We start from the raw sequence: 54,840 nt of genomic DNA, 5'->3' as shown, positions 1-54,840 counted from the left end.
ATGGCGCCGGATGCCTGGCCGCGCGCCATGTCCGAAGCCATCGCCGCGGCAACCCGGCGGTCGCGCGAACTGGCCGGATAATCCGGAAGCCGGCCGCCTTCCCCCTGGCAGATCGCCGCGCCGGGCCTAAACTTCAGGCATGAGCCAAAGCAATGACCTTGGCGGCACGCCGCCGGCCGATGCCTCCCGTGACGATGCCGCGCTGATGGACGCGCTATGGCCATTGGTGGCCGAGCGCGGCTGGAACGGCTTCACCTTTCCCGAACTGGCGGAACGTGCCGGGCAGGACCTCGCGGCGCTGCGCGGCCGCCTGCCCACCAAGTTCCACCTGTTGCGGCTGCATTCCCGCCTGGTGGACCAGGCGGTGCTCCGGGATGCCGTCGCCACCGCCAGCGGCACACCGCGCGACCGGCTGTTCGACACGCTGATGCGCCGGCTGGACGCCTTGCAGCCGCACCGCCAGGGCATCATCCGGTTCGGCCGGGAAATGCGCTCCGACCCCCTGCTCGGCCTGGCGCTGGCGCCCGTGCTGGCGGCGTCCATGGCGTGGATGCTGGAAGCGGCCCGGATCAACGCCTGCGGCACCGCCGGGGTGCTGCGGGTGAACGGATTGTCGGCGGTATGGATCGCCACACTCCGGGCCTGGGAGCAGGATGACAGCCTGGACCTCGGCGCCACCATGGCGGCGCTTGACCGGGCGCTGGACAAGGCGGAGCGGGCCGCGCGCACCTTGCGGCTGCATCAGGACGAGCCAACGGAGACGCCTGTCGCGCATTGACAGGATACCGGCCGGACTATCGGCGGGCGTTCGCCGGCCACTACACTGTCCCGCCACAACGAAAATCAGGAGGATGCCATGTCGGACGGCCCGAAATTCCCGCCGGAGATGGATATGATGCGCCTGCTGGCCGATTTCCGCTTTCCCGCCATGCCCGACATGGAAGCCCTCGCCGCCGCCCAGCGGCGCAATTTCGAGGCGCTGTCGGCGGCCAACCGGGTGGCGCTGGAAGGGGCCCAGGCGGTGGCCCGACGCCACATGGAAATCCTGCAGCAATCTATGGGCGAGATGACGGAAGCGTTGCAGAACGTGTCGCCCGGCGCCAACCCGCAGGACCGGGCGACGCAGCAGGCCGAGCTCCTGAAGGCCAGCTACAGCCGCGCGGTCGGCAACATGCAGGAGATCGCTGACCTGATCCAGAAATCCAACGCGGAAGCGGTCAGCCTGCTGAATCGCCGCTTCGCCGAAGCCATGGACGAGGTCAAGTCGCTGATGGCCAAGCAGGGCAGCTAAGGCCACCTGGCCGGTCCGGCTCAGGCTGGAAGGCGGATCCTCGCCCGCAGCCCGCCCAGCGGGCTGCCCTCCAGGGCGATGTCGCCACCATGCGCTCGCGCGATGTCGCGGGCGATGGCCAGCCCGAGCCCGGTGCCGCCGGCCGAGAAGCTGGTGAAGGGCTTGAAGGCATCCTCGCGCGAGACCTCGGGGATGCCTGGCCCATCATCATCCACCGTAATCATCACCCACCGTCCCGCATTGCGGCCGCCATCCTCGCGCGGGCTTTCGGCCAGCCCCACAGCGATGCGCGCGGCATGCCGGCCTGCATTGTCCAGCAGGTTGCCGATGCAGCGGCGCAGCGCATCCGCCCGCACCGGCAGCACCAGCGGCCCGGGCGCGTCCACCGAAACGCTGGCGCCATCCCTCCGGGCGCGCGCCGCCAGGTCCCGCACCAGCTCGGACAGGTCCGCCGGCTGGGCCTGCTCGGTGCTTTCCCCGCGGGCGAAGGCCAGGTAGGCGGCGATCATCCGCTCCATCTCCGCCACGTCTTCGGTCATCGCCGCGGCGTCCTCCTCCGTGCCCGGCGGCAGCATGGCGAGGCCGAGGCGCAGGCGGGTCAGCGGCGTGCGCAGGTCGTGGCTGATGCCGGCCAGCACCTCGGTCCGCTGCGTCACGAAGCGTCGGATGCGGCCCTGCATCTGGTTGAAGGCGGCGGCCGCCTGGCGCACCTCGCTCGCGCCTTCCGGCTTGATGGCGCCCACCTCCCGGCCGGTGCCGAAGGCCTCGGCCGCGCTGGCGAGGCGCCGGATCGCCCGCACCTGGTTCTTCATGAACAGCGCCGCGATGGCGAAGAGCAGCAGCGAGGAACCCACCAGCCAGATGAAGAACAGGTACAGCGTGCCGAAGAACAGCCGCTTGCGGGGTGCCTCCACATGCAGGACACCGTCCGGCATCTGCACGCGGATGATCACCGAGCGGGGGTCGCTCGCCCAGTCCGTGTCGTAGGGCAGCCGCACCCGTTCCTCCAAGGCCCGGGCGAGATCCTCCTCCAATGGCAGGATGGGCAGCCAGCCGCTCCGCATGGAGGGCGACCCGATACTGGCGCCCGGTTCGAAGGCGAGCGACAGGTCCATCCGCCAGGCCGCCTCGCGGAAGATCCAGCCCTTGTCCGCATCCGCGGGATGCCGGGCCAGCAATTCCGCCACCATGCCGATATCACCTGCCACGCCACCGGCCAGCCGGCGCGAGATGACGTCGAGATGGCCGCCATAGAACAGCTGCAACGCCACGCCCTGCAGGATCAGCAGCGGCAGCAGGATGATCAGGAGGGCGCGCCCCAGGAGGCCGCGCGGCAGCAGCCCGCGGAACGGCGAGGCCAGCCGGCGCAAAAGGGGACGCACCGGGCCCGGCATCGGCTTCATGTGCCGGGCCGCAGCACATAGCCGCGATGCCGCACCGTTTGCAGGAAGCGGGGCTCGCGCGGATCGGGCTCGATCTTGCGCCGCAGGCGGGTCACCTGCACGTCGATGGCGCGCTCCCCCGCCTCGGGCGTGCCGAGCGCGGCGGCGATCTCCTCCCGTGTCAGAACCTCCCCGGCGCGGCGGGCAAGCGCCGACAGCAGGGCGGCCTCCCCGCCGGTCAGGCGCTGCGTGCCGTCATGGCCGCGCAGCTCGCCGCGCTCGGGGTCGAACCAGTGCTGGCCGAGCTGCACTGGCGCCAGCGGCAGGTTGGCCGGCAATGCCGGGGCGGCCCGCTTCAGGATGGTGCGGATGCGCAGCGCCAGCTCGCGCGGGTCGAAGGGCTTGGCGAGGTAATCATCGGCGCCATGCTCAAATCCGGCGATGCGGTCGTCGGGCGCTCCGGCGGCGGTCAGCATCAGGATCGGCACCTCATGCCCATCCCGCCGCAGCCTTTCGGTCAGTTCCAGCCCCGATTCCCCTGGCATCATCACGTCCAGCACAAGCAGGTCGAAGGCCATGGAATGCAGCGCCTGGCGGGCGGCGGCGGCATCCTGGGCGGCGGTCACGCGGAAGCCCTGCTCCGCCAGGAAACGCTGCAGCAGGTTCCGCAGCCTGGCGTCGTCGTCAACCACCAGCAGGTGCGGCTCCGCGCCGGTCATGGGTTCGGCCCCTTCTCCCTGGCGCATCTCAGGCCGCGCTCCGGGGGTCGTTCCGTGGCGCGCGATCCAGCTGGGCGCGCGCCTCCGGCCCCATCAGCCCGCGCATGACGCGGCGGAAGCCCTCCACCGCCGCCGGCCCGGCCTCGCGATAAGCGCGCATCACCCATTCGCGCTGCCGCTCGAACAGCCGCCGTTCCAGTGCCTCGCCCTTCTCGGTCAGCGACAACAGCCTTTGCCGGCGATCGACGCGGCCTGGGGCCTGGGTGACATAGCCCTGCTCGATCAACGGGTTCAGCACCCGCCCCAGCGATTGCTTGGTGATGCCGAGGATGGCGAGCAGGTCACCCACCGTGATGCCGGGACGTCGGCCGACGAAATGCAGCACCCGGTGATGGGCCCGGCCCATCCCCATTTCCTCAAGCAGCGCATCGGGCCCGGCGGTGAAATCGCGATAGCCGAAGAACAGGAGGTCCTGGGCCAGCCGCAGTTCCTCCTCGCGCAGGAACAGCAATTGCCGTCCGGCGGAAACAGGGCGCGCTTCGGCCCCTGGCTTGGTGTCTGTGGTGTCTGGCATCCCTGGCGTGCTTTCCGCTTCGCTGCCGTTTTGGCGAGGTTTTTGAAAGGATTGCAATCCTTCGCCCTGACGGCCCGGCCAATTCCTGGCCGGCCCCACTATGGCATGCCATCCGCCGATTCCTATGGCCACCGGGCCTGGCGGAGGGCGCGGCGCTTTCCCGGCCTGGCGACGGGCTGCCCTGGCCGTTGTCCGATTCCTGGCGGGCCGCGTCGCCTCCCCCTTCCCTCCCGGGGCGGAAATCGGCAAACCCATGGCATCGGCCGGAGGTCCTGGATGAGCTGGAACAACACCATGGCGCGCGCTGCCCTGCGCCGCTGCTTCGATGCGGCGATCCGCGCGGCCGATCCCCGGGCCATTCTCGCCGGCCACCTGCCGGAGCCGCCGAAAGGGCGCGTCGTGGTGGTGGGCGCCGGCAAGTCGGCGGCGGTGATGGCGGCGGCCGTGGAGGATGCCTGGCCGGACCGCCCGCTTTCAGGCCTGGTGATCACCCGCTACGACCACGCCGTCCCGACCCGCCGGATCGAGGTGGTCGAGGCCTCCCACCCAGTGCCGGATGCGGCGGGCGAGGCGGCGGCTCGGCGCGTGCTGCAGGCGGTGGAGGGCCTGACGGCGGATGACCTGGTGCTGGCACTGATCTCCGGCGGCGGCTCGGCGCTGATGCCGCTGGCCGCCGAGGGGCTGACCCTCGACCACAAGCAGGCGGTGAACCGCGCCCTGCTGGCCTCCGGCGCCACCATCCAGGAGATGAACTGCGTACGCCGGCATCTTTCCGCCATCAAGGGCGGCAGGCTGGCCGCCGCCGCGCATCCGGCGCGGGTCGTGACCCTCGCCATTTCCGACGTGCCGGGGGATGACCCCGCGGTGATCGCCTCCGGCCCGACCGTGCCCGATCCGTCAAGCTTCGCCGAGGCGCGGGCCATTGTCGCCCATTACGGCATCGAGCTGCCGCCTCCGGTCGCCGCGCATCTGCAGGCGGCGCGGGAGGAAACGCCGAAGCCGGGCGATCCGCGCCTGGCGCGGGCGGAGTTCCACCTGATCGCAACGCCGCAGATGGCCCTGGAGGCGGCGGCGGCGGAAGCGCGCGGCATGGGCCTCACGCCGTTGCTGCTGGGCGACGCGCTGGAAGGCGAGGCCGGCATCGTCGGCACCGTGCTCGCCGGCATCGCCCGCAGCGTGCGCTCGCATGGCCATCCGCTTCCGGCCCCCGCCTTGCTGCTTTCGGGCGGCGAAACCACCGTCACCATCCGGCCGGGAACGCCCAAGGGCGGACGTGGCGGCCGCAACTCCGAATGCCTGCTGGGTTTCGTTCTGGCAGCGGCGGGGCTGGAAGGATGCTGGGCGCTGATGGGCGACACGGACGGGATCGACGGTTCGGAAAGCAACGCTGGCGCGGTCGCAGGGCCTGACACGCTGGCGCGTGCCGCCGGCCTTGGCCTCGATGCCCGCGCATTGCTGGCCGCGCACAACAGCCACGCCTTGTTCGAACCGTTGGGCGACACCATCGTGACAGGCCCGACGCTCACCAACGTGAATGATTTCCGCGCCATCCTGATCGCCTGAAGCGGTCAACCCTTCCCCTGCGCTCCGCGCCTCCGCGAGACAAAAGGATATTGCTTTGCCGCCGCGCCTTCCCCTTCGTCGCCGCCGCCGCACCAAGATCATCGCCACGCTGGGCCCCGCCTCCTCCACGCCTGAGGTGATCGAGCGGCTGTACCGGGGGGGGGCCGATGTGTTCCGCCTGAACTTCAGCCATGGCAGCCATGAGGACCATGCCGCGCGCATCACCATGATCCGTGCGCTGGAAAAGAAGGTCGGCCGCCCGATCGGCATCCTGGCCGATGTGCAGGGGCCGAAGCTGCGTGTCGGCCGCTTCCAGGGTGGACGGGTGCAACTGCAATCGGGGCAGCGCTTCCGCCTCGACATGAACGCCACGCCGGGCGATGTGCGCCGGGTGCAATTGCCGCATCCCGAGATCATGGAGGCGGCGCGCATCGGCACCACCTTGCTGCTGGATGACGGCAAGCTGCGCCTGCGTGTCGTGCACAAGCGAGACGATCACCTGGAAACGGAGATCCTCGTGGGCGGCGCGCTGTCCGACCGCAAGGGCGTCAACGTGCCCGATGTGGCCCTGCCCATTCCGGCGCTGACGGCCAAGGACCGGGCCGACCTGGAATTCGTGCTGCCGCTCGGCATCGAGTATATCGGCCTGTCCTTTGTGCAGCGGCCGGAAGACGTGGCCGAGGCCAAGGCCATCGCCGATGGCCGCGCCTGGGTCATGGTGAAGATGGAGAAGCCCCAGGCGGTCGAGAACCTGGACGGCATCCTCGACCTCACCGATTGCGTCATGGTGGCGCGCGGCGACCTCGGCGTGGAATGTCCGCCCGAGGAGGTTCCGCTCATCCAGAAGCGCATCGTCCGGCAGGCGCGCGCCCTGGGCAAGCCGGTGGTGGTGGCCACCCAGATGCTGGAAAGCATGATCTCCGTCCCCGCCCCTACCCGCGCCGAGGCGTCGGACGTGGCGACGGCGGTGTTCGACGGCGCCGATGCCGTGATGCTTTCGGCCGAAAGCGCGGCGGGCCAGTATCCGTTCGAGGCGGTGAACATGATGGACCGCATCCTGGCCCGGGTGGAGCAGGACAGCGGCTGGCGGCAGATCACCGACGCGGCGCGGCCGGCGCCGGAAAAGAACTCGGCGGGCGCCATTGCCGCCGCCGCGCGCCAGGTGGCCGAAACCATCGACGCCGTGGCGATCGCGACCTTCACCTCCACCGGCTCGACCACCCTGCGCGTGGCGCGGGAGCGTCCCACCAGTCCGATCGTCGGCCTCACCGCCAGCGAGGCCACGGCGCGGCGCATGGCGGTGGTCTGGGGGGTGCACCCGCTGCCATCGGCCGAGCCCCATTCCATGACCGACATGGTGGCCAAGGCGGTGCGCGCCGCACAGACCGAAGGCTTCGCGCAATCGGGGGACGAGGTGGTGGTCACCGCCGGCGTGCCGTTCGGAACGCCGGGCACCACCAACGCCCTGCGCGTCGCCGTGGTGAAGTAAGGAACTCCTAGATCCCCTGGCCGCGCGCGGCGGTGCGCAGCCGAGTCATGCGCTCCTGCGCCCCGGCCATCCGGGGATGCAGCGACACCGCCTCCTGCATGGAGCGAAGGGCGCCCTCGGCATCGCCCATCTGCTCCTGCAAGGCTGACAGCGTGGCCAGGGCGCCGAAATGGCGCGGCTCCAGCAACAGGGTTTGCCGCAGGTCCCGCAGGGCGGCCGGGTAGTCCCCCGCCGCCACCAGGGCCTGCGCCCGCATCAGCCAGGCGTCGGGGTAATCGGGTTGCAGGGTCAGCGCCGCGTCGAAATCCTCCACCGCATCGGCGGCCGCCTCGGCGCGCAGGTTGCGCTGGCCGCGGCTGAGCAGCAGCGTCACCGCCGGAGAGGCTCCCTGGGCCCACAATCCGCGTATGCGCGCTTCCAGCGCCGCCGCCGCCGTGTCGTCCGGCGCGGCGGGCAGGATGTCCAGGAGGCGGTTCACCTCGGCCTTGCGCGCGTCCGCCGTCGCGGGCGGAGCCTGTTGCGCCAGCACGGCGACAGGCGCCAGCGATAGAGCTGAACCGAGCAGAAGCAACATCCGGAGCGCGTGCATGGATGAAGGGTCGGCATCCGGACGCCGCAGCGCAAGTGGAATCCCGCCTTGGCAAGCGGTGCCAGGATGGCCAGTCTCGTGGTCCGCATCGCCATGAATTTCCGCGGCTCTGCCTGACACCCGGAAGAAGCTGGTGCGTTGCCGCAACAGGCCGGGCCATTTCAAAGCCCGCCCGCCGTTTTCTCGGAGAACCGCCATGCTCCGCCTTTGTCGCCGCACCATCCTCGCCACCCTGGCGCTGCCCATGCTGCTGCCACGGACAGGCCATGGCCAGGACCGCCCCCTGGTGATCGGCTCCAAGCTCGACACCGAGGGCGCCCTGCTGGGCGAGATGATGGCGCAGTTGCTGGAAGCGCGGAAAGTGGCGGTGCAGCGCCGGCTGCAACTCGGCCCGACGCGCATCCTGCGCCAGGCGCTGCTGGCCGGCGAGATCGACCTTTATCCGGAATACACCGGCAACGGCGCCTTCTTCTTCCAGATGGAGGACGATCCCGCCTGGCATGATCCCCGCCAGGCCGCCGCCAAGGTTCGCCAGCTGGATGCCGAGCGCAACAAGGTGGTCTGGCTGGAACCGGCCGCCGCCAACAATACCTGGGCCATCGCCATCCGGCGCGACCTGGCGAAAAGCGCGGGCCTCGCGACCCTGGCCGACCTGCCGGCGCATCTCGGCCGCAATGGCCGCTTCAAGCTGGCAGCCTCGGCCGAGTTCGTGGAAAGCCCCGCCGCCCTGCCCGCCTTCCAGAAGGCCTATGGCTTCACCCTTCCGCCGGAGCGGCTCCTGGTGCTGTCGGGGGGCGACACGGCGGTGACCATGCGCGCGGCCGCGGAACAGCTCAACGGAGTCAATGCCGCCATGGTGTATGGCACGGATGGCGCCATCGCGGCGCTGGACCTTCAGGTGCTGGGCGATCCCAAGGGCGCGCAGATCGTCTACCAGCCGGCGCCGGTTCTGCGTCAGGAGGCGGCGGAGCGGCTGCCGCAGATGGGCGAATGGATGCGGCCGCTGTTTGCCTCGCTGTCGCTGGAAACCCTTCAAACGCTGAATTCCCGCATCGTGGTGGAAGGCCAGGCGGCACCCCGGGTGGCGACGGCGCATCTGCGCGGCCTCGGCCTGCTGGGCTGATGGAGCCACAGCCTGTCGCCGTCCTTCATGCGACGGAGCGGCGGGAAGCCTCCGCGGCACCCCGGGAGGCCACGGCCGTCGCGGTGCTGACGGCACTGGCGGCGCTGGCGCCCTTTCTGCTGGGTTTTCTTTCGGTGGCGCCGAACCGGCTGCTGAGCCCGCGTCTGGTGCCATTGCCGGTGACCACGGCGACCACCCTGTGCCTGGGGCTCTTTCTGGTGGCCTGCCTGGCGGTGATGCTGCTGGCCCGCCGCGCGCCCCTGCTGAACTGGGCGGAAGCCGCCGCGGCGCTGGCGCTCTGCTCCCTGGTGGCCGTGATTGGCCTGGCCGCGCGGGAAGCCCTTCAGGGCGCATCTCCCGTGGCGCGGGCCGCTCCGGCGGCTGGGCTCTGGGTCGCCATGCTGCTGCTCGCCCTGGCCGCCGGATGCTGCGCGGCGGGCCGGAGCGGAACGCCGCGCAACTTCATGGCCCTGTCGGTGCTGGGCCTTGCCGTGCTGTGGGCGGCTGGCGCGCTTGCGGACCTGTCCCTGGCACGGGAAGCGATGGCCCGGGGCGGCGAGATCCGCCTGGCCTTCTGGCAGCATCTGGCCCTGGCCGGAGGCGCGCTGTTCCTGGCGCTGGCGGTGGCCCTGCCGCTCAGCCTGCTGGCGCTGCGCCGGAGCCGGGTGGAGGCGCTCCTCATGGCGGTCGCCAACGGCTTCCAGGTGATCCCTTCCATTGCGCTGTTCGGCCTGCTGATGGGCCCGCTCGCGGCCCTGGCGGCCTGGGCGCCCGCCTTGCGCGGCTGGGGCATTGGCGGCATCGGCCCGGCCCCGGCCGTGCTGGGCATCTCCACCTATCTGCTGCTGCCCCTGGCCAGCGCTTTCCTGGCTGGGCTGCGCGTCGCGTCGCCGGCGGTGATCGACGCCGCGCGGGGTCAGGGTCTCACCGAAGGCGCCATCCTGCGCCAGTTGCGCCTGCCGCTGGGCCTGGGCGTGATGGCCGGCGGCGTGCGCGTGGCGGCGGTGCAGGCGATCGGTCTGGCCACGCTGGCCGCCCTGATCGGCGGCGGCGGCCTTGGTGCCCTGGTGTTCCAGGGGATCGGCCAGTTGGCGACCGACCTGATCCTGCTGGGCGTGCTGCCGGTGGTCGCGCTGTCGCTGCTGGCCGATGGTGGCTGCGCGGCCTTGCAGGCGGCGCTGGAGCGCCGGCGGTGATCCGCTTCGAGGGGGTGTCGCGCCGCTATGGCGAGCAGGTGGCGGTGGACCGCGTCACGCTGGAGGTGCCGCGCGGCAGCATCTGCGTGCTGCTGGGCGAATCCGGCTCCGGCAAGTCCACCTTGATGCGGATGGTGAACCGCCTTGTCGAGCCCAGCGCCGGCCGCGTGCTGGTGGATGGGCGTGATGTCGCGGGGGCCGAGCCGGAGGCCCTGCGGCGCGGCATCGGCTATGTGATCCAATCCGTCGGATTGTTCCCGCATTGGCGCGTGGGTGACAACATCGCCACCGTGCCGCGCCTGCTGGGCTGGGATGCCGCCCGTGTCGCGCGGCGCGTGGATGTTCTGCTGGACCTCGTCGGGCTGGATGCCGCGCTGTTCCGGGACCGCTTCCCGCACGAGCTGTCCGGCGGCCAGGCGCAGCGTGTCGGGCTGGCCCGCGCCTTGGCCGCCGATCCGCCGCTGCTGCTGATGGACGAGCCATTCTCCGCCCTCGATCCCGGCACGCGGCGCGGCCTGCAATCCGCCCTGCGGGAGATCCATGCCGAAACCGGCAAAACCATCCTGTTCGTCACCCATGACGTGGAGGAAGCCCTCACCCTGGCGGACACCCTGGCCGTGCTGGATCAGGGCAGGCTGGTGGCGCAGGGGTCCTCCGCGTCGCTGCTGCAGGAGGCAGAGAAAGGGCCGGTGCGCCGCATCTTCGGCAAGGAAAGCCTGGCCTTCCACCGCCTGGCGACGCTTCCGGCCAGCAGCCTCGCCCGTCCGGAGGACGCCCGGCAGGATCTGCCCATGCTGCCGGCCGACGCTTCCCTGAAGCAGGCCCTGATGCTGATGCTGGCTGAGGGAAGCGCCTGCCTCGCGATACCGGCGGAAGGCGCCTTTCCGGGCGGCACGCTGCACTGGGCCGATCTGGTCGCCCCCCGATGATCCTGCTGCTGGGCAATCTGCTGCTGTTCCTGGTGGCGCTGGCGGCGGCGCCCCGGCTCGGCTGGCTGTGGCAGGCGCTGTTTCCCGGCATCTCCCGCCCCGTCTGGGACAGCCAGAGCTGGTTCGCATTGCTGGCCGAGCATCTGATGCTTGCGCTCGGGGCGACCCTGATCGCCGCCTTGATCGGGTTGTCCGCCGCGATCCTGGCCACGCGGCCCGCCGGCCGCGCATTGCGGCCCCTGCTGGATTCCATGTTCTCCCTGGCGCAGGCGGTGCCGCCCATCGCGGCCATCGCCCTGGCGCTGCCATTGATGGGCTTCGGCGCGGCGCCGACGCTGCTGGCGCTGGTCCTTTATGCTGCGTTGCCGGTGATGCGCAGCGCGGTGGCCGGGCTGGATGCGGTGCCCGCCGCCGTGCTGGATGCGGCGCGCGGAACCGGCATGGGACCTGGCCGCATATTGGCACAGATCGAGCTTCCCTTGGCCCTGCCCGTCATCCAGGCCGGCCTGCGCGTGGCCCTGGTACTGGCCATCGCCACCACCGCCGTGGGCGCGGTGGCCGGCGCGCGATGCCTCGGCACGCCCATCGTGACCGGCCTGGCCAATGGCAACCTGTCCTGGGTGTTGCAGGGAGCCGTCTTCACGGCGTGGCTCGCGGTGATCGCCGATCAGGCCCTGCGGCTCGGCCTCGATCCAGAAAGGCGCCGCTCAAACGGGCGGCTTGCCCCGGCCCGGTGATGCCACCGGACCGGCACAGCCTCAGAGACGCACCCGCAGCCAGCGGCCCAGCTGCCCGGCGATACCGGCCCGGAAGGCCAGCACGCAGGCCACGAAGATGCAGCCCTGGATCACCGTGACCCAGGCGCCGAACTCCGCCAGGTAGTTCTGCATGGACACGATCACCGCGGCGCCCAGCACGGGGCCGAACACCGTGCCGAGGCCGCCCACCAGCGTCATCAGCACCACCTCCCCCGACATCGCCCAGTAGACATCCGTCAGGGTGGCGATGCCGAACACCAGCGCCTTGGTGCCGCCGGCGATGCCGGCCAGGGTGGCGGACAGGGTGAAGGCCATCAGCTTGTAGTCATCCACGCGGTAGCCAAGGGAAATCGCGCGCGGCTCGTTCTCGCGGATGGCGGTCAGCACCTGCCCGAATGGCGAATGGATGATGCGGTTGATCAGCAGAAAGCCGGCCAGGAAGACAGCCGCCACCACCCAGTAGAGACTCATGTCCTGCGCCAGGCTGAAGACACCCAGAAGCGCGCCGCGGGGCACCGACTGGATGCCATCCTCGCCCCCGGTGAAAGGCGCCTGCAGGCAGACGAAGAAGATCATCTGCGCCAGGGCCAGGGTGATCATGGCAAAATAGATGCCCTGGCGGCGGATGGCGATCCAGCCCGCCACGACGCCGAGGACCGCGCCCACCGCGCCGCCCGCCAGGATCGCCAGCTCCGGCGTCAGGCCCCAGACCTTGGCGGCATGCGCCGTCACGTAGCCGCCCATGCCGAAGAACATGGCATGGCCGAAGGACAGCAATCCGACATAGCCGATCAGCAGGTTGAAGGCGCAGGCGAACAAGGCGAAGCAAAGCAGCTTCATCAGGAACACCGGGTAGAGCACGAACGGCCCGACCAGCAGCAACCCCAGCAGAAGCAGGAAGGCGATGCTTTGCGCCCGGTTGAAGCCCAGGGCGGCAAGGCCGGGCAGGCCCGGGCTCTGCTGCGCGGTGGCGGTGAAGGCGGTGGCTTGGCCGGCCATGGCTCAGGCCCTCCCGAACAGGCCGGCCGGCCGTGCCAGAAGCACGATGGCCATGATGACGAAGATCACGGTCGAGGAAGCTTCCGGATAGAACACCTTGGTCAGGCCTTCGACCAGCCCCAGGCCAAAGCCGGTCAGCACGGAGCCCAGGATGGAGCCCATGCCGCCAATGACCACCACGGCGAAGACGGTGATGATCAGGCTCGACCCCATCTGCGGATTCACCGAATAGATCGGCGCCGCAAGCACGCCGGCGAAGGCGGCCAGCGCCACGCCGGCGGCATAGGTCAGCGTCATCATGCGCGGCACGTTGACGCCGAAGGCCTGCACCAGCGCGGCGTTCTCGGTCGCGGCGCGCAGATAGGCGCCGAGGCGTGTCTTCTCGATGACGATCCAGGTCAGCAGGCTCATCACCACCGCCGCCACCACCACCCAGAGGCGGTATTTCGGCAGAAACATAAAGCCCAGATCGACCGGTGGCCCGGCCAGCAGCTCCGGCGGCGCGTAAGGCAGGCCGGAGGAGCCGAAGCTGTTGCGGAACAGCCCCTCAATGATCAGCGCCAGGCCGAAGGTCAGCAACAGGCCGTAAAGGTGGTCCAGCTTGTAGAGCCGGCTGATCATGGTGCGCTCCAGCACCACCCCGAAGGCACCGACGATCAGCGGCGCCAGCAGCAATGCGGGCCAGTAGCCGATGCCGCCCCAGTTCAGCAGCATCCAGGCGACAAAAGCGCCGACCATGAATTGTGCGCCATGGGCGAAGTTGATCACGTTCAGCATGCCGAAGATCACGGCGAGGCCGAGCGACAGCAGCGCGTAGAAGGCGCCGTTCACCAGCCCCAGCACCACCTGCGGCAGGCCGAGTTCCAGTTGAAAAAGCAGTTCTTCGATCACTGGTGGGTCATCCTGGGGCGAAGCGGCGGAATGGCGCGGGCCGAACCGGCCCGCGCCGGGAATCAGGCACGCACCAGCGGGCAGCCGCCCTCGGACACCGGACGCCAGGCTTCATCGGCCGAGGTGGTCTGCAGCATCTTGTAGTAGTCCCAGGGGCCCTTGGATTCCTCGGGCTTCTTCACCTCGAACAGATAGACCGGGTGCAGCTTGCGGCCATCCTCGCGGATCTTGCCCTGGCCGAAGCAATCATCGTCGGTCGGCATGGCCTTCATGCGCGCCACCGTGGCCGCGCCGTCGGACTTGGCCGCGGCGCCGCCCATATCGGCGACCGCCTTCAGGTAGTGCAGCACCGAGGCATAGCAGCCCGCATGCGACATGGCCGGGTAATTGCCGCCGAGGCTGCCCTTCACCCGGTCGGTGAAGGCGCGGGTGCGGTCGTTGAGATCCCAGTAGAAGCTTTCCGTGCAGACCAGACCCTGCGCGGCGTTCAGGCCCAGGCTGTGCACGTCGTTGATGAACATCAGCATCACAGCGATCTTGGTGCCGCGCCGGGTGACGCCGAACTCCGCCGCCTGCTTGACGCAGTTGATGGTGTCGGTGCCCGCATTGGCCAGGCCCACCACCTTGGCGCGGCTCTGCTGCGCCTGCAGCAGGTAGGAGGAGAAATCGGTGGATTGCAGCGGGTGCCGCACCGCGCCCAGCACCTTGCCGCCCGCCGCCTGCACGAAGGCCGAGGTGTTGCGCTCCAGGTCATGGCCGAAGGCGTAGTCGGCCGTGATGAAGAACCAGCTGTCGGCGCCGGTCTTGACCATGGCGCCGCCGGTGGACTTGGCCAGCATGTAGGTGTCGTAGGTCCAGTGCACCGTGTTCGGGCTGCACTGCCTGCCGGTCAGCTCCGTCGTGCCGCCGGTGGAGTTCAGGTAAACCTTGTTCTTCTCCCGCACGATGCCGTTGATCGCCAGCGCCACGGCGGAGTTCGGCACGTCGACGATGACATCCACGCCGTCGCGGTCAATCCATTGCCGTGCGATGGTGGCGCCGACATCGGCCTTGTTCTGGTGGTCGGCCTGCACGACCTCGACCGTGATGCCCTTGGCGGCGATGCCGCTGTCCTGGATCGCCTGCCGCACGCAGGCGGTGGAGGTCGGGCCGGAGACTTCCCGGTACACGCCGGACTGGTCATTCAGCACGCCGATCTTGAGCGTTGTCGCGCCCTGCGCCCGGCCGCGCGACGGCAGGCCCGCGAGGGCGGGAACCAGTGCCAGGCCGGCACCGGACTTCAGCAGGCTGCGGCGATCTTGAACCATGAACGAGCAACTCCCTTTCGCCCCTGTTGTCTCCCGGGGCCGGAGGTGGCGTGGCATGCCATGGAAGGCCGCATGGCGATGGGCTCCGGGCGGCCTCAGACGCCCAGATATTCGTGCAGACGTCCCATCGCGCCGGCCATCTCGGCATTGTTGACGGCGTCGACGACACGGCCATGCTCCATCACGTAATGGCGGTCGGCGACAGTTTGCGCGAAGCGGAAATTCTGTTCCACCAGCAGAATGGTGAAGCCGCGCTGCTTGATCTCGCGGATGGTGCGGCCGATCTGCTGCACGATCACTGGCGCCAGCCCTTCGGTCGGCTCGTCCAGCATCAGCAGCTTCGCGCCGGTGCGCAGGATGCGGGCGATGGCCAGCATCTGCTGCTCGCCGCCCGACAGCCGTGTTCCCGGTGAGCGGGCGCGCTCCTTCAGATTTGGGAACAGCGCGTAGATCTCGTCCAGCGACAACCCGCCCGGCCGCACCACCGGCGGCAGCAACAGGTTCTCCGTCACGTCGAGGCTGGCGAAGATGCCGCGCTCCTCCGGGCAAAGCGCGATGCCGGCGCGGGCGATGCGGTCGCTGCGGGCGGCCACCAGTTCCTGCCCCTCGAAGCGGATGCTGCCGCTGCGCCGCCCGACCAGCCCCATGATGGCGCGGAGCGTGGTGGTCTTGCCGGCGCCGTTGCGGCCGAGCAGCGTCACCACCTCGCCTTCGTGCACCTCGATGCCGACGCCGTGCAGGATGTGGCTTTCGCCATACCAGGCCTGCAGCCCATCGACCTTCAGCAAAGGGTCAGCCATGCGCCGCGGCACCCGTGATGGAGGGATCGGTGCCCAGATAGGCCGCGATCACCTCGGGGTTGCGCGACACCTCGGCATAAGGGCCTTCCGCCAGGATACGGCCACGGGTCAGCACGGTGATGGTGTCGCACAGGCCTTCCACCACCTTGAGGTTATGCTCCACCATGAGCACGGTGCGGCCTTCCGCCACGCGCTTCACCAGCGTGACGATCCGGTCCACATCCTCGGCGGTCATGCCGGCGGTGGGTTCGTCCAGCAACATCATGGTGGGCTCCAGCGCCAGGGTGGTGGCGATTTCCAGCGCGCGCTTGCGGCCATAGGGCAATTCCCCGGCGGCGCGCTGGGCGAAGGCGGTCAGGCCGACATCCTCCAGCAAGTCCCGTGCCCGCGCGTCGAAGCGCCGCAGCACCGAATCCGAGCGCCAGAAATCGAAGGAGCCGCCACGCTGCCGCTGCAGTGCCACGCGCACATTCTCCAGCACCGTCAGATGCGGAAAGACCGCCGAGATCTGAAAGGAACGCACCAGCCCGAGCCGCGCCACCTCGGCCGGCTTCATCCGCGTGATGTCGCGCCCGTTGAAGCGGATGGTGCCGCTGGTGGGCGGCAGGAACTTGGTCAGCAGGTTGAAACAGGTCGTCTTGCCGGCCCCGTTCGGGCCGATCAGGCCATGGATGCTGCCGCGCCGGACCGACAGCGACACGTCACCCACAGCGGTGAAGCCGAGGAACTGCTTGCTGAGCCCCTGCGTCTCCAGAATGGCGTCCAATCATCCCTCCCGTACAGCTCGTGCAGTGGCCGTTCCGGAGGGAGCATGACCGATGCGCAGCTTGAGGCGCAAGCGGTGCCTTCAGGCGCCCGGGGTCCTGTTCAGATGGCGAAGTTCAGGGCTTCCGGCGCGGGCCGCTGCAGGCCTTCCAGCGCCGCGCGGCGCAGCAGCTCGGCCACCGTGCGGCTGCCAAGGGTTTCCATTACGCTGCCTTCCAGCTCCGCCCAGAGCGGCTGCACCACGCGGGATTGCAGCGGCGATGGCGAGGCCGGCGGGCTCCCCCCCTCATCCTCCGATTCGCCGGGCCGGGTGGCGGAAACCACCTCCGCCAGGGTGATGTCCCGCGCCGCGCGGCCCAGCCGGTAGCCGCCCCGCGGCCCGCGGGTGCTGCCCAGGATGCCGGCGCGGGACAGGGCCTGCAAAACCGGCTCGATGCCGCGCCGCGCCTCGCCCAGGCGGTCGGCGATATCGCCGGCGGGAACCGTGGTGCCCCGGCCCGCATGAAACGCCACGTCCAGCACAATGGAAACCGCCGTCATGGCCCGATCGCGTCGCAACAACATCATCACCCCCCTGATCCACGCGCCTCGTCCGTGATATAGCTTTCCCATGCCCGAAGGAAACACCCCAAGTCCGGCTCAACCCGGCCGCCTACATGACAGCATCCTCTCCACCGTGGGGCAGACCCCTCTTGTCCGCCTTCCCAGGCTGGAAGCAGAGCGCGGGCTGCAGGCGAGGCTGGCGCTGAAGCTGGAGTTCTTCAATCCGCTTGGCTCGATCAAGGACCGCATCGGCCTGGCGATGATCGAGGCCGCCGAGCGCGAGGGGCTCATCATGCCCGGACGCTCCATCCTGGTGGAGCCGACCTCGGGCAATACCGGCATCGCGCTTGGCTTCGTGGCCGCCGCCAAGGGCTACCGGCTGATCGTCACCATGCCGGACGGGGCCAGCATCGAGCGGCGCAAGATGCTGCGGCTGCTTGGCGCGGAGGTCGAGCTGACGCCGGCGCGGGAAGGCATGACCGGCGCCATCGCCCGGGCCGAGGCGATCCTGGCCAGCACGCCCGATGCCTGGATGCCGCGCCAGTTCGACAATCCCGCCAACCCGGCGATCCATGAGGCCACCACGGCCGAGGAAATCTGGCGCGACACCGCCGGCGCGGTGGACGCCGTGGTGGCCGGCATCGGCACCGGCGGCTCGCTGACCGGCATCGCGCGCGCCTTGAAGCCGCGCCGGCCGGAGATGCGCATCATCGGCGTGGAACCGGCGGAATCCGCCGTTCTGTCGGGGGACGACCCGGGCCCCCACACCATCCAGGGCATTGGCGCCGGGTTCCGCCCTTCCGTGCTGGAACTGAACCGCGTGGACGAGGTGAAGCGCGTCACCGAGCGGGAAAGCTTCGCTGCCGCGCGGCTTTGCGCGAGGCTGGAAGGGCTGCCGATCGGGATTTCCTCCGGTGCCGTGCTGCACGCGATGATGGAGGTGGCGGCCGAGCCGGCGATGGAAGGAAAGCTGGTGGTCGGGATCGCCGCCTCCTTCGCCGAGCGCTACCTGTCGACGGAGCTGTTCAGCGGCCTCTAAATTCCGCGCGGCTTTCAGCGGCCCGCATAGTTGAGCGGGATCTCGGTGGTGGACTTCATCTCCTCCATGGCGAACATGGAGGTGACGTCGTTCAGCTCGATCCGCTCGATCAGCCGCTGGTACAGCGCGTCATAGGTCTGGATGTCCGGCACCACGGCCCGCAGCAGGTAATCGATCTCGCCGCTCATCCGGTAGATGTCGAGGATCTCCGGGATATCCGACACGGCACGGCGGAAGCGCTCCAGCCAGGCGGCATTGTGCTGGCTGGTGCGGACGGCGATGAAAACAGTGATGCCGACATCCAGCTTCTGCCGGTCCAGCAGCGCCACCCGCTTGCGGATGATGCCCGCCTGCTCAAGCTTTTGCACCCGCCGCCAGCAGGGCGTCGGCGACAATCCCGCTTCCTCGGCCAGCTTTGCGATAGGCAGGGTGGCATCGCGCTGCAGCGCAGCCAGGATACGGCGGTCAAACTCATCCAGCGCATTGCTCATGATCGAGACAGGATAACCGGGTTCCGTCGCCGCCAACAGAGACGGCATTTGCAAGGCATTCCTTTCAAACGGAACTCAATTCCCTCAATGGAGCTAGAATGAGGATGAGTTTGCGTATTCGGCTTCATAAAGGGCGAAAACAGGCAAGAACCCGCGGGCCCTCCTTTTTAGGCTGAGGCAAGCCCCGGCAGCGTGCCGGTTGCATCCGGGAGGCCGCCCTCATGTTGATCACCCATGTCCAGGACAGCCTGGACACCATGTTGCGCCATGTGGCGGCGGCGGCACGCCGGCCGCCAGCGGAACGCCCCAGGGCCACCGCCGAGGCGTTATCGCTCTTCGCCGGCGCGCCGGATCTGCTGGGGCGGCTTTCCCTTCCTTCCAGCGCGGAACGCTATGTGCGGCACAGGCTGCATTCCGATCCGGCGGGCGGATTCGCGGTGGCGGCGCTGGTTTGGCGCCCTGGCCAGATGAGCCCTGTCCATGCCCACCGCACATGGTGCGCCCTGGCGGTGCATCAGGGCATCCTCACGGAAATCCAGTATGGCCGCGCCACGGAGCAGGATGATCCTGCGCAGCGATCGGCACGGCAATTGCGGCAAGGGGATGTCAGCCATGGCGGCGCGGACCCGGGTGCCATTCACCGGCTGGCCAATCTTGGCTGCGGCACCGCCATCTCGATCCATGTCTATGGCGTGCCTTACGAGGCGTTCAGCGAGGGCGTGAACCTGGTCTATGCCAGATAGTCGCCGATAATGAATGGGGAGATTGGCATGCCGCTCCTGGGGAGCAAGGCGGCGGCTTCGGCGGAATGGCCGGAAGCTTGGTCGGAGCGGCGGGATTCGAACCCACGACCCCCAGTCCCCCAGACTGATGCGCTACCAGGCTGCGCTACGCTCCGACGCGAGGGGCAATAGCACCCCGCCCGCGGGCCCTCAAGCCCCTGACGATGGCGTTGTCCTGGCTTATTTGCGCCGGCTCAGCGCGCGCAGTTCCTCGGCAATGGCTTCCAGCTCGGCCACCGCCTGCCGCAGCGCGGCTTGGCCGGCTTCCGGCAGCGGCACCACGTCCAGCTCCATCTCGGCATCCGGGTCCTGCTGCTCCGGCAATTCGCCGGCATTGTCGCGCAGCAGGCGCTGCACACCCTTGATGGTGTAGCCCTGCGTGTAGAGCAGGTCGCCGATCCGGCGAAGCAGCGCGATATCCTCGGGCCGGTAATAACGCCGGCCGCCACCCCGCTTGAGCGGCTTCAGCTGCGCGAACTTGGTTTCCCAGAAACGCAGCACATGCTGCGGGATCTGCAGATCCTCGGCCACTTCGGAAATGGTCCGGAACGCGGTGGGCGCCTTCCGCACGCGTCCGGGGGCATCCACATCGTCATGCATCGGTCGCACCCCCATGGCTCAGGCGGCACTGCGGCAACGGAAGCACGTCCGACACCCGCTCAATCCTCATGCTCGCTTCCGACCGCTTCCCCGTTCAGCCGCGCCTTGAGGACCTGGCTCGGCCGGAAGGACAGCACGCGGCGCGGCATGATCGGCACCTCCACCCCGGTCTTGGGGTTGCGGCCGACGCGCATCCCCTTCTGGCGCACCGAGAAGGTGCCGAAGGCGGAAATCTTCACCGGCCGCCCCGCTTCCAGCGCGGCGGACACCCGCTCCAGCACATCTTCGAGCAAGGCTGCGCTTTCATTGCGGGAAAGGCCAACCTGGGCGTAGATCGCCTCGGCCAGTTGCGCGCGAGTGATGGTGTTCATGACCGAAGCCGGCCCATGCTGAAACTCCTCGCAACCCCTTCTTCTTGCAACAAAACCGGGATGGTTGGCGAAGGTCAATCAGCAGTGGGACTGTGGCGTAAAAGCTTCAAACATGTGGTGCAATTTTGCCACATCCCCGGCGGGCGCCGGGACGCCGCTCAGGCGCCATCCGCGCGGGCCGTGGCCTGCAACAGGCGCTCGATCGGGTCCCAGACGAGGGCTGTCTGCGCAACGCCCTGGCCGCCCACGGACACCGTACCGTTGGCCACGCAACGGCCGCCCAGCCTTTCGTAGAACCAGCGGGACGGATTGGCGCTGAGCACCCAGACCAGCACGGAGCCGCATCCGATGGCCGACAGATGCGCCGCCGCCGCCCGCATCAGCCGCCGCCCGACTCCGCGGTCGCGCCAGTCATCGAGCACATAAAGGGTTTCGACCTCCCCCGCCGCCAGCGGCGCGCGCGACCCAGCCTCCAGGCGGCGGCCGGAACAGAAGCCGATGATCCGCGGCGCCTCGTCCGCTTCCGAGGCGGGCGCAACGGCGACAAAGAGGGCCGCGCCATGCCGCCGCTCGATCATGCCCCGATGATAGCCGGCGGCGATTCGCAGAATGGAAAGGTTCGCCAGATAGGCATCCGGCAGCACCCCCGCATAGGTGCTGCGCCAGCTCGCCACATGCACGGCGGCGATGGCGGAAGCATCGGCGGGACGGGCACGACGGATGCGGATCATCGACGCTTCCCCTACGACGTTCAGCGAGGAGCCGCCGGTTCACACTCGTGCTTGCGCGGCGACAATCAGGCCCTTCGTTGCAGCACGGCGGCGAAGAAGCCATCCGTGCCATGGCTATGCGGTGCCAGCTCAAGCCAGGCTCCGTCGCAAGGCGGCGCGGCGGCGGCACCCTGGGCGGGACCGACCTCCGCCCAGACCTCCCGCAGCGGCATTGCCACGTAATCCTCATGGCGCGACAGGAACTGCTCAACCTGCCGGCCATTTTCCTCAGGCAGCACCGAACAGGTAGCGTAGACCAATCTACCGCCAGGGCGCACCAGGGTGGCCGCAGTATCGAGGATCGCGCTCTGTTTCGTGATCAGCTCGCGCAGATCAGCCTGCTCAGTACGGAATCTCGCGTCCGGGTTGCGCCTCCAGGTTCCTGCACCCGTGCATGGCGCATCCACCAGCACACGGTCGAACTGTTCCGCACGGCGCTTGGCCCAGCGGTCGCCCGGTTGCAGGAGATGACGCTCGGCATTGTCCACGCCGGCGCGCCGCAGGCGCTTCACCGCGCCTTCCAGCCGGGTGGCCGATACGTCGCAGGCCGTAATACGGCCACGATTGCGCATCATGGCCGCCACCGCCAGCGTCTTGCCCGCGGCGCCGGCGCAGTAATCGGCCACGCGCATCCCAGGGGCGGCGCCGGTCAGCAGCGCGATCAGCTGGCTGCCTTCATCCTGGATCTCCACCAATCCCTCAGTGAAGGCGCGACTGGCCAGGATGGGCCGCCGGTCCGGGATGCGCAGGCCCCAGGGCGAATAAGCCATGGTTTCCGTTCCGATACCCTCAGCGGCCAGGGCATCGGCGGCCTGCTCACGCGTGGCGCGCAGCAGGTTGGCCCGCAGGTCCAGCGGCGCCGCGTCGTCCATGGCGGCGGCGGCGGCCGGCAGCGCATCGCCGAAGCGGGCGCGATAGCCCGGCAACGCCCATTCCGGCAGGTTCAGCCGCGGCCCCTCCGGCATGTCCGGGCTGGCCAGCGGCCGCCCGGCCAGGGCGCGGATGGCGACCATCTCGCCCGGGTCCGGCGGATCGGCATTGAAGCGGCCGCCCGGAAAGGCTTCCTGCACGGCCTCGGCCTTCCAGCGTTCCACCAGCAGCAGATAGGCCATGACCAGCAGGCGTGGCGTCGGCGGAAGCCCGAGCCGCGCCAGGTGCCAGTCCAGCCGCAGGCGCTGGCGCAGCACGCCCCAGCCGCGCTCGGCGATGGCGCGGCGGTCGCCGCTGCCGATGTAGCGGCGTTCGCGGAAAAAGGCATTGGCCATGGCGTCGGCGGGGCGGCGCGGCGCGGCAGCCAGCTCCGCCTGCAACGCCACCGTCGCGGCGATGCGCGCGGAGGGTGTCATGTCGCCGGAAATTCCTTCAAGGAAAGGCCTGCCCTGCCGCCGTCAGGCGGCCGGGCGAAACCATCATCTTGGCCGATGCGCTGGCATCCCGGCCTGGGGAGCGGGTTTCCGGGAATGGCGGCGGCCATTCCCGGCGCCGTTCAGCCATCCAGCCGGTAGTTCGGCGCTTCGCGGGTGATCGCCACGTCATGCACATGGGATTCCCGCAGCCCCGCGCCGGTGATGCGGCGGAAGGTGCAGTTGCGCTGCATGTCCGCGATGGTGGCGTTGCCGGTGTATCCCATGGCGGAGCGCAGGCCGCCGACCAGCTGGTGAATGACGTTGCCGACCGGCCCCTTGTAGCCGACCCGGCCCTCAATGCCCTCGGGCACGAACTTCAGGGTGTCCTGCACCTCGGCCTGGAAGTAGCGGTCGGCCGAGCCGCGCGCCATGGCGCCGAGGCTGCCCATGCCGCGGTAAGCCTTGTAGGAACGGCCCTGATACAGGAACACCTCGCCCGGCGCTTCATCCGTGCCTGCGAACATGCTGCCCATCATCACCGTGTCGGCGCCGGCCGCGATGGCCTTGGCGATGTCGCCGGAGGAACGGATGCCGCCATCGGCGATGGCCGGGATGCCCTTCTCATGCGCCGCCGCGGCGCTTTCCATCACGGCGGTGAGCTGCGGCACGCCGACGCCGGCCACGATGCGGGTGGTGCAGATCGAGCCGGGGCCGATGCCGATCTTCACCGCGTCCGCCCCCGCCTCCGCCAGCGCCATGGCGGCTTCCGGCGTCGCCACGTTGCCGGCGATCACCTGCACGCTGTTGGACAGGCGCTTGATGCGCTCCACCGACTTCATCACCCCGGCCGAATGGCCATGCGCGGTGTCCACCACGATCACGTCCACCTCCGCCTCGACCAGCAGCTCGGCGCGGCGGATGCCGTCCTCGCCGGTGCCGGTGGCGGCGGCGGCGCGCAGGCGGCCCATCGCGTCCTTGGCGGCGTTCGGGTTGGCCTGCGCCTTGTCCATGTCCTTGACGGTGATCAGGCCGGTGCAGCGATAAGCGTCATCGACCACCAGAAGCTTCTCGATGCGGTGCTTGTGCAGCAGCGACCGCGCCTTCTCGGCCGAAACGTCGCCGGTCACGGTGACCAGGTTCTCCCGCGTCATCAGCTCATAGACGCGGGTGTTGGGATCGGTGGCGAAGCGCACGTCGCGATAGGTCAGGATGCCGACCAGCCGCTTCGAGCCGGCCTCCACCACGGGAATGCCGCTGATGTGGTGCGCGGCCATCAGCGCCTGCGCCTCGGCGAGCGTCTGGTCGGGGTGGATGGTGACAGGGTTCACCACCATGCCGCTCTCGAACTTCTTCACCTGGCGGACAGCGGCGGCCTGCTCCTCGGCCGTAAGGTTCTTGTGGATCACGCCGATGCCGCCGGCCTGGGCCATGGCGATCGCCATGTTGCCCTCGGTCACCGTGTCCATGGCGGCGGAGATCACCGGCATGTTCAGGGTGATCTCCCGCGTCAGGCGGGTGCGGGTATCCGTCTGGTTCGGCAGCACGGTGGAGAAGGCCGGCACCAGCAGCACGTCATCGAAGGCATAGGCCTCGGCGATCAGCGGACGGCGCGGCGCGGCGCCGCCATCAGCGGGGCCGTTGGTCAGGGTCTGTTCGGATGCCATGGCGGGAGCCTTTCGGGGGAACTCTGGAGGCGCGGTCCGCAGCCTTGGCGCGTCCCCCTACCGCAGATTCGGCCTCCGCTGCAAGCGTCATGGCCATGACAACGGCGCGGTTCCGCCCTGTTTCCGGCCCGCCCCATCAGCCGCCGTGTTCGTTGGCGCCGCGGAAGCCCTGCGCCACCACATACATCTCCGCGCTGTCCTTCCGGCTGGCGGGGGGCTTGGCATGGCGTACCGTGGCGTAGTCCCGCTTCATGCGGTTCAGCAGATCGCGCTCGGTCCCGCCCTGGAACACCTTGGCCACGAATGCGCCGCCGGGCGTCAGCACCTTGCCCGCGAAGTCCAGCGCCAGCTCGACCAGGCCCAGGATCCGCAGATGGTCGGTGGCATTGTGGCCGGTGGTGTTGGGCGCCATGTCCGAGAGCACGAGGTCGGCCGGCCCGTCCAAAGCCTCCAGCACCGCCCGCTCCACCGCCTCGTCCTGGAAATCGCCCTGCAACAGGGCAGCGCCGGGGACCACGTCCATCGGCAACAGGTCGAGTCCCACGACCTTGCCCTGCTCCCCAGCCCGCTGCACCGCCACCTGGGTCCAGCCGCCCGGAGCCGCGCCAAGGTCCACCACGCGCTGGCCGGGGCGGAACAGGTGGTATTTCTCGTCCAGTTCCAGGATCTTGAAGGCGGCGCGCGAACGCCAGCCGGCCGCCTTGGCGGCACGGACATAAGGGTCGTTCAGCTGACGCTCCAGCCATTTCTGGCTCGCGGTGGTGCGGCCCTTGGCGGTGCGGAGGCGCGTGGTCAGGCCGCGTCCGGCTTCAGTCGGGGATTTCACGTCGATGCTGGTCCTTGCGGTGGAAGCCGCCGTCAATATGCCGGGTGCGCCGCCGGCGGGGAAAAGGAAGCGTTGCGGCGGGAAGGCGCCCGGTCCCGCCGCATCATGCGCAGCAGCATGCCCTCCCGCAGGCCGCGATCCGCCACTGTCACGCAGGAACAGGGCCAGACCTGGCGGATGGCGGCATAGATGGCGCAGCCGGGAAGCACGAAATCCGCCCGCTCGGGGCCCACGCAGGGATGTTCCCGCAAACCTTTCCGCCCCAGGTGGAACAGGTCCCGCAGGGCCTGGTCCGCATCCTCGATCTGCAGCACGCGGCCATCGATCATGTTGCGGGAATAGCGCGGCAGTTCGAGCGCCACGCCTGCCAGCGTGGTGACGGTGCCGCTGGTGCCCATCAGCCGCACTCCGCCCGCGCCGATCTCGCGCCCGATGCTGTGCACGGCATCGAAGCGGAGCAGTTCCGCCGCGACCTCATCCACCACCCGGTTGAAGCCTTCCCGGGTGTAGCAGCACAGCCCGGCCCGCTCCGCCAGGGTGACGACGCCGAGCGGCAAGGAGACATAGCCGATCAGCTCCGCCTGGCCATGGCCCAGATGGCGGATCCAGACAATCTCAGTGCTGCCGCCCCCGATGTCGAACAACAGGGCGCGTCGATCCTGGCGGCGCAGCAGCGGCGCGCAGGATTCCATGGCCAGTTCCGCCTCCTCCCTCGCCGAGATGATGCGGATCGGCAGGCCGGTGGCGGCGCGGGCCTCAGCCACGAAGGCTGGCCCGTTGCTGGCCTGGCGGCAGGCTTCCGTTGCCACGGCGAGAACCTGCCGGAGCGGCCGGCGCAGCAATTTCTGGGCGCAGGCCTCAAGCGCCAGCAACGCCCTTTCGGCGGCATCGGCGGAAAGCCGGCCATGCTGCGCCAGGCCTTCCCCCAGCCGGACCACGCGGCTGTAGCTGTCGAGCACCCGGAAGCCGCCGCCAGGATGCGGCGCGGCGATCAGGAGGCGGCAATTGTTGGTGCCCAGGTCGATGGCCGCGAAGCCGCCGCAGCCGGTTGAGCTGGAGTTGCGGGATGCAGAGGCGACGGCAGGGCGGTACTTGCGTTCTGACATGGCGATCGGACTTCCCACCGGCCGCCAGGATTGCGGTGCCAACGGGAAGGTTTGTCATGATCCGGCCATGGCGGCTCAGGGGCAAGCGATTTCACGGAATTGGGAAAATGCTCCCGCACCATCTTGCATGGGAAAAAGGGCGATGCTATCTGCCCGCCCACGCCGTTGGGGAATAGTTTAACGGTAGAACTCCCGACTCTGACTCGGGCAGTCTTGGTTCGAATCCAGGTTCCCCAGCCAGCGTCCTCCTGCATATCGCCCTTGCCACGCATGGCCTGGTCCTGACCGGATCAACTGTCCGCGCCTCAGGGTCCCACAAAATTCCAATGCTGCTTGCGGGCCGGCATCCACTGGTGCCGCAGGCATGTGCCTGAAGATCGGCGGGCGAAGGCGCGCAACCGTTCCCGCAGATGTCGCCGCCGGTTTTCCAGGCAGATGGGCCACTCGCCCCTTTGATCAGCCGCCAGCCATTCCCTTGATGACGATGCCGGTTCCACCGCATTTTCGGCATGCCCCGTTCGCGACGCGACCGGAGCCCTGGCATTCCGGACAAACATCCTCGCCGGTTCCCGGGGTGCCCGGAGCGGCATCATCTCCGGGATTGAGAGGAAGCCCGGCGGATGAGGAGGCGCCTTCCGGCGCCGTGGCCGGCTGCTGCCCGGCCGAGCCTGCCTCCTGCTCTGCCTGCCGCCAATGATCCGCATCGCGGCCCTCCGGACGGCCTTGCTGCTCCCATATGGCATGGGCGCGTTGGCGAATGCGGTCCTGTTCATCGTCCTGCATCGGTTCCTCCCGACAAGAGCCGGAAACACAACGCAGAACGAAGCCGGTCCGCTGCAACACAGCTGCGTTGCCAGCCGGATGATCCTTCCCCATGGCTGAGGCGGTTCCAACCTCGCCCCGGAAGCACAGCGCGGCAAGACAGGCTGCCGACTTCTGATGGAACATGGGCCGGAAATGTTCCGTTCGGAAGCTGCAGTTCCCGCGCCCTGACTGCCCGGATGGCGTTCAGATCGACGCACCGGCCGCCGGGCGGCAATCCGCCCTTGAAGACGCTCGCCCCAAGGTGGCTGAGGATGAGGTGCTGACCGCCAGGATGCTGGGCGCCCCCCCTCGCGGACGCGGCGGCCTGACGCTCGGCCCCGTTGCTTCCGTACAGGAGGGGCCCGGGATGGTGGACAATATGGCCATGGATGATGGCGGGATCTGCGGCGCCGCGCCAGATGTCCGACCTGACGATGGCATGCCATCCGGGCCATGATGATCGGCAGGCTTGGCCGTTCCATGGCCTGGACCTCCGTGTTCCTCGGCTCGTCCGCCGAGAAGCCCGTTCAGCTCTCCCCGGTCGCCTGATCCTGCGGCGGAAAGAAGCGCTCCAGCGGATAATTCTGGTGCGCGAACACGGTCTTGATAACGACGTAGCTGAAGTATTTCTCGATGCCGATGTTTTGGGCCAGCAGCATCTCGATCGTGTCCTGGTAGTGCTGGATGCCGCGGGTCATGAACTTCAGAAGATAATCATAGCCGCCGCTGACGAGATGGCATTCCAGCACTTCCTCAACAGTCCGGATGCGGGCCTCGAAACGCTGGAAGTCGTGGCTGCGATGATCCGCCAGGGTCACTTCGGTGAACACGGTCAGGACGTCGCCCAGCTTGTTGAGCCGGATCTGCGCCCCATAGCCGGCGATGTAGCCCGCCTTCTCCAGGCGCTTCAGACGCATGAGACATGGGCTCGCCGACAATCCGACCGCTTCGGCCAGCTCCACATTGGTGATGCGCCCATGACGCTGCACCTGCGCCAGGATCCGGAGATCGATGCGATCGAGCTTGGGAAGTCGGTTCACCATGGGGCGGTCCGTCGAGCCCTGCCAGGGTAGTGCGCCGCCCAGCCGGGTCAATGCCAGGCTCCGCCCCTGGGACTTCTCCCTGGAACAGCGCCTGTTGCCGATGATCGGGGAGGCCGCCGGCAGAAGGGAGGATTCTCTCGCCTGTGCCGCGGCCTCGATCAGGCCGATCGTGCGATTCGTGCAGCATCTTGTCCTGGCGGCGGCTTTATTGTGGCGGCATCCGCTCAGAGAGTCAGCGGCAGGAATTGCAAAAAAAATCTTCCCAAAACAATCAGATGAAAGGCTTACCGTAAGTAGAACTCACGCATTGGTGCGCGAAAAATACGGCTGAAATGTGTTTCAGCGCTGGCATTAGGGCTGAAATGTGGCAAGTTCAGTCCCAATTGAGGCAGGCAACAGCGCAGCCAAGGGGAACACCATGTTCAAGCGGAAGAAGACCCAGGGCGACACCGTGACCACCATTGCACAGCCCAACCTGGCGCAGGAGGCGGCCGGCTACGAGGCCCTGCGCCCGGAAACGGCTGAAACGCAGTCGGCCTGGAATTCCTGGGGTGAGCGGAACCCCCTGACGCTGGGTTCCTTCGGCCGCTGGTAAGATCCTCCGGGCGCCCCCAGGGCGCGCCCGTCAAATTGCCTGATTGAAGATTGGCCTGAGGATCTCCGCGATCCCGGCATCCTGAAGGCCCCGCTTCTTGCAGGGGCCTTTTCTGTTTTCGCTGCGTTCCGGGCGATGTTCGGAGATCCCGAGGCCCGGCGGCCCCAGTCTCAGGCCGCTCGTCATCCTGGCGCACCGCCGCGGCGCCGGCTTCGTGGCCGCATCCCCCACACGTCGCCGATCGCAGGCTCGAAATGGTTGACGCGGGCCGTCGATCTGGCACACCACCGCCCCTTTCCCGCCCCGGCAATCCCGCCCGGCCGGATTGCCCATGCAAGGCAGATTGATGACCGAACTGGCCTTCCACAACAGTGCCACGCGGCAAAGGGAGATCTTCGCCCCGATCGACCCGCAGCATGTGCGCCTCTATGTGTGCGGGCCGACCGTCTACGATCTGGCGCATCTGGGCAACGCACGGCCCGTGGTGGTGTTCGACGTGCTGGCGCGGCTGCTGCGTCGGCGCTTCCCGCGCGTCACCTATGTCCGCAACATCACGGACGTGGACGACAAGATCAACGCGCGCTCGCAGGAGAGCGGGGAGCCGATCGCCGCCATCACCGCCCGCACCACGGCGGATTTCCATGCCGACATGGCGGCGTTGAACTGCCTGCCGCCGGATGAGGAGCCCCGCGCCACCGGCAATATCGACCGCATGATCACCCTGATCGAGCGGCTGATCGCCAATGGCCACGCCTATGCCGCCGACGGGCACGTGCTGTTCGCCGTCAACAGCTATGCCGATTACGGCAGGCTTTCCGGCCGTTCCACGGAGGAGATGCTGGCGGGAGCCCGGATCGAGGTGGCTCCCTACAAGCGCGACCCCGGTGATTTTGTTTTGTGGAAGCCCTCCGGGGATGACCTGCCGGGCTGGGACAGTCCCTGGGGCCGTGGCCGGCCAGGCTGGCACATCGAATGCTCGGCCATGGCATGGCGCTACCTGGGCACCGATTTCGACATCCATGGGGGCGGGCATGACCTGCTGTTCCCGCATCATGAGAACGAGCTGGCGCAATCCGTCTGCGCCTTCCCCGGCAGCCGCTTCGCCCGCACCTGGATGCACAATGGCATGGTGCTGGTGAACGGGGAGAAGATGTCGAAATCCCTCGGCAACTTCCTCACTTTGCGCGACCTGCTGGCCAACGGACCCTGGGCTGGCGAGGCCTTCCGCCTGTTGTTGCTGAAGACGCATTACCGCAGCGCCATCGACTACACGCTGGATCGCCTGCACGAAGCACGCGGCGAACTGGACGACTTCTACGCGCTGCTGACGCGCGGCCTGCCGGAGCCGGAGGAGGACGATCCCCTCGTGGCCGAGATGGCCGAATGGGCGCTGGAGCCAGTGGCCGACGACCTCAACACGCCGCTCGCTGTGGCGCGGCTGCGCGATCTGCGGACGCTGGAGAATGTGGCGACCGTGGGCGGATCGGCCACCGCGGTCCTCAGCCGCGTCGGCCGCAACTGGCAGCCTGCCTCCGGCCAGGCCGCGGCGGCGCTGCGGCAGGCGGCGGGAGTGCTGGGCCTGCTGTCCGCCGATCCGCGCACATGGCGCCAGGGCGGCGCCGATGATGGCGCGGCCATTGAGGCCGCCATCGCCGCGCGCCTCGCCGCCCGTGCCGCCCGGAACTGGGCCGAGGCCGACCGCATCCGCGCTGAGCTGACCGCCCAGGGCATCGTGCTGGAGGACGGCCCGAGCGGCACCACCTGGCGGCGCGCCTGACCTATCCCGGCTGGCGGCGAAGCACCGGCGCCGCCGCGCCGCGCCACCGCCCCGCCAGGCCCAGCATGGCCATGCCCAGCCCGGCCAGCCCCACCCACAGGGCTGGCCGGAAGCCGAAGGCGATGTCCAGATTGGCCATCAGCACGGGCCAGAACGGCACGCCCGTCGCCAGCCCGTACCAGCCGGCCTCCAGCAGCGCCGTGCCCAGCGCCGCCAGGGGCGCCAGCGCCAGCAGCCGCCGTGGGGCCGGGGCGCCCCCTTTGGGCGCCAGCAGGCGATAGCCCATCAGCCACAGGAACAGCCCGGCCGTCAGCATCGCCTCGGTCACGTCGAGCTTGGTTTGCAGGGTGAAATGCACCAGCCCGAGCACGGCGATGCCATAGGCGGCGCGGTGCAGCGCCTGCCAGCGCCGCCCGCCCAGGCGCCGCACCCAGCCATCGGTGGAGGTGATCCCCAGCACGACCAGCCCCAGCAGCGCGGTGAAGCCGATGGCCAGGTACACGCGCAGCACGATCTCCGAGGCGACGCGCATCAGGTCCCATTTCAGGTCCACCATGAACAGCAGCAGATGCGCCAGCGCATAGAACAGGGCCGCAAGCCCCAGCATGCGGCGCACCAGCATGGCTCGCGGCCAGCGCAGCATCTGCCGCAAGGGCGTGACCAGCAGGGACAGCAGCAGGATGCGGATCGCCCACAGGCCGGTGGCGTGGATGGCCTCCATCACCGGCCGCCCGCCCAGTTCGCCCTGCGCCGCACGCCAGGCCAGCATCAGGGCCGGCAGGCAGCATGCCAGCAGCACCGCCAGCTTCAGCGGGGAGAACCGGCCCTGACGATCCCGCCAGGGCGGATGAAAGGCGGGCCTGCTGGAAGGCATGGGCGCTCCGGTTAGAAATCTGCATGCATCTGGGGCATGATGCCGGCCTCGCCAGGGCCGATGCTGTGACAGAGCGTTTCCGCCCTTGCCTTGCCACGGGGCAATGATGCCATCCCGGCCAGCCCGCCCTGTCACGGCGCGGCCCGACACGATCCAGCCTCACGAGAACCCTATGACACACTGCCTCCGCCGTCTCGCCCTGGTGTCCGCATTCGCGCTGGCCCTGCCGGGCGCGGTATTCGCCCAGCACTCCGGCGCCCAGCACTCCGGCGCGCGGCACGCCGAGAGCGGCGCCGCCTCCGGCCAGTCCTCCGGTCAGTCCTCTGGTCAGCCTTCCGGCCCGGCTGTCGCGGAGATGCGGGCGGCGTCCGAACGGATGCACAAGGCGATGGATATTCCCTACACGGGCGACCCCGACCGCGATTTCGCCGCCGCCATGATCCCGCACCACCAGGGCGCCATCGAGATGGCGCGCATCCAGCTCCAGCACGGCAAGGACCCGGTGCTGCGGGAAATGGCGCAGGAGATCATCGACGCGCAGCAGAAGGAGATCGCGGTGCTGCGGAGCTACCTCAACCAGGGCCGCTGAGCCGGCCCCTCCCCTGGCCCTTCCCTAGCCCTTCCCTGGCGCCTCGGGGGCGGCTATCGGGGGCGCGTCCCCGCCAGCTTCCAGATCCCCGAGGAACTCTGCCCATGACCGGCCGCGATGGTGGCGCCGACCTGAAGCCCCTGCCCGGCGAAAGCCCGATCGTCGTGCTGGTGCGCCCGCAGTTGGCCGAGAACATAGGCACCGCCGCGCGCGCCATGGCCAATGGCGGGCTGTTCCACCTGCGGCTGGTGGCGCCGCGCGATGGCTGGCCGCTGGAGCGCGCCTGGTATGCTTCCTCCGGCGCCGACCGCATCCTGGACGCCGCCACGGTGCACGAGACGGTGGCCGATGCGGTGGCCGATTGCCATCGCGTCTTCGCCACCTGCCCCCGGCCGCGCCACATCGTGACCCCACTGCGCACCGCGCGCGCGGCGGCCGAGGACCTGGTGGAGATCTGCCGCGGCCGTGGCCTGCGTTCCGCCATCCTGTTCGGCCCCGAGCGCGCCGGGCTGGAGAATGACGACATGGCCCATGCGGATACGCTGGTGCGCTACCCGCTGAACCCGGCCCACATGTCGCTGAACCTGGCGCAGGCGGTGATGATCCTGGCCTATGAATGGTGGAACGCCGCCGAGGACCAGACGCCGCCCCGTCAGCTCATGACCAACGAGACGCATGTCGCGACCAAGGGTGAGTTGGAAGGCTTCCTCAACCGCCTGACCGCCGAGCTGGACGCCTGCGGCTTCCTCGACAACCTGCCCAAGCGGCCGGGCATGGTGCGCAACCTGCGCCACTGGTTCCAGCGCGGCGAGGTGACGGAGCAGGAGTTGCGCACCCTGCACGGCGTGGTCACGGAATTGTCGCGCGGCCGCATGCGGCGCGGCCGCCCCGTGGCAGAGGACCCGCCGACGCCCTGGGCACAGGGCTGAGGCCGGCCTGATCAGGCGGACTGAAACCGCTCCAATATCCTGATCTCGAAGTCCTTCGGCCCTCGGGGTCAGAACAGCCGCGTTGCTTCCGGTGGCCTTCCGGTCCGCTGCGTTCCTGGGTGAACCCGCGAGCTTCGCGGGCGGGCACTAGGAACCCAGCCGCCGCATCGGCACCTTGTCGGCCCGCAGCGCCTCGGGCCAGCCGATGGTCCGCTCGACCACCACCAGTCCCACGGCCAGAACCAGCGCCGTCAGCATCACCAGGGCGACGCGGCGCGGGGGCGGGTTCCGCACCAGCCGGGACAGGAAGATGCTGAGGCGCAGCAACGGCCCCATCAGCCGACGCGGCGCGTCATTGTCCGCAGCGTGACGAATTCCTCGGCCGCCGTCGGGTGGATGCCGATGGTGCTGTCGAAATCCTCCTTGGTGGCGCCGGCAACGATCGCCACCGCGATGCCCTGCATGATCTCGGCGGCATCCTCGCCCAGCATGTGGGCGCCCAGCACGCGCCGCGTCCGCGCGGACACAACCAGCTTCATGAAGGTCTTGCGCGGCTGCTTGCTGATGGTGTGGCGCATCGGCGTGAAGCGGGCGGAATAGATCTCCACCGGCCCTTCCTGCGCCGCCACCTCCTCGGTCAGCCCGACCATGGCGGCGGGGGGCGAGGTGAACACGGCTGTCGGCACGTTCAGGAAGCTCGCCACGCGCGGCTTGTTGCCGAACAGGGTGTCGGCCAGGGCGTGGCCCACCGCCGTCGCCACCGGGGTCAGGTTCAGCTGGTCGGTGACGTCACCCACCGCGAAGATGTGCGGCTGCTCGGTGGCTTGCTGCACCGTGACCGGCACGCAGCCGGAGCGGCCAGGCGTGATGCCGGCCCGTTCCAGCCCCAGCCCCTCGGTATGCGGCACGCGGCCCGTGGCGAAGATCACCTGGCCCGATGGCAGGGTCCTGCCGGAGCCGGTGGTCAACGCCACCCCGTCCCCCACGCGTTCCAGCCGGGCCAGCGTTTCGCCCGGATGCAGGCGGATGCCCTGGCTGGTCAGCGCCTCCGCCATCGCCTCGCGCAGCTCGCCATCCATGCCGCGCAGCGGCAGGGCCTGGCGGTAGACCAGATCCACCTCGGACCCCAGGCCACGCAGCAGGCAGGCGAATTCCAGCGCGATGTAGCCGCTGCCGACCACGGTGATCTGGCGCGGCAGCTCCTTCAGCTCGAACAGGTCGTCGGAGACAAGGCCAAGCTCGCATCCGGGGATCTCCGGCCGGATCGGGCGGCCGCCCACGGCGATGACGATGCGCCCGGCGGTGACGCGCCGGCCACCGACATCCAGGGTGTGCGGGTCGATGAAGGTGGCGCGGGCGTTGAAGGCCTGCGCCCCGGCATTGCCCAGCAAGCGGTCATAGATGCCGGAAAGGCGCCGCACCTCGGCATCGCGGGCCGCGACCAGGGCCGGCCAGTCATGCTCCCCGGCCCGCATCCCGGTCCAGCCGAAGGCCGGTGCCTCGCGCGCCCATTGCCCGTATTCCGCGGCGTGCACCATGATCTTCTTGGGCACACAGCCGACATTGACGCAGGTGCCGCCCCAGAAGCGTTCCTCGGCGACGCCGACCCGCGCGCCATGGCCGGCGGCGATGCGGGCGCAGCGCACGCCGCCGGAGCCGCCGCCAATGACGAAAAGGTCGAAATCGTACTGGCTCATCGGGCGGGCGCCCCTCCGCTGCTGCATCTGGTGCGGGCAAGAAGGGCCGGCCGCGGCCCCGCGTCAAGCCACGGCCGCCCACCCAGCATGGCGGCCTTAGCCGCCGATGCCACCCAGCGCCAGGTACTTGGTCTCCAGGTATTCCTCGATGCCGTGGCTGCTGCCCTCGCGGCCGAGGCCGGATTGCTTGAAGCCGCCGAACGGCGCCTCGGCGGTCGAGATGATGCCCTCGTTGATGCCGATGATGCCGTATTCGAGCGCCTCGGCCACGCGGAAGATGCGGCCCACATCGCGCGAATAGAAATAGGCGGCGAGGCCGAACTCGGTGTCGTTGGCCAGCCTGATGGCCTCCTCCTCCGTCTTGAAGCGGAACAGCGGCGCGACGGGGCCGAAGGTTTCCTCGCGGAAGATCACGGCGTCATGCGGCACATTGGCCAGCACGGTGGGCTGGAAGAAATTGCCGCCATTGCCATGCGGCTTGCCGCCGGTGACGACGCTGGCGCCCTTGGACAGGGCATCGGCGATGTGCGCCTCCACCTTCTTCACCGCGTCGGCGTTGATCAGCGGACCCTGGGTGACGCCCTCATCCATCCCGTTGCCGACCTTCAGCCCCTCGACCGCGGCCTTCAGCTTCTGGCTGAACGCCTCATACACGCCTTCCTGCACCAGGATGCGGTTGGCGCAGACGCAGGTCTGCCCGGTGTTGCGGTACTTCGACGCCATGGCGCCCTTCACCGCCTCGTCGAGATCGGCGTCATCGAAGACAATGAAGGGCGCGTTGCCGCCCAGCTCCATCGAGGTCTTCTTGATGGTCTCGGCGCATTGCGCCAGCAGCACGCGGCCAACCTCGGTGGAGCCGGTGAAGCTCAGCTTGCGCACCAGCGGGTTGCCGGTCAGCTCCTTGCCGGTGCCGGAGGACGGGCCGGTGATGATGTTGCACACGCCCTTCGGCATGCCCGCGCGCTCCGCCAGCACGCCGATGGCCAGCGCCGAGAACGGCGTCTGCGAGGCCGGGCGGATCACCCCGGTGCAGCCCGCCGCCCAGCCAGGGCCGGCCTTGCGGGTGATCATGGCGGAAGGGAAGTTCCAGGGCGTGATGGCGGCGAACACGCCTACCGGCTCCTTGGTCACCAGGATGCGGCGGCCCTTGGCGTTCTGCGGAATGGTCTCCCCATTCACCCGCCGGGCTTCCTCGGCGAACCATTCGATGAAGGAAGCTGAATAAGCGACCTCCCCCTTCGACTCCGTCAGGGGCTTGCCTTGCTCGGCGGTCATGATGGCGGCCAAGTCATCCGTGTTGGCCAGCATCAGCGCCGCCAGCTTCTTCAGGATGGCGGCGCGCTCATTGGCCAGCATCGCGCGCCAGGCGGGCCAGGCGGCGTTGGCGGCCTCGATGGCGCGGCGCGTCTCGGCCGCGCCCATGGCGGGCACGGTGCCGACCAGCTCGCCGGTGGCGGGGTTGCGCACCTCCAGGGTCTTGCCGCTGTCGGCCTTCACCCATTCCCCGTTGATCAGGTTGGCCTGGCGCAGCAGGTCGGGGTCCTTCAACGGCAGCTTGGCAACAGTGTCGAGCATGTTGGCACCTTCCTCATTCGCCCGCCTTCGGCGGCGTGGCACTTCGTGGCGGCACAAAGACTAGGCGCGACCCGGCCCGGTGTCAGCCCGGCTCCCGAGGCCGTGCTGAGCAGGCGCCGCAACGGAAATGCCATGGCAGCGTTGCCGCTTGAGGACGGCGCAACCCGGTGCCGCCAGCGCCACGGCAGGCGCGCGAAGCTGCCGAAAGGAGACCGCCATGAGCACAATCCTCCTGATCCTGGTGATCCTGCTGCTGATCGGCGCCCTGCCGAGCTGGGGCTACAGCCGGGGCTGGGGCTACGGCCCGTCCGGCGTGCTGGGCCTGATCCTGATCGTGTTGCTGATCATGATGCTGACAGGCCGGTTCTAGCGTCCCGCCACGGGTGAGTGGCGCGGCGGATGCGGCGCAGGCTGGCATCCCTGCGCAGGCCCGATTGCGCAACCACGATGGCGGCCCGGATACCGAGGCCGGGGCCGCCATTCCATGATCGGCGGCCATGGCACCGCCCAGGCGCCGGCACCGTGCCGCTTATTCCACCGTCACGGCCTTCGCCAGGTTGCGCGGCTGATCGACGTCCGTCCCTTTCAGCACGGCCACGTGATAGGCCAGCAGTTGCACCGGAATGGCGTGCAGGATCGGCGCCACGAAGGGATCGACGGTGGGCAGCGTCACCACACGCTCGGCGAAGCGACGGAGGGCCGGCGCGCCCGCCGCGTCGGTGAAGGCCATGATGCGCCCGCCGCGCGCCGCCGCTTCCTGAAGGTTGGACGCCGTTTTCTCGAAAAGTGGGCCGGAAGGGCAAAGGGCGATCACCGGCACATCCTGGTCGATCAGCGCGATCGGCCCGTGCTTCATCTCCCCGGCGGCGTAGCCCTCGGCATGGATGTAGCTCAGCTCCTTCAGCTTCAGCGCGCCTTCCAGCGCGATCGGGTAAAGGGAGCCACGGCCGAGGAACAGCACATCCCGCGCCAGCGCCACCTCCGCAGCCAGGGCCTGGATCTCCTCGCCGCCTTCCAGCAGGGTGGCGGCATGGCCCGGCACTTCCAGAAGGGCGGCGGTCAGCCGCGCTTCCTCCGCCGCGGACAAGGTGCCGCGGGCGCGGCCGAAGCCCAGCGCCAGCGCCGCCAGCACCGCGAGTTGTGCGGTGAAGGCCTTGGTGGAGGCGACGCCGATCTCCGGCCCCGCGATGGTCAGCAGCGTGCCGTCGCTTTCGCGGTCCATGGTGCTTTCGGCGACATTCACCACCGACAGCACGTGCTGACCCCGCTTGCGCAGCAGGCGCAGCGCCGCCAGCGTGTCGGCCGTCTCGCCGGACTGGCTGACCAGCAGTGCCGCGCCGCCTTCGGGCAGCGGCGGGTCGCGGTAGCGCAACTCGCTGGCGACATCCGAATCCACCGGGATGCGTGCCACCTGCTCGATCCAGTAGCGCCCCACCTGCGCCGCCAGATAGGCGGAGCCGCAGGCGGAGAAGGTGATCTTCGGCACCGCCGCCGGGTCGAAGGGCAGCGGCGGCAGCGCCACCGCCCGCGTCGCCGGGTCGATGTGCTGGCGCAGCGTGTCGCCCAGCACCACCGGATGCTCATGAAGTTCCTTCTCCATGAAATGCCGGTAATTGCCCTTGCCCACCGCGGCGCCGGAATAGGCGGTCAGCTTCACCTCGCGGCTGACCGGCCGGTCCTCGGCGTCGAAGAACCGCGCCTCCGAATCCGAGAGCACCACCCAGTCGCCTTCCTCCAGGTAGGCGATCCGGCGGGTCATCGGGGACAGCGCCAGCGCGTCGGAACCCACGAACATCTCGCCCTCGCCATAGCCGACGGCCAGCGGGCTGCCCTGGCGGGCGGCGATCAGCTTGCGTCCATGGCCGGCGAAGATCATCGCCAGCCCGAAGGCGCCGTGGATCTTCTTCAGCGTGGCGGACACCGCCTGTTCCGGCGTGGCGCCCTGGGCCAGCAGATGGTCCAGCAGCTTGGCCACCGTCTCGGTGTCGGTTTCCGTCTCGAACCCCACGCCCTGGCTTTCCAGTTCGGCGCGCAGCTCGGCATAGTTCTCGATGATTCCGTTATGCACGACCGACACGCGGGCGGTGCCGTGCGGGTGGGCGTTGCGCTCGGTGGGCGCGCCATGCGTGGCCCAGCGCGTGTGCCCGATGCCGGTGGTGCCAGCCAGCGGCTGGCGCTCCAGCACGTCGGCCAGGTTGCGCAGCTTGCCCTCGGCCCGGCGCCGCTCGATATGCCCGTTCACCAGGGTGGCGATGCCGGCGCTGTCATAGCCGCGATATTCGAGCCGCCGCAGCGCCTCCAGCAGGCGCGGCGAGGCGGCCTCACGGCCCACCAATCCGACGATGCCGCACATCCTACTTCTTCTCCTTGGAGCGGGCGGCGCGGAACGCCGCGGCCAGGCCCGGCTTCTCGGTGGCGCGCACCCGCCCGAAGGCCAGCGCATCGGGCGCCACGTCGCGGGTGATGGTGGACCCGGCTGCGGTGAAGGAACCGTCCCCCAGCCGCAGCGGCGCCACCAGGGTGGAGTTGGAGCCGACAAACACGCCCTGCCCGATCTCGGTCCGGTGCTTGCTGAAGCCGTCATAGTTGCAGGTGATGGTGCCCGCGCCGATGTTGCTGCCGGCGCCGATGCTGGCATCGCCGAGATAGGCCAGGTGGTTGGCTTTCGCCCCCTCCCCCAGCACGGCGTTCTTCAGCTCGACGAAATTGCCGACATGGGCATGCGGGCCGATCTCGGCGCCGGGGCGCAGCCGGGCAAAGGGGCCGATCACGGCGCCCTGGCGCACCACGCAGCCTTCCAGATGCGAGAAGGCCCGGATCTCGACGCCGTCCTCCACCGTGACGCCAGGGCCGAACACGACGTCGGGGCCGACCACCACATCCTGGCCCAGCCGCGTGTCATGGCTGAAGGTGACGCTTTCCGGGCGGATCAGCGTGGCGCCATTGGCCATGGCGTCGTGGCGCAGCCGGGCCTGCAGCTCGGCCTCGGCCCCGGCCAGCTCGATGCGGCTGTTGATGCCGCGCAGCTCGGCTTCCGGCGCTTCCACCGCGACCACCGAGCGGCCAGCGGCGACGGCCAGCGGCACCACGTCAGGCAGGTAATACTCGCCGGCGCGGTTGTTGTTGCGGACCTGGCGCAGCCAGCCGAACAGCTCGGCGGCGGGGGCACACAACACGCCGGCATTGCACAGGCCGACCGCGCGCTCGGCCTCGTCGGCATCGGCATATTCGACGATGCGGGTGACATGGCCCGCCGCATCCTGCAGCACCCGCCCATACCGGGCCGGATCGGCGGGCCGCATGGCCAGCAGGGCGAGGCCCGCTTCCTTCCGGGCGCCCAGCAGCCGGCGAAGCGTTTCCGGGGTGATCAGCGGATTGTCCGCGTAGAGCACGGCGACATCGCCGTCGAAGCCTTCCAGCAGCGGCGCGGCCTGCAGGGCCGCGTGCCCGGTCCCCAGGCGCTCCCGCTGCACCACGGTGGCATGCGGCGCGGCGGCGCGCTCCAGCGCCGGCATGTCGGGGCCGGCGACCACCACGATGCGGTCGAACACCCCTTCGCAGGAGGCGATCAGATGATTCAGCATCGGGCGGCCGGCGATCGGATGCAGCGCCTTGGGCAGGCGGCTCTTCATGCGGGTACCGAGGCCGGCGGCAAGCAGGATGGCGGCGGTTGACATGCGACGCTTGTGCCGGGGATGGCCCCGGTCCGGCAAGGCTTGCCCCGCATCTTCACGCGTCACATCGCATTGCCGCGCGAAACATGGCATGCCGTCTGGCCATGCAACCCACCGTGATCTTCGACCTGGACGGCACCCTGGTGGACAGCCGCCCCGACATCCGCGCCGCGCTGGACCGGCTGATGGACGCGCGCGGCCAGCCCCCCTTCACCCTGGAGGAGGTGACGCGCTTCATCGGCGATGGCGTGCCGATGCTGTTGCAGCGCGCCTTCGCCGCGCGCGGCCTGCCGGCCGACCCCACGGCGCTGCCGGCCTTCCTGGCGGATTACGAGGCCCATGCCGCCGTGCAGACCCGCCCCTTCCCCGGCATCCCCCAGGTGCTGGACCGGCTGGAAGCCGCGGGCTGGCGGATGGCGGTCTGCACCAACAAGCCGGAACGCGCAGCGCGGCTGCTGCTGGAAGCGCTGGGGCTGATGGAGCGCTTCGCGGCGCTTGGCGGCGGCGACAGCTTTCCGGTGCGCAAGCCGGACCCGGCGCATGTGCTGGCGACGCTTCAGGCGGCGGGCGGCGACGCCGCGCGGGCGGTCATGGTGGGGGACCACCACAATGACGTGGCTTCGGGCACCGCGGCCGGGCTGCCCGCGATCTTCTGCGGCTGGGGCTATGGGTTGCCGGACATGGCCGGCTCGGCGCCGACCGCGAGCCGGCCTGACGAATTGCCGGAATTGCTGGATGCGGCATTGGCCGGCGTTCCGTTCACTTCCAGCAGATAGCCCGTCAGCATTCCCAGCCAGCGCCCCGGCATCTGCACCCGCACCGGCAGAAACGGGGCGCCGGGCGCCGGCCGCGCCATCCAGGCGAAGCCTTCCTGCACCTGGCGCGTATTCTCGTCATCATCGCGGCGGAAGCCCCCTGTCTGCCGGCCGATGAAGCCGCAGCGCAGCGCCTCCCCATGCCAAGCGTTGCGCCAGGGGGCCAGGATGTCGCGCCCCGCGGTCCGCGCCACGAACTCCGCCGAGCGGCGCCCGTCGAACACGGCGGCGCGCCCCTCGCAGCGGCCGGTGGCCGCGAGGTTGCGGGTCAATTGCGCCAGCGCGCTCAGGGAATCGATGCTGTTGCGCCGCAATTCCGGCGGCACCGGCTCCCGGTCGGGATCAGCGGCGGGAATGATCTGCCGCAGCACCGGATCGCCCTGCGGGTAATCCAGCACCACCCGGCGGGCCTCGCCGCGCCAAAGGCCATCGATGACAAAGCGCTGAGGCGATGCGCGTCCATCCTGCCAGGCGCCATCAACACGGCTGGTCGAGGCGCCGCTGGCGAACCATCCGGCGACACCGGTAAAGCGCGTCTGCGATTCAATGGCGTAGTGGCCGGGCCGCGAAAGGTCGAACACCACCTCCAGCCGCATCACCTGCATTCCTGCCGCCTGCACGCCATACACGGCACGCAGCGGTTCCGCCCGCCCCGTGGCAGGCAACCCTGCCAGGCAGCAGGAGACGATCAACAGCATGGCGGCGGCGGGGCGGCGCATCGCCAGGATGTGGGAAGGCGGCCGCATGTTTGAAGAGCGAAAACCTGGCGGCACCTCGCTTGACAGCCCCCTTTCCCACCGGTATTTCCCGCCCCACCCCGATGGGTGCGTAGCTCAGCGGTAGAGCATCGCCTTCACACGGCGGGGGTCACAGGTTCAATCCCTGTCGCACCCACCATCGGGGTTCTTCCTTTTACTCGCTTCACCACGCTGTTGCGGGCATTCAGCCCGGCGCGCGGTGCTGGCGGCCGCCTCGCAGCTCGCTCCTTTCCAGCGCGCCATCCCCGTCGCGGTCCGCCGCGCGGAACAGCGCCACGGCGATGGGCTGCACTTCCGCCAGCTCGACCCTGCCGTCACGGTTGGCATCGGCCGCCCGGAACATGGCATCGGCCCGCTGCTGCATGGCCTGCCGCGCCCGCTCGGAAACGGGCCGCCCCTCCTTACCCGCCCGCAGCGCCTCGGCGCGGTTGCGCAGGAAGCGATCCAGTTCCTCCCGCGTCATCCCGCCATCGCCATCCGCATCCGCCTCGGCGAAGCGGGCCGACAGGAAGTTGAGGCCCTCGGTTTCACTGATCCGGCCGTTTCCGTCGGCATCCGCCTGCTCGAACAAGCGGGCGGGACCGGGACGATCCTGGGATGCGGGCTGCGCCACCGCCGGCAGGGCGGCGGCCAGAAGGGCAGCGCTCAGCAGCCCAGGTCCGGTGAAACTTTTCATGGGTCATCTTTCCCTTGGATCAACGGCGGGAGCGCCGTTCAAGGGAAAGATGGGAAGGGCTTGTAACAGCCGCATTGCCCGGCGGAGCGGGCGGGTGAGGAATTGTGACGCGCCGCCGGCGCATCACAACCACCGTTAGCGCCTGCCGGGCGCCGGCTTTGCGGCGGGCTTGACCGTGCGCTTGAGGATGGCGGGCCTGGCGACCGGCTTGCGCGCCGGAGCGGCCGCCCGCACCCGCACGCGGCCGCCGCCATCCCCCTGCTCCACCACCATGCGCGGCGCGGCGCGGCGCGTGGCGGCAGCCGGGCGTGCGGGGTTGCGGAGCGTGGCCTGGGCGGCCGCCAGCCTGACCGGCCTGCCGGGAGCCGCTGCCGGCGCACGGCGCGCCACGGCCTGCCGCGGCAAGGCAGGTGCCGCGCGGGCCACCACGGCCCTGGCGCGCACCGGGCGCAGCGCCGCCGCAGCCGCCGTGCCACCCACCGCCGCCATCGCCAGGCTGCCGGCCGATGGCGCGCTGGCCATCAGCGCGCTGCCGCTGCCATCCACGCCGAGCTGGGCGAAGCCACGATCCAGCAATGCGGCGGCATGGCGGTCCCGCTCCACCCAGGAACTGCCGCCAAACACCGCCACGATCAGGCGGTGGTTCTCGCGCCGGGCGCTGCTGACGATGTTGAAGCCGCTGGCATCCACATAGCCGGTCTTGATGCCATCGACGCCCTCATAGGCTTCCAGCATCCGGTTGTGGTTGCGCAGTGCGATCGGCCCCATCACATGCCGGCGGGTTCCGAAATAATGATAGCGCTCGGGGAAGTCGCGCTGGAGGCGCAATCCCAGCATCGCCATGTCATGCGCCGTGGTCACCTGGTCGATGTCGGGCAGGCCGGAAGCGTTGCGGAAGGTGGTGCCGCCCATGCCAAGGGCCCGCGCCCGCAGCGTCATCATCTGGGCGAAGCGCATCTCGCTGCCGCCTCCCAGGGTTTCCCCCAGGAGCGAAGCCACGTCATTCGCCGATTTGGTGACCAGCGCGTAGATGGCGTTCTCCACCGTGATGGTGCCGCCAGGCGGCAGCCCCAGCTTGGAGGGCGGCCGGCTGGCGGCCGTCGGTGTCATCGCCAGCCGCTGCTGCAGGGTCAGCTCGCCACGCCGCAGGGCGTCGAACACCATGTAGAGCGTCATCATCTTGGTCAGCGAGGCGGGGTGGCGCGGCGCATCGGCATTGCTGCCGAACAGCACCCTTCCCGATTGCGGCTCCAGCACCACCGCGGCGTATCGCGCACTGCCGATCTGCGCCGCGGCAACGCGCGGCAAGGCAGCCACCAGCAGGGCCGAGGCGGCAACGAGCCCCAGCCGCCAGACCGCACGACCCAATTGCATAGTTATCCCCCAGAGCAGCCTCACTCCCCCGTGAGGCGAAGGAATACTAGGCAAAGTATCAACTGGTTGTCATCAGGAACTCTTCGAGAACAAGTCTTTCTTCCCAGTCACTTACAGTGCTTCGCTAAGACACTTTCGAATATGTCCGGAGTGGACCGTTTCGGGGCATCACCGAAGCGTTATGTTGCACCGCAAAAAACCCTGGACTCCGTTCATGTTCGTTGCCATAACGGTCATATGCTGCGCTGCACCAAAGGCGTGGTTGTCGGATTGCACTCTGGACCCCTCGGGGAGTGCTGGTCCGACACTGACCGGGGGAAGGCCGTTCCGGCGTGCCGGGACGATCGATCACGAAGGGAGGACGCGATGGCATCTGCACCCAGACCTGCAAAGCCCAAGATCACCGTGGCGCCGAGCGAGGCGCAGCCCGCCGGCGAGGAAGCCGCGGTGATGGCGGTGCCCGAAGCTGTCGGCAGCATCACGCCTCCCGACATGACCAATACGACCGATACACTGCAAGCCGAAGCGGAGAAGACCCGCACGGCAATGGAGAGAAGCATGGATCAGGCAACCCGCACCGCGGACGGCTTCTACAAGGCGACCGAAGAAGCCATGGAGTTCGGCCGCGGCAACGTGGAGGCCTTCACCAAGGCCACCCAGACCTACATGACCGGCATGCAGGAGCTGAGCAAGCAGGCCTTCACCGTGATGCAGTCGCTGAACGAGCAGGCCCTGCAGAACGCCAAGGCGCTGGCCGCGGTCAAGAGCCTTCGCGACGCGATGGAGATGCAGGCGAACTTCGCCAAGTCCCAGCTCGAGAAGGGCGTGGCCGAGGCCACCAAGCTCAACGAGGCTGCCTTCAAGCTGGCCGAGCAGTCCTCCGCCCCGATCGCCGCGCGCATGACGCTGGCGATGGAGCGGCTGGCCCGCCCGGCCACCCCGGCCACCTTCCAGTAAGGCTACTCCCGGCAGGCCGCCTCCGGCCTGCCGCTAGCTGATTCTGACCGGTTTCCGCTTGGCGGCCCCGGCATGCTGGCCTTATTGGCCGTGCATGCCGGGGCCGCTGCGCTTGCGGGGCGCTTTTCCTTGGGCTTTGATGCGCGCGGCCCTTCACCTTCGTGCCCCGCCTCCGATATTATTGGCATCCTCCCGGGGCTTCCGGGGCATGGCCGGGCTTATCAGGCAAGGCCGCGCTCGAAGGCAGTCCGGGCCAGACCGGGACATCCCCCACCGGGACATTCCCCATCAACGTGCAGCAGACAACCGGTAGGCCCTCGGCAACGATATGACGGACCACAACAGGCACCACGCTCAGGACGGAAACGGGCAGGACCCGGACGGCACGGGCGGAGCGGGGCAAGGTGGACAGGGTGGTGACGGGGCCGCGACCGGCGTCGTCGTCAAGGCGCGTCCGCGCACCCGCAAGCCCGCCATGTACAAGGTGCTGATGCTGAACGACGACTACACGCCCATGGAGTTCGTCGTGCATGTGCTGGAGCGGTTCTTCCAGAAGAGCCGCGACGAGGCCACCCGCATCATGCTCCATGTCCATCGCCGCGGGGTGGGCGTTTGCGGCGTCTTCACCTATGAGGTCGCCGAAACCAAGGTCACCCAGGTCATGGATCTGGCCCGGCAGAACCAGCACCCCCTTCAGTGCACCATCGAGAAGGAATAAGGGCCGAACCGCCGGAAAAGGCGGTTCCCTGGTCCTTTTCGCAACAGATGGTGATGGCGGCGCCGGTCAGCTTCTGTCTAACCTCTTGAAACGGTCGGCCCCCGCTCCGTCTTTTAAGGGAGAGGTACCACTCTCCGGTTTAGGCTGGGCAGGAAGACCGAATTTCTCCGGTGCCGGGCACTTGCTCCCGGCATCGTTCCTTAAAGGGGAGCGTCAAACGCATGCTGTCCCGCAACCTTGAGCAGACGCTCCATCGTGCCCTCGCGCTCGCCAATGAACGCCGGCACGAATACGCCACGCTCGAACATCTGCTCCTCGCCCTGGTCGACGACTCCGACGCCGCCACCGTGCTGCGCGCCTGCGGCGTCGATCAGGACAAGCTGAAACGCGACCTGGCCGAGTTCCTTGACAAGGATCTCGCCGGGCTGGTCACCGAGCGCACGGGCGATCCGAAGCCAACCGCCGGCTTCCAGCGCGTGGTGCAGCGCGCCGCCATCCATGTGCAATCCTCCGGCCGTGACGAGGTCACGGGGGCCAGCGTCCTCGTGGCCCTGTTCTCCGAGCGGGAAAGCCACGCGGTCTATTTCCTGCAGTTGCAGGACATGACCCGGCTGGACGCGGTGAACTTCATCAGCCATGGCATCGCCAAGGCGCCCGGGCGCTCGACCAACCGGCCGGTCCAGGGCGCGCCCCCGGCCTCTCCCGCCGGTTCCTCCGGAGAGGAGCCGGGCGAGAAGGAGGAGAAGCCTTCGGGCCGCCGTGGCCAGGACGCACTGTCCAATTATTGCGTCAATCTCAACAAGAAGGCGCAGCAGGGCAAGATCGACCCGCTGATCGGGCGCGATTCCGAGATCGAGCGGACCATCCAGATCCTGTGCCGCCGCACCAAGAACAACCCGCTCTATGTGGGCGATCCCGGCGTGGGCAAGACGGCCATCGCCGAGGGGCTGGCCAAGCGCATCATCGAGGGCGACGTGCCCGAGGTGCTGCTGAAATCGACCATCTACGCCCTCGACATGGGCTCGCTGCTCGCCGGCACCCGCTACCGCGGCGATTTCGAGGAGCGGCTGAAGGCGGTGGTGAACGAGCTGGAGCAGCAGCCCGGCTCCATCCTGTTCATCGACGAGATCCACACGGTGATCGGCGCCGGGGCCACCTCCGGCGGGGCGATGGATGCCTCCAACCTGCTGAAGCCAGCGCTGGCCCAGGGCACCCTGCGCTGCGTGGGCTCCACCACCTACAAGGAATACCGCCAGCACTTCGAGAAGGACCGCGCCCTGGTCCGCCGCTTCCAGAAGATCGACGTCAACGAGCCGACGGTCGAGGACGCGGTGAAGATCCTGACCGGCCTCAAGACCAATTACGAGAAGCACCACAAGGTCAAGTACACTCCCGAGGCCATCCGCGCCGCGGTGGAGCTGTCGGCCAAGTACATCCATGACCGCAAGCTGCCGGACAAGGCGATCGACGTCATCGACGAGGTCGGCGCCTCCCGCATGCTGCAGCCCGAGGGGAAGCGGAAGAAGACCGTCACCCTGAAGGATGTGGAGGATATCGTCGCCAAGATCGCGCGCATCCCGCCCAAGAGCGTCTCCACCGACGACAAGGAGACGCTTCGGAACCTGGAGCGCGACCTGAAGGCGATGGTCTTCGGCCAGGACAAGGCGATCGAGGCGCTTTCCGCCGCGATCAAGCTGTCCCGCGCCGGGCTGCGCGATCCGGAGAAGCCGATCGGCAACTACCTGTTCAGCGGCCCCACCGGCGTCGGCAAGACCGAGGTCGCGAAGCAGCTGGCCAAGACGCTGGGCATCGAGCTGATCCGCTTCGACATGTCGGAATACATGGAGCGGCACAGCGTCAGCCGGCTGATCGGCGCGCCGCCGGGCTATGTCGGCTTCGACCAGGGCGGGCTGCTGACCGACAGCATCGACCAGCATCCCCATGCCGTGCTGCTGCTGGATGAGATCGAGAAGGCCCATCAGGACCTCTACAACATCCTGCTGCAGGTGATGGACCACGGGAAGCTGACCGATCATAACGGCAAGACGGTCGATTTCCGCAACGTCATCCTGATCATGACGACGAATGCTGGCGCCGCCGACATGGCCAAGGCCGGCATCGGCTTCGGCCGGGAGGAGCGGACGGGCGAGGATGAGGAGGCGGTGAAGCGCCTGTTCACCCCCGAGTTCCGCAACCGCCTCGACGCGGTGGTGCCCTTCGGCGGCCTGACGCCGGAGATCGTCGGCAACGTGGTCGAGAAGTTCGTGATGCAGCTGGAAGCCCAGCTCGCGGATCGCAACGTCACCATCGAGCTGTCCTCGGGCGCCAAGGAATGGCTGGCCGAGAAGGGCTATGACCGGCTGTATGGCGCGCGGCCCCTGGCCCGCGTCATCCAGGAATACGTCAAGAAGCCGCTGGCCGAGGAATTGCTGTTCGGCAAGCTGGCCAAGGGTGGTGCGGTCAAGGTGGGCATGAAGGACGGGGAGCTGACCTTCGAGTTCATTGAGGCACCGCTGCCCGCCCTGCCCAAGCCGGACGACAATGGCCCGGATGGCGAGACGGAGCATGCGCCGGAGGCTGCCAGCTAAGGACCCGCTTTAGCCTGACCTGATCAGCGGCCCGGTAGCGTGAGCTCCGGGCCGCTTTTTTGTGATGGTCCCGAACCAGAATTCGTCCATTTCCACCACCACTGTGTCAATTATGCGACTTGGCAAGGCCTGCGGCGGGGCCTAGCTTGATCCCAACAGCGCGGCTGCCTCCTCCCCCGGAGTTGAGCCGCGATGCGCGGCCACCCTTCCCCGAGCGTGGCCCATCGGCCCTGAGGCCGGCTTGAGGCCGGTACCCGGAGGTGGCTCCCCCGCCACCTCCGGGATGCCGTCTGTCCTCCTCCTGTTGCTTGTGGGAAGACTGCCTTTCGTTCTTCCTTTGACAGGGTTTACCGCCATGAATGCCATTACCTCACCCCGCCGCCGCCCGGTTCGCGTTGCCATTGCCGGCTTCGGCGCCATTGGCGAGGCCGTGGCCGTGGCGCTCGACCAGGGGCTCCCCGGCTTCGAGCTCGCCGCCGTCTCGGCCCGCGACAAGGGCGCCGCCGCCCGCCGCATGGCCAAGCTTCGCACGCCCGTGCCGGTGGTGGACATCGCCGAGCTGGAGCCGCTGGCCGATCTGGTGGTGGAGTGCGCCCCCGCGGCGCTGCTTCCGGCCATTGCCGAGCCTTTCCTGCGCGCGGGCAAGAGCGCCGTGGTGATCAGCGCCGGCGCCCTGCTTCAGCACGACCATCTTCCCGCCCTGGCGGCGCAGCACGGCGCCCATATCAGCGTCCCGACCGGCGCGCTGATCGGCCTCGACGCCATGCTGGCCGCGGCGGAGGGCGAGATCGTCTCGGTGCGCATGATCACGCGCAAGCCGGTGAAAGGCCTGATCGGCGCGCCTTATCTGCTGGAGCACAACATCCAGATCGAGGGCATCGATGCACCGATGCGGGTTTTCGAGGGCACGGCGCGCGAGGCGGCGCGTGGCTTCCCGGCCAATCTGAACGTGGCCGTGGCCCTGTCCCTCGCCGGAACCGGACCCGATCAAACCATGCTGGAGATCTGGGCCGATCCCGCCCTGACCCGCAACACCCATCGCATCGAGGTGGAGGCCGATTCCGCCCGCTTCTCCATGAGCATCGAGAATGTTCCCTCGGAGAACCCCAAGACGGGCCGGATCACGCCGCTTTCGGTGATCGCCTGCCTGCGGAAGATGCAGGCGCCCCTGCGCATCGGGACCTGATGCCGGCCCCTTGACCATGGGCGGGGCATGGCCGGACAACCCGCCTTCCTGAATCCTGCCGGAAGGTTGCCGCCATGCCCGATGCCCTGCCCACTTTGCGCGCCCTGCTGTCCGCCAGCGGCGGCGACGAAATGGCGGAGGAGGCCCGGGCGACCCTGTCCAGCCCCGCCCTGTCGCGCATCGTCGAGGCGTTGGACGCCGACCATGACCACTTCGTCGAGCAGCTCATCGCCCTGACGCAGATCCCTTCCCCGCCCTTCGGCGAAGCGAAGCGGGCCGCCGCCTATGCCGAGCTGCTGCGGGCCGAGGGGCTGCAGGAGGTGGAAACGGATGCGGAAGGCAACGTCACCGCCTATCGTCCCGGCACGGACGAGGCGGCCGGGGTGATCGTGCTGTGCTCGCATCTCGACACCGTCTTTCCCAGCGGCACCGATGTCACGGTGAAGCGGGAGGGCACGGTTCTGCGCGCGCCCGGCGTCGGGGACGACACGCGCGGCCTGGCCGTGCTGCTCGCCATGGCGCGCGCCCTGGACAAGGCCGGCATCCGCACCCGCGCCGGCATCCTGTTCCTGGCCTCGGTGGGCGAGGAAGGGGCCGGCGACCTGCGCGGCGTGAAGGCCTTCTTTCGCGCCAATCGCTGGCGCGAGCGGGTGGCGGGCTTCATCGCCATGGATGGCATCGAGCCCGCGCGGCTGGTGCATGGCGCCGTGGGCAGCAAGCGCTACCGCATCACCTTCCGGGGCCCAGGCGGCCATTCCTTCGCCGCCTTCGGCCTGGTGAATCCGATGTTCGCCCTGGCGCGCGCCGCCGATGGCCTGTCGCGCATCCGGGTGCCGGCGCAGCCCAAGACCACCTTCTCCATCGGCAAGGTGGGCGGCGGCACCTCGATCAACGCCATCCCGGAGGAAGCCTGGATGGAGGTGGACCTGCGCTCCGCCTCGGCCGAGGCGCTCGCCACGCTGGAGAAGCGCTTCCTGGACATCCTGCCGCAGGCCGCGGCGGACGAGAACGCGGCGCGGGACACAGGCTGCGGCGAGATCCGCGTCGAGGTGAAGCAGATCGGCGACCGCCCGGCCGGAATGACGCCGAGCGAGTCGCGCATCGCCCAGGTCGCCGCCACGGTGATCCAGGCCCAGGGCTATGAGCTGGTGCGGGAATTCTCCTCCACCGACAGCAACATCCCGATCAGCCTGGGCATTCCGGCGGTCACGCTGGGAACCGGCGGCAGTGGCGGGCGGGCGCATTCGCTGGAGGAATGGATCGACGTGGAAAAGGGCCCGAGCGTGAAGGGCGTCGCCACGGCGATGGCGACCATCCTGACCCTTGCGGGCATCGCCAGCAACTGACCGGGATGCGGCGCCCCGGCGGCTCAGCCGCCGCGCGGCGCCGCCGCGGCCTCGACCCGCGCCATCCAGGTGGCCGAGGCGAAGATCACCGCCGCCCCGGTGAAGGTGGTCCAGCCCGGCATGTCGGAAAACAGCAGAAAGCCCAGCACCGACGCCCAGGCCAGGTCCAGGAACTTCACCGGCTGCGTGGCAGACACGTCCGCCAGGCGGAAGGCCAGCGCCAGGAACCACTGGCCCAGGCTGCCCAGCGCCCCACCCACCGCGAACCAGGCGAGCTGCCGGGCATCCGGCCAGGTCCAGTCCAGCAGGGCGAAGGGCAGCGTGAACAGGGTGATGGTGATGGCCTGCCACATCACGATCACTTCCGGGCTGTCGCGCCGCGTCATCACCTTGGTGATCAGGAAGGAGGCCGCGAAAAGCGGCGAGGAAGCCAGCATCACCAGCGTCCAGACGCCGCCGCCGCCGGAAAGCTGGGGCGCCAGCACGATGGCGACGCCCAGCAGGCCCACCGCCGCCGCGATCCAGCGCGACAGCACCACCTTCTCCTTCAGGAACACCACCGCGCCCAGCATCACGAAGATCGGCCCGGTGAAGCCGAGCGCCGTGACATCGGCCAGCGCGATATGCGGCAGCGCCAGGAACCACAGCAGCAGCCCCGCGGTGTGGATGACCCCGCGCCAGAGCTGCCCGCTGAGCCCGTTCGGCGCGAAGGCGGCGAGGCCGGAGCGCGCCAGCAGCGGCAGCATCACGGCGAAGCCGAACAGGTAGCGGAGGAACTGCGCCTGGAAGGGATGCATCTCCCGCGTCAGCCCGCTCATCAGGGCGTTGAGCAGGCTGAAGGACATGCCGGACAGTGCCATCCAGGCCATGCCGCGCAGCACCGGCGAAAGCCCGACCCAGCCGCGGCGCAGCCGCGCTCCCGCCAGGCGGAGAAAGCCAAGCGGCGATAGCCCGGGCGGCACGGGTGGCAGGGCGATCGGGTCGGACATGGCACGGCGCTTCCGGCGTTTCCTTTGCGCGGCCAAGGCCGCATCGCCAGCTTGGCCCTGCCCGATCAGGCGCGCCAGTGGGGAAAGCCGAGCGGATGCCCGAAAACGCCGCCAGGAAAATCGCTAACCGGCGGGGGGATAGGCGATGGACACGACCTCCACCTCCTCGGGCCCGGCGGGGGTGCGGATCCGCACCAGATCCCCGACACGCGCCTTCAGCAATGCCCGCGCCACCGGCGACACCCAGGAGATGTGGCCGCGCTCCAGATCCGTCTCGTCCACGCCGACGATGGTGACGGTGTGTTCCGAATCATCCTGCCGCGCATAGGTCACGGTGGCACCGAAGAAGACCTGATCGCGGCGCGGCTGGGTGGCGGGATCGACCACCTGCACCCGCTCCAGCCGCTTGCGCAGGAAGCGGACGCGGCGGTCGATCTCCCGCAGGCGGCGCTTGCCGTACTGGTAATCGGCATTCTCGCTGCGGTCGCCCAGGCTGGCTGCCCAGGAAACGATCTCCACGACCTTCGGGCGGTCCTCGTTCCAGAGCGTGCGCAGTTCCGCTTGCAGCGCCGCACGCCCCGCCGGCGTCATGTAGAAGGGCGTTCCAGGCGGCAGCCCCGGCGGCGAATCGTCCTCGTCATCCTCATCGGCGGCCAAAACGGTAGCCTCCCTTACAGTATCCGGCGGTTAGCGTGGGCGGGGCCGCCATCGCGAGGCGTGCGTTCCTGTGGCGGCTTGGCGGGTGCTGGCGGGGCCGGAACGCGGTTTAGCCTTCCGCTTCCTCGCGCAGCATTTCCAGTTCCAGCCAGCGTTCCTCCGCCTCGGCCAGGGATGCCTCGCTGCGGGCCAGCATCTCGCTGGCCTTGTCGAAGCGGGCGCGGTCGCGGGCGTAAAGGCCGGGATCGGCCAGGATCTCGCGCAGCTTGGCGGCCTCGGCCTCCAGCTTGCGCATCCGGGCCGGCAGGGTGTCCAGCTCGTGCTGATCCTTGAAGGACAGCTTCTTGCGGGCCGGTGCGGAGCCGGCGGCGGCAGGCGCGGCGGAGGCGCGGGGCGCTACCGGTTTCGCAGCCTCGGCGCGGGCGCGCACGCCATGGCCGCGCTGTGCCACCATGTCGGAATAGCCGCCTGGATAATCCTGCCACCGCCCCTCGCCTTCCCAGGCGATGACGTTGGTGCAGACACGGTCCAGGAAGTCACGGTCATGGCTGACCACGATCACCGTGCCGGCATAGTCGGCGATCTGCTCCTGCAGCAGGTCCAGCGTTTCCAGGTCCAGGTCGTTGGTCGGCTCGTCCAGCACCAGCTGGTTGGAGGGGGTGGCAAAGGCGCGCGCCAGCAGCAGCCGCCCGCGCTCCCCGCCCGACAGGGCGGAAACCGGGGTCCGGGCCTGTTCCGGCAGGAACAGGAAGTCCTTCATGTAGCCGATGACATGGCGCGGCTGGCCGTTCACCCAGACCTGGTCGCCCCGCTTCCCGGTCAGGGTTTCCGCCACGCCGAGGGCGGGGTCCAGCGCTTCCCGCTTCTGGTCCAGCGTGACCATCTCCAGATTGGTGCCGAGCTTCACCTCGCCGGAATCGGGCTTCAGCACGCCGGTGAGCATGGAAAGCAGGGTGGTCTTGCCGGCCCCGTTGGGCCCGACAATGCCGACCCGGTCGCCACGGATGATGCGGGTGGAGAAATCCCGCACCACCGCGCGCCCGTCATAGGATTTGCCGATGCCATCGGCCATCGCCACCAGCGTGCCGGAAGCCTCGCCCTCCGCCACCGCCATCTTTACCCCGCCCTGGGCGGCGCGGCGCTCGCGGCGCTGCTGGCGCAGCCCGGCCAGTTCCGCGACACGGCGGACATTGCGCTTGCGCCGGGCGGTGACGCCGTAGCGCATCCAGTCTTCCTCGCGGGCGATCTGGCGGTCGAGCTTGTGGGCCTCCCGCTCCTCCTGCTCCAGCACCTCGTCGCGCCATTCCTCGAAATGCGCGAAGCCGCGCGCCAGGCGCCGCGTGGTGCCGCGGTCCAGCCAGACCATTTCCCGCGTCATGCTCTGGAGAAAGCGGCGGTCATGGCTGATCAGCACCAGGGCGGAGCGCATCGCGCCGATCTCCCCTTCCAGCCACTCGATGGCCGGCAGGTCGAGGTGGTTGGTCGGCTCGTCCAGCAGAAGGATGTCGGGGCTGGGCGCCAGGGCGCGGGCCAGGGCGGCGCGCCGCCCCTCCCCGCCGGACAGGCTGGCCGGCTTCTCCTCCCCCGTCAGGCCAAGCTGCTCCAGCAGGTAATGCGCGCGGTAGGGGTCGTCCCCCGCCGTCAGCCCCGCCTCCACATAGGCCAGCACGTTGGGAAAGCCGGACAGGTCGGGCTCCTGCTCCAGGTAGCGGAGCGTGGCGCCGGGCTGCACGAAGCGGCTGCCGCCATCCGGCTGCGTCAGCCCGGCCGCGATCTTGAGCAAGGTCGACTTGCCCGAGCCGTTGCGGCCAATCAGCGCCAGCCGCTCGCCCTGCGAGACGGACAGGGTGGCGCCGGACAGCAGCGGCGTGGTGCCGAAGCCGAGGCGGATGTCCTGAAGCAAAAGGATCGGAGGGGCTGCCATGGGCGCTGCGTGGAACGGCGGCGGCGGCACGTCAAGGCCCCGCCGCGCGGCCGCGCCGCCATCGCAGTTTTGAGCAGCGCCCGGGCAACTCCCTGGCGAGCAGGACGCGACGCGGCGGCCTGGACGCGCTAGGAAGCAAGCCCCCTTTTCGGCCCGGGAGGATTTGGCGTTGGATCAGGTGGAATGCGTCGTTGTTGGCGCGGGCGTGGTGGGCTTGGCGGTGGCACGCCTGCTGGCCCTTTCTGGGCGCGAGGTGCTGGTGCTGGAGGCAGCGGAGGGGATCGGCACCGAAACCTCCTCGCGCAACAGCGAGGTCATCCATGCCGGGATCTATTATCCCAAGGGCAGCCTGATGGCGCGCGCCTGCGTCGAGGGCAAGCAGAAGCTCTACGCCTATTGCGCCGAGCGCGGCGTGCCGCACCGCAATTGCGGCAAGCTGATCGTCGCCACCAATGAGGAGGAGCAGGGCAAGCTCGCCTCCATCCAGATGCGCGCCGCCGCCAATGGCGTGCCGGATCTCCGGCTGGTCAGCCGGGAGGAAGCGCTGGAGATGGAGCCATCCCTTTCCTGCACGGCGGCGCTGGTGTCACCCTCCACCGGCATCATCGACAGCCATGCCTATATGCTGGCCTTGCAGGGCGATGCCGAGAATGCCGGCGCCATGTTCGCGTTCCACAGCCCTGTCACGGGCGGGCGGCTCCTGCCCGATGGCGGGGCCGAGATCCAGGTCGGCGGGGCCGAGCCGATGGAGCTGCGCTGCCAGCTGCTGATCAACGCCGCCGGGCTTTACGCCCCGAAGCTGGCACGCTCGCTCCAGGGCATGCCGGCCGAGCATGTTCCGCAGGCCTACTTCGCCAAGGGCAACTATTTCACCCTGGCCGGACGCTCGCCCTTTTCCCGCCTGATCTATCCCGTGCCCGTGCCGGGCGGGCTCGGCACGCACCTGACCATCGACCTTGGCGGCCAGTGCCGCTTCGGCCCCGACGTGGAATGGGTGGAGAAGGTCGAATACGAGGTCGATCCGCGGCGCGGCGACAGCTTCTACGCCGCCATCCGCCGCTACTGGCCTAGCCTGCCGGATGGCGCCTTGCAGCCGGGCTATTCCGGCATCCGGCCGAAGATCGTGCCGCCGGGACAGGCGGCGCAGGATTTCGTTGTTCAGGGGCCATCGGTCCATGGCCAGCGTGGCCTGGTGAACCTGTTCGGCATCGAGAGCCCGGGACTGACGGCCTCGCTGGCGCTGGCCGAGATGGTGGGGGAGATGCTGGTGACGGAGCCGGCCTGAGCCGGCTCCGCCCTTCCCTCACCTTCTTTGCGTGATATCGCTGGTGCCGAAGAGCTTGTTTCGGACGGCGTTGTAATAGGCTTCCATGTCGTACTGG

General features: G+C 69.1%; 54 protein-coding genes, 3 tRNA genes and 1 pseudogene (1 of these 58 only partly in view). 25 read left to right on the top strand and 33 right to left on the bottom strand.

Annotated features, from left to right (window positions below):
- From proC to F0Q34_RS15745, 3 genes are all read left to right on the top strand, one after another.
- On the top strand, positions 1-81 hold the final stretch of the coding sequence (gene proC / locus F0Q34_RS15755; protein WP_277755286.1) for a pyrroline-5-carboxylate reductase. The gene continues 750 nt to the left of window position 1, outside the view; 81 of the gene's 831 nt are visible here — the last part of the coding sequence; the start codon falls outside the window, past its left edge; it ends in the stop codon at positions 79-81.
- A 58-nt stretch (positions 82-139) separates the two neighbouring features.
- On the top strand, positions 140-778 hold the full coding sequence (locus F0Q34_RS15750) for a TetR family transcriptional regulator (RefSeq protein WP_149813196.1): 639 nt from the start codon (positions 140-142) through the stop codon (positions 776-778).
- A 78-nt stretch (positions 779-856) separates the two neighbouring features.
- Positions 857-1,291: a phasin family protein gene (locus F0Q34_RS15745; protein ID WP_149813195.1), complete on the top strand. Its 435-nt coding sequence runs from the start codon at positions 857-859 to the stop codon at positions 1,289-1,291.
- A gap of 20 nt (positions 1,292-1,311) precedes the next feature.
- On the opposite strand, the gene F0Q34_RS15740 is transcribed toward F0Q34_RS15745, so the two are convergent.
- The 3 genes from F0Q34_RS15740 to F0Q34_RS15730 are packed head-to-tail and all read right to left on the bottom strand — an operon-like array spanning position 1,312 to position 3,966.
- On the bottom strand, positions 1,312-2,694 hold the full coding sequence (locus tag F0Q34_RS15740; protein WP_149813194.1) for an ATP-binding protein: 1,383 nt from the start codon (positions 2,692-2,694) through the stop codon (positions 1,312-1,314).
- Positions 2,691-3,392 carry a response regulator gene (locus tag F0Q34_RS15735; protein ID WP_149813193.1) on the bottom strand — a complete coding sequence of 234 codons (702 nt, stop codon included), beginning with the start codon at positions 3,390-3,392 and terminating at the stop codon, positions 2,691-2,693. Before F0Q34_RS15735 ends, F0Q34_RS15740 begins: the two co-directional genes overlap by 4 nt.
- Before the next feature lie 28 nt (positions 3,393-3,420).
- Entirely contained in the window at positions 3,421-3,966 is a 546-nt protein-coding gene (locus F0Q34_RS15730) for a MarR family winged helix-turn-helix transcriptional regulator (protein WP_174242061.1), read from the bottom strand.
- A 276-nt stretch (positions 3,967-4,242) separates the two neighbouring features.
- On the opposite strand from F0Q34_RS15730, the gene F0Q34_RS15725 reads away from it, so the two are divergent.
- A complete protein-coding gene (locus tag F0Q34_RS15725; protein ID WP_149813192.1) occupies positions 4,243-5,529 on the top strand; it encodes a glycerate kinase type-2 family protein in 1,287 nt (428 codons plus the stop codon).
- Between the two features lie 55 nt (positions 5,530-5,584).
- The gene (pyk, locus tag F0Q34_RS15720) at positions 5,585-7,018 is read left to right on the top strand and encodes a pyruvate kinase (RefSeq protein ID WP_149813191.1); all 1,434 of its coding nucleotides are present in this window, start codon (positions 5,585-5,587) and stop codon (positions 7,016-7,018) included.
- Between the two features lie 7 nt (positions 7,019-7,025).
- Here pyk and F0Q34_RS15715 read toward each other — a convergent pair whose 3' ends face one another.
- Positions 7,026-7,592 carry a tetratricopeptide repeat protein gene (locus F0Q34_RS15715; RefSeq protein WP_149813190.1) on the bottom strand — a complete coding sequence of 189 codons (567 nt, stop codon included), beginning with the start codon at positions 7,590-7,592 and terminating at the stop codon, positions 7,026-7,028.
- 211 nt (positions 7,593-7,803) lie between these two features.
- On the opposite strand from F0Q34_RS15715, the gene osmF reads away from it, so the two are divergent.
- From osmF to F0Q34_RS15695, 4 genes are read left to right on the top strand one after another with little or no spacing between them, the layout of a single operon-like run.
- On the top strand, positions 7,804-8,730 hold the full coding sequence (gene osmF, locus F0Q34_RS15710) for a glycine betaine ABC transporter substrate-binding protein OsmF (RefSeq protein ID WP_149813189.1): 927 nt from the start codon (positions 7,804-7,806) through the stop codon (positions 8,728-8,730).
- On the top strand, positions 8,730-9,926 hold the full coding sequence (locus F0Q34_RS15705) for an ABC transporter permease (protein WP_149813188.1): 1,197 nt from the start codon (positions 8,730-8,732) through the stop codon (positions 9,924-9,926). The genes osmF and F0Q34_RS15705 overlap by 1 nt, the downstream gene beginning before the upstream one ends.
- Entirely contained in the window at positions 9,923-10,855 is a 933-nt protein-coding gene (locus F0Q34_RS15700; RefSeq protein WP_149813187.1) for an ABC transporter ATP-binding protein, read from the top strand. Before F0Q34_RS15705 ends, F0Q34_RS15700 begins: the two co-directional genes overlap by 4 nt.
- A complete protein-coding gene (locus F0Q34_RS15695) occupies positions 10,852-11,592 on the top strand; it encodes an ABC transporter permease (protein ID WP_149813186.1) in 741 nt (246 codons plus the stop codon). Before F0Q34_RS15700 ends, F0Q34_RS15695 begins: the two co-directional genes overlap by 4 nt.
- Before the next feature lie 21 nt (positions 11,593-11,613).
- On the opposite strand, the gene F0Q34_RS15690 is transcribed toward F0Q34_RS15695, so the two are convergent.
- The 6 genes from F0Q34_RS15690 to F0Q34_RS15665 all read right to left on the bottom strand — a co-directional run bounded on the left by F0Q34_RS15690 (position 11,614) and on the right by F0Q34_RS15665 (position 16,939).
- Positions 11,614-12,612, bottom strand: a complete 999-nt coding sequence (locus tag F0Q34_RS15690; RefSeq protein ID WP_149813185.1) for a branched-chain amino acid ABC transporter permease — start codon at positions 12,610-12,612, stop codon at positions 11,614-11,616.
- A 3-nt stretch (positions 12,613-12,615) separates the two neighbouring features.
- Positions 12,616-13,503 carry a branched-chain amino acid ABC transporter permease gene (locus tag F0Q34_RS15685; protein WP_149813184.1) on the bottom strand — a complete coding sequence of 296 codons (888 nt, stop codon included), beginning with the start codon at positions 13,501-13,503 and terminating at the stop codon, positions 12,616-12,618.
- A 62-nt stretch (positions 13,504-13,565) separates the two neighbouring features.
- Positions 13,566-14,810, bottom strand: coding sequence for an ABC transporter substrate-binding protein (locus F0Q34_RS15680; protein ID WP_149813183.1), 1,245 nt, complete (start codon positions 14,808-14,810; stop codon positions 13,566-13,568).
- A gap of 95 nt (positions 14,811-14,905) precedes the next feature.
- Complete coding sequence (locus tag F0Q34_RS15675) at positions 14,906-15,610, bottom strand: ABC transporter ATP-binding protein (RefSeq protein WP_149813182.1); 705 nt, start codon at positions 15,608-15,610, stop codon at positions 14,906-14,908.
- Positions 15,603-16,376, bottom strand: coding sequence for an ABC transporter ATP-binding protein (locus tag F0Q34_RS15670; protein ID WP_149813181.1), 774 nt, complete (start codon positions 16,374-16,376; stop codon positions 15,603-15,605). Before F0Q34_RS15670 ends, F0Q34_RS15675 begins: the two co-directional genes overlap by 8 nt.
- A 101-nt stretch (positions 16,377-16,477) precedes the next feature.
- Positions 16,478-16,939, bottom strand: coding sequence for an RrF2 family transcriptional regulator (locus F0Q34_RS15665; protein WP_149813244.1), 462 nt, complete (start codon positions 16,937-16,939; stop codon positions 16,478-16,480).
- A gap of 46 nt (positions 16,940-16,985) precedes the next feature.
- On the opposite strand from F0Q34_RS15665, the gene cysK reads away from it, so the two are divergent.
- Complete coding sequence (cysK, locus tag F0Q34_RS15660; protein WP_149813179.1) at positions 16,986-17,957, top strand: cysteine synthase A; 972 nt, start codon at positions 16,986-16,988, stop codon at positions 17,955-17,957.
- Positions 17,958-17,971: 14 nt separating this feature from the next.
- Here cysK and F0Q34_RS15655 read toward each other — a convergent pair whose 3' ends face one another.
- A complete protein-coding gene (locus F0Q34_RS15655) occupies positions 17,972-18,496 on the bottom strand; it encodes an Lrp/AsnC family transcriptional regulator (protein WP_241665519.1) in 525 nt (174 codons plus the stop codon).
- A gap of 173 nt (positions 18,497-18,669) precedes the next feature.
- Between F0Q34_RS15655 and F0Q34_RS15650 the strand changes: the two genes are divergently transcribed.
- Positions 18,670-19,191, top strand: a complete 522-nt coding sequence (locus F0Q34_RS15650; protein ID WP_149813178.1) for a cysteine dioxygenase family protein — start codon at positions 18,670-18,672, stop codon at positions 19,189-19,191.
- Positions 19,192-19,269: 78 nt separating this feature from the next.
- On the opposite strand, the gene F0Q34_RS15645 is transcribed toward F0Q34_RS15650, so the two are convergent.
- From F0Q34_RS15645 to F0Q34_RS15610, 8 genes and pseudogenes are all read right to left on the bottom strand, one after another.
- Positions 19,270-19,346, bottom strand: a tRNA-Pro gene (locus F0Q34_RS15645).
- Positions 19,347-19,571: 225 nt separating this feature from the next.
- Positions 19,572-19,794: pseudogene (locus F0Q34_RS22735) on the bottom strand (MerR family transcriptional regulator); the annotation flags it as partial.
- A 95-nt stretch (positions 19,795-19,889) separates the two neighbouring features.
- A complete protein-coding gene (locus F0Q34_RS15635) occupies positions 19,890-20,201 on the bottom strand; it encodes an integration host factor subunit alpha (RefSeq protein ID WP_149813174.1) in 312 nt (103 codons plus the stop codon).
- A gap of 158 nt (positions 20,202-20,359) precedes the next feature.
- Positions 20,360-20,932 carry a GNAT family N-acetyltransferase gene (locus F0Q34_RS15630; protein ID WP_149813172.1) on the bottom strand — a complete coding sequence of 191 codons (573 nt, stop codon included), beginning with the start codon at positions 20,930-20,932 and terminating at the stop codon, positions 20,360-20,362.
- 65 nt (positions 20,933-20,997) lie between these two features.
- Positions 20,998-22,317 (bottom strand): RsmB/NOP family class I SAM-dependent RNA methyltransferase, encoded by a 1,320-nt coding sequence (locus F0Q34_RS15625; RefSeq protein ID WP_149813171.1) that lies wholly within the window; start codon positions 22,315-22,317, stop codon positions 20,998-21,000.
- Between the two features lie 140 nt (positions 22,318-22,457).
- Positions 22,458-23,981, bottom strand: a complete 1,524-nt coding sequence (guaB, locus tag F0Q34_RS15620) for an IMP dehydrogenase (protein ID WP_241665518.1) — start codon at positions 23,979-23,981, stop codon at positions 22,458-22,460.
- Positions 23,982-24,117: 136 nt separating this feature from the next.
- On the bottom strand, positions 24,118-24,807 hold the full coding sequence (locus tag F0Q34_RS15615) for an RlmE family RNA methyltransferase (protein WP_149813169.1): 690 nt from the start codon (positions 24,805-24,807) through the stop codon (positions 24,118-24,120).
- 32 nt (positions 24,808-24,839) lie between these two features.
- Entirely contained in the window at positions 24,840-25,913 is a 1,074-nt protein-coding gene (locus F0Q34_RS15610; protein ID WP_149813167.1) for a Ppx/GppA phosphatase family protein, read from the bottom strand.
- Between the two features lie 166 nt (positions 25,914-26,079).
- Between F0Q34_RS15610 and F0Q34_RS15605 the strand changes: the two genes are divergently transcribed.
- Positions 26,080-26,153, top strand: a tRNA-Gln gene (locus F0Q34_RS15605).
- A gap of 216 nt (positions 26,154-26,369) precedes the next feature.
- On the opposite strand, the gene F0Q34_RS22170 is transcribed toward F0Q34_RS15605, so the two are convergent.
- On the bottom strand, positions 26,370-26,861 hold the full coding sequence (locus F0Q34_RS22170) for a DUF2934 domain-containing protein (protein WP_241665517.1): 492 nt from the start codon (positions 26,859-26,861) through the stop codon (positions 26,370-26,372).
- Positions 26,862-27,244: 383 nt separating this feature from the next.
- The gene (locus F0Q34_RS15595; protein WP_456316246.1) at positions 27,245-27,811 is read right to left on the bottom strand and encodes an Lrp/AsnC family transcriptional regulator; all 567 of its coding nucleotides are present in this window, start codon (positions 27,809-27,811) and stop codon (positions 27,245-27,247) included.
- Positions 27,812-28,178: 367 nt separating this feature from the next.
- Here F0Q34_RS15595 and F0Q34_RS21845 point away from each other — a divergent pair, with 367 nt between their 5' ends.
- Positions 28,179-28,355, top strand: coding sequence for a hypothetical protein (locus F0Q34_RS21845; protein WP_161600897.1), 177 nt, complete (start codon positions 28,179-28,181; stop codon positions 28,353-28,355).
- 346 nt (positions 28,356-28,701) lie between these two features.
- Positions 28,702-30,132, top strand: a complete 1,431-nt coding sequence (gene cysS / locus F0Q34_RS15590; RefSeq protein ID WP_149813166.1) for a cysteine--tRNA ligase — start codon at positions 28,702-28,704, stop codon at positions 30,130-30,132.
- 1 nt (position 30,133) lies between these two features.
- Here the strand turns inward: cysS and F0Q34_RS15585 are convergent, their stop codons facing one another.
- Positions 30,134-31,006, bottom strand: coding sequence for a protein-methionine-sulfoxide reductase heme-binding subunit MsrQ (locus F0Q34_RS15585; protein WP_149813165.1), 873 nt, complete (start codon positions 31,004-31,006; stop codon positions 30,134-30,136).
- A 172-nt stretch (positions 31,007-31,178) separates the two neighbouring features.
- Between F0Q34_RS15585 and copM the strand changes: the two genes are divergently transcribed.
- Both copM and F0Q34_RS15575 read left to right on the top strand, forming a co-directional pair.
- Positions 31,179-31,595 (top strand): CopM family metallochaperone, encoded by a 417-nt coding sequence (gene copM, locus F0Q34_RS15580; protein ID WP_149813164.1) that lies wholly within the window; start codon positions 31,179-31,181, stop codon positions 31,593-31,595.
- Positions 31,596-31,699: 104 nt separating this feature from the next.
- Entirely contained in the window at positions 31,700-32,524 is an 825-nt protein-coding gene (locus tag F0Q34_RS15575; RefSeq protein WP_149813162.1) for an RNA methyltransferase, read from the top strand.
- A 147-nt stretch (positions 32,525-32,671) separates the two neighbouring features.
- Here F0Q34_RS15575 and F0Q34_RS15570 read toward each other — a convergent pair whose 3' ends face one another.
- The 3 genes from F0Q34_RS15570 to F0Q34_RS15560 form a co-directional block, all read right to left on the bottom strand.
- On the bottom strand, positions 32,672-32,851 hold the full coding sequence (locus tag F0Q34_RS15570) for a hypothetical protein (RefSeq protein ID WP_206668047.1): 180 nt from the start codon (positions 32,849-32,851) through the stop codon (positions 32,672-32,674).
- Positions 32,852-32,859: 8 nt separating this feature from the next.
- Positions 32,860-34,221 (bottom strand): glutathione-disulfide reductase, encoded by a 1,362-nt coding sequence (gene gorA / locus F0Q34_RS15565; protein WP_149813159.1) that lies wholly within the window; start codon positions 34,219-34,221, stop codon positions 32,860-32,862.
- 96 nt (positions 34,222-34,317) lie between these two features.
- Entirely contained in the window at positions 34,318-35,796 is a 1,479-nt protein-coding gene (locus F0Q34_RS15560; protein ID WP_149813157.1) for an NAD-dependent succinate-semialdehyde dehydrogenase, read from the bottom strand.
- Between the two features lie 217 nt (positions 35,797-36,013).
- Between F0Q34_RS15560 and F0Q34_RS15555 the strand changes: the two genes are divergently transcribed.
- Positions 36,014-36,166, top strand: coding sequence for a DUF3309 family protein (locus F0Q34_RS15555; RefSeq protein ID WP_149813156.1), 153 nt, complete (start codon positions 36,014-36,016; stop codon positions 36,164-36,166).
- 159 nt (positions 36,167-36,325) lie between these two features.
- Here F0Q34_RS15555 and glmS read toward each other — a convergent pair whose 3' ends face one another.
- Positions 36,326-38,149, bottom strand: coding sequence for a glutamine--fructose-6-phosphate transaminase (isomerizing) (gene glmS, locus F0Q34_RS15550; protein ID WP_149813155.1), 1,824 nt, complete (start codon positions 38,147-38,149; stop codon positions 36,326-36,328).
- A 1-nt stretch (position 38,150) separates the two neighbouring features.
- Positions 38,151-39,473 carry a bifunctional UDP-N-acetylglucosamine diphosphorylase/glucosamine-1-phosphate N-acetyltransferase GlmU gene (gene glmU / locus F0Q34_RS15545; protein ID WP_149813153.1) on the bottom strand — a complete coding sequence of 441 codons (1,323 nt, stop codon included), beginning with the start codon at positions 39,471-39,473 and terminating at the stop codon, positions 38,151-38,153.
- A gap of 101 nt (positions 39,474-39,574) precedes the next feature.
- Between glmU and gph the strand changes: the two genes are divergently transcribed.
- Positions 39,575-40,246: a phosphoglycolate phosphatase gene (gene gph / locus F0Q34_RS15540; RefSeq protein WP_241665516.1), complete on the top strand. Its 672-nt coding sequence runs from the start codon at positions 39,575-39,577 to the stop codon at positions 40,244-40,246.
- Here the strand turns inward: gph and F0Q34_RS15535 are convergent.
- On the bottom strand, positions 40,135-41,031 hold the full coding sequence (locus F0Q34_RS15535; protein ID WP_241665515.1) for a DUF3108 domain-containing protein: 897 nt from the start codon (positions 41,029-41,031) through the stop codon (positions 40,135-40,137). The genes gph and F0Q34_RS15535 overlap by 112 nt on opposite strands.
- Positions 41,032-41,107: 76 nt before the next feature.
- On the opposite strand from F0Q34_RS15535, the gene F0Q34_RS15530 reads away from it, so the two are divergent.
- A tRNA-Val gene (locus F0Q34_RS15530) sits at positions 41,108-41,182 on the top strand.
- A 45-nt stretch (positions 41,183-41,227) separates the two neighbouring features.
- Here the strand turns inward: F0Q34_RS15530 and F0Q34_RS15525 are convergent.
- Complete coding sequence (locus F0Q34_RS15525) at positions 41,228-41,719, bottom strand: EF-hand domain-containing protein (protein WP_149813151.1); 492 nt, start codon at positions 41,717-41,719, stop codon at positions 41,228-41,230.
- 135 nt (positions 41,720-41,854) lie between these two features.
- Complete coding sequence (locus F0Q34_RS15520; RefSeq protein ID WP_149813149.1) at positions 41,855-43,093, bottom strand: D-alanyl-D-alanine carboxypeptidase family protein; 1,239 nt, start codon at positions 43,091-43,093, stop codon at positions 41,855-41,857.
- A 405-nt stretch (positions 43,094-43,498) separates the two neighbouring features.
- Here F0Q34_RS15520 and F0Q34_RS15515 point away from each other — a divergent pair, with 405 nt between their 5' ends.
- The 5 genes from F0Q34_RS15515 (at position 43,499) to F0Q34_RS15495 (ending at position 49,888) form a co-directional block, all read left to right on the top strand.
- Positions 43,499-44,050, top strand: a complete 552-nt coding sequence (locus F0Q34_RS15515) for a phasin family protein (protein ID WP_241665514.1) — start codon at positions 43,499-43,501, stop codon at positions 44,048-44,050.
- Positions 44,051-44,378: 328 nt separating this feature from the next.
- Positions 44,379-44,768 (top strand): ATP-dependent Clp protease adapter ClpS, encoded by a 390-nt coding sequence (clpS, locus tag F0Q34_RS15510; protein WP_241665513.1) that lies wholly within the window; start codon positions 44,379-44,381, stop codon positions 44,766-44,768.
- Between the two features lie 221 nt (positions 44,769-44,989).
- On the top strand, positions 44,990-47,356 hold the full coding sequence (gene clpA, locus F0Q34_RS15505) for an ATP-dependent Clp protease ATP-binding subunit ClpA (protein WP_149813147.1): 2,367 nt from the start codon (positions 44,990-44,992) through the stop codon (positions 47,354-47,356).
- Positions 47,357-47,711: 355 nt separating this feature from the next.
- Entirely contained in the window at positions 47,712-48,542 is an 831-nt protein-coding gene (locus F0Q34_RS15500) for an aspartate dehydrogenase (protein ID WP_149813145.1), read from the top strand.
- A gap of 74 nt (positions 48,543-48,616) precedes the next feature.
- Positions 48,617-49,888, top strand: a complete 1,272-nt coding sequence (locus tag F0Q34_RS15495) for a M20/M25/M40 family metallo-hydrolase (RefSeq protein WP_149813144.1) — start codon at positions 48,617-48,619, stop codon at positions 49,886-49,888.
- A gap of 23 nt (positions 49,889-49,911) precedes the next feature.
- Here F0Q34_RS15495 and F0Q34_RS15490 read toward each other — a convergent pair whose 3' ends face one another.
- The 3 genes from F0Q34_RS15490 to F0Q34_RS15480 all read right to left on the bottom strand — a co-directional run bounded on the left by F0Q34_RS15490 (position 49,912) and on the right by F0Q34_RS15480 (position 53,458).
- Complete coding sequence (locus tag F0Q34_RS15490) at positions 49,912-50,877, bottom strand: DMT family transporter (RefSeq protein WP_149813143.1); 966 nt, start codon at positions 50,875-50,877, stop codon at positions 49,912-49,914.
- 123 nt (positions 50,878-51,000) lie between these two features.
- Positions 51,001-51,492 (bottom strand): transcription elongation factor GreB, encoded by a 492-nt coding sequence (greB, locus tag F0Q34_RS15485; RefSeq protein WP_456316249.1) that lies wholly within the window; start codon positions 51,490-51,492, stop codon positions 51,001-51,003.
- 151 nt (positions 51,493-51,643) lie between these two features.
- Complete coding sequence (locus F0Q34_RS15480; protein ID WP_149813141.1) at positions 51,644-53,458, bottom strand: ABC-F family ATP-binding cassette domain-containing protein; 1,815 nt, start codon at positions 53,456-53,458, stop codon at positions 51,644-51,646.
- A gap of 178 nt (positions 53,459-53,636) precedes the next feature.
- Between F0Q34_RS15480 and F0Q34_RS15475 the strand changes: the two genes are divergently transcribed.
- Entirely contained in the window at positions 53,637-54,743 is a 1,107-nt protein-coding gene (locus F0Q34_RS15475) for an NAD(P)/FAD-dependent oxidoreductase (protein WP_456316248.1), read from the top strand.
- Positions 54,744-54,840: the final 97 nt, after the last annotated feature.

Source organism: Teichococcus oryzae (assembly GCF_008386565.1).
Classification (GTDB): domain Bacteria; phylum Pseudomonadota; class Alphaproteobacteria; order Acetobacterales; family Acetobacteraceae; genus Pseudoroseomonas; species Pseudoroseomonas oryzae.
The sequence above is the reverse complement of the archived record's forward strand: the minus strand, read 5'-3'. Positions and strand labels throughout refer to the sequence as shown.

Excerpts from the sequence above, each read along its gene's own strand:
- F0Q34_RS15715 (WP_149813190.1), bottom strand. The coding sequence starts at position 7,592 with ATGTTGCTTCTGCTCGGTTCAGCTCTATCGCTGGCGCCTGTCGCCGTG.
- F0Q34_RS15690 (WP_149813185.1), bottom strand. The coding sequence starts at position 12,612 with ATGGCCGGCCAAGCCACCGCCTTCACCGCCACCGCGCAGCAGAGCCCG.
- F0Q34_RS15520 (WP_149813149.1), bottom strand. The coding sequence starts at position 43,093 with ATGCAATTGGGTCGTGCGGTCTGGCGGCTGGGGCTCGTTGCCGCCTCG.
- F0Q34_RS15525 (WP_149813151.1), bottom strand. The coding sequence starts at position 41,719 with ATGAAAAGTTTCACCGGACCTGGGCTGCTGAGCGCTGCCCTTCTGGCC.
- F0Q34_RS15575 (WP_149813162.1), top strand. The coding sequence starts at position 31,700 with ATGACCGGCCGCGATGGTGGCGCCGACCTGAAGCCCCTGCCCGGCGAA.
- F0Q34_RS15480 (WP_149813141.1), bottom strand. The coding sequence starts at position 53,458 with ATGGCAGCCCCTCCGATCCTTTTGCTTCAGGACATCCGCCTCGGCTTC.
- F0Q34_RS15740 (WP_149813194.1), bottom strand. The coding sequence starts at position 2,694 with ATGAAGCCGATGCCGGGCCCGGTGCGTCCCCTTTTGCGCCGGCTGGCC.
- F0Q34_RS15735 (WP_149813193.1), bottom strand. The coding sequence starts at position 3,392 with ATGACCGGCGCGGAGCCGCACCTGCTGGTGGTTGACGACGACGCCAGG.
- clpA (WP_149813147.1), top strand. The coding sequence starts at position 44,990 with ATGCTGTCCCGCAACCTTGAGCAGACGCTCCATCGTGCCCTCGCGCTC.
- F0Q34_RS15630 (WP_149813172.1), bottom strand. The coding sequence starts at position 20,932 with ATGATCCGCATCCGTCGTGCCCGTCCCGCCGATGCTTCCGCCATCGCC.
- F0Q34_RS15675 (WP_149813182.1), bottom strand. The coding sequence starts at position 15,610 with ATGGCTGACCCTTTGCTGAAGGTCGATGGGCTGCAGGCCTGGTATGGC.
- F0Q34_RS15750 (WP_149813196.1), top strand. The coding sequence starts at position 140 with ATGAGCCAAAGCAATGACCTTGGCGGCACGCCGCCGGCCGATGCCTCC.
- F0Q34_RS15725 (WP_149813192.1), top strand. The coding sequence starts at position 4,243 with ATGAGCTGGAACAACACCATGGCGCGCGCTGCCCTGCGCCGCTGCTTC.
- F0Q34_RS15680 (WP_149813183.1), bottom strand. The coding sequence starts at position 14,810 with ATGGTTCAAGATCGCCGCAGCCTGCTGAAGTCCGGTGCCGGCCTGGCA.
- F0Q34_RS22170 (WP_241665517.1), bottom strand. The coding sequence starts at position 26,861 with ATGTTCCATCAGAAGTCGGCAGCCTGTCTTGCCGCGCTGTGCTTCCGG.
- F0Q34_RS15665 (WP_149813244.1), bottom strand. The coding sequence starts at position 16,939 with ATGTTGTTGCGACGCGATCGGGCCATGACGGCGGTTTCCATTGTGCTG.
- F0Q34_RS15635 (WP_149813174.1), bottom strand. The coding sequence starts at position 20,201 with ATGAACACCATCACTCGCGCGCAACTGGCCGAGGCGATCTACGCCCAG.
- cysK (WP_149813179.1), top strand. The coding sequence starts at position 16,986 with ATGCCCGAAGGAAACACCCCAAGTCCGGCTCAACCCGGCCGCCTACAT.
- guaB (WP_241665518.1), bottom strand. The coding sequence starts at position 23,981 with ATGGCATCCGAACAGACCCTGACCAACGGCCCCGCTGATGGCGGCGCC.
- F0Q34_RS15655 (WP_241665519.1), bottom strand. The coding sequence starts at position 18,496 with ATGCCGTCTCTGTTGGCGGCGACGGAACCCGGTTATCCTGTCTCGATC.
- clpS (WP_241665513.1), top strand. The coding sequence starts at position 44,379 with ATGACGGACCACAACAGGCACCACGCTCAGGACGGAAACGGGCAGGAC.
- F0Q34_RS15625 (WP_149813171.1), bottom strand. The coding sequence starts at position 22,317 with ATGACACCCTCCGCGCGCATCGCCGCGACGGTGGCGTTGCAGGCGGAG.
- osmF (WP_149813189.1), top strand. The coding sequence starts at position 7,804 with ATGCTCCGCCTTTGTCGCCGCACCATCCTCGCCACCCTGGCGCTGCCC.
- gorA (WP_149813159.1), bottom strand. The coding sequence starts at position 34,221 with ATGAGCCAGTACGATTTCGACCTTTTCGTCATTGGCGGCGGCTCCGGC.
- F0Q34_RS15560 (WP_149813157.1), bottom strand. The coding sequence starts at position 35,796 with ATGCTCGACACTGTTGCCAAGCTGCCGTTGAAGGACCCCGACCTGCTG.
- F0Q34_RS15730 (WP_174242061.1), bottom strand. The coding sequence starts at position 3,966 with ATGCCAGACACCACAGACACCAAGCCAGGGGCCGAAGCGCGCCCTGTT.
- F0Q34_RS15555 (WP_149813156.1), top strand. The coding sequence starts at position 36,014 with ATGAGCACAATCCTCCTGATCCTGGTGATCCTGCTGCTGATCGGCGCC.
- glmU (WP_149813153.1), bottom strand. The coding sequence starts at position 39,473 with ATGTCAACCGCCGCCATCCTGCTTGCCGCCGGCCTCGGTACCCGCATG.
- F0Q34_RS15535 (WP_241665515.1), bottom strand. The coding sequence starts at position 41,031 with ATGCGGCCGCCTTCCCACATCCTGGCGATGCGCCGCCCCGCCGCCGCC.
- gph (WP_241665516.1), top strand. The coding sequence starts at position 39,575 with ATGCAACCCACCGTGATCTTCGACCTGGACGGCACCCTGGTGGACAGC.
- F0Q34_RS15490 (WP_149813143.1), bottom strand. The coding sequence starts at position 50,877 with ATGTCCGACCCGATCGCCCTGCCACCCGTGCCGCCCGGGCTATCGCCG.
- F0Q34_RS15500 (WP_149813145.1), top strand. The coding sequence starts at position 47,712 with ATGAATGCCATTACCTCACCCCGCCGCCGCCCGGTTCGCGTTGCCATT.
- F0Q34_RS15705 (WP_149813188.1), top strand. The coding sequence starts at position 8,730 with ATGGAGCCACAGCCTGTCGCCGTCCTTCATGCGACGGAGCGGCGGGAA.
- F0Q34_RS15495 (WP_149813144.1), top strand. The coding sequence starts at position 48,617 with ATGCCCGATGCCCTGCCCACTTTGCGCGCCCTGCTGTCCGCCAGCGGC.
- F0Q34_RS15585 (WP_149813165.1), bottom strand. The coding sequence starts at position 31,006 with ATGCCTTCCAGCAGGCCCGCCTTTCATCCGCCCTGGCGGGATCGTCAG.
- F0Q34_RS21845 (WP_161600897.1), top strand. The coding sequence starts at position 28,179 with ATGTTCAAGCGGAAGAAGACCCAGGGCGACACCGTGACCACCATTGCA.
- F0Q34_RS15650 (WP_149813178.1), top strand. The coding sequence starts at position 18,670 with ATGTTGATCACCCATGTCCAGGACAGCCTGGACACCATGTTGCGCCAT.
- copM (WP_149813164.1), top strand. The coding sequence starts at position 31,179 with ATGACACACTGCCTCCGCCGTCTCGCCCTGGTGTCCGCATTCGCGCTG.
- F0Q34_RS15745 (WP_149813195.1), top strand. The coding sequence starts at position 857 with ATGTCGGACGGCCCGAAATTCCCGCCGGAGATGGATATGATGCGCCTG.
- cysS (WP_149813166.1), top strand. The coding sequence starts at position 28,702 with ATGACCGAACTGGCCTTCCACAACAGTGCCACGCGGCAAAGGGAGATC.
- F0Q34_RS15695 (WP_149813186.1), top strand. The coding sequence starts at position 10,852 with ATGATCCTGCTGCTGGGCAATCTGCTGCTGTTCCTGGTGGCGCTGGCG.
- F0Q34_RS15610 (WP_149813167.1), bottom strand. The coding sequence starts at position 25,913 with ATGTCAGAACGCAAGTACCGCCCTGCCGTCGCCTCTGCATCCCGCAAC.
- glmS (WP_149813155.1), bottom strand. The coding sequence starts at position 38,149 with ATGTGCGGCATCGTCGGATTGGTGGGCCGTGAGGCCGCCTCGCCGCGC.